Below are 57,671 nucleotides of genomic sequence, written 5' to 3'. Positions count from 1 at the left end.
TGCGACAGGTATCTTTAAGTTAAAACTTTGTGCCAGTTGTAGTGCATTGTTGAGGTCTTTTGACAAAGTTTGCACTTTCCATTGCACTGGTTCAAAGGTCTCGGTTGCCATCCGCGGTGCCAGTATCTGGAACGGCTTTGAATCGGCAAAGCCGCCTGCAAGAGCGGGAGCCAACAGGGAGGTGTCTACACCGGCCTGATCCGCCAGTGCCACCGCTTCAGCAATCAAAGTACTGTTGGCTGCCACAATTAACTGATTACAAATCTTGGTGGCTTGACCTGTACCCGAGTCACCCATACGCGTTACCCGCTGGGACAGCACCTGATAAATAGGATCAAGTTGCTGGATGATCGCCGCATCACCACCTGCAAAAATGACTAAGGTCCCTTGTTCAGCCCCCATGGTTCCACCGGATACAGGAGAGTCAATCCAGATCACATCCTGTTGTTGTGCTGCTTGAGCAAGGCTTAACGTCGCGGCAACGGATAGGCTGGAAAAATCCACAATGATTTGCTGTGCTTTTAAGGCTGGCTGAATTTGGGAAAATACATTTTGAACTGCCTGATCATCGGCCAGACAGGTTAAAACCACAGGATAATTTCCAATCTCTGCCAAGTCCAGACTTTGAGCACCTTGTTGAATCAGCATTTCACATGCATGAGGACTACGGTTCCAGACCGCCACCGTATAACCGGCTTGTAACAGTCGGCTGGCCATACGTGTGCCCATTAAACCCATACCTAAAAATGCGATGGGTGTTTGTTGATTAACATGCATGTGAATATTCCCTGATTGTGCTTATTTATATTGGCGCGGTAAAAATTCCACTTCCGGGTTTTTATCCTTCTTACGCGCAAGACGACTATTCTTACCTAATATGAGTTTAAGTTGCCAGAGCTTTTCCAGACGTAATGCTTTTTCCGGTTGGTGTTCCATTGCATCCAGTACGCGTTTTGCAGCCATAATCGCATCAGGTGAACGCTGTAATATTTCTTCGGCAATCAGCTTGGCTTTTGCCAATGGATCGTTGTCTAAATGCGTCACTAGACCAATTTGCTTGGCGTATTCGGCATCAAAGATGCGTGCGGTCAGCGTCAGTTCTTTGGCAAGATCCACGCCAATCAGACCTTTCAGCGAACGGGTCAGTCCCATATCTGGTACAAGGCCCCAGCGACTTTCCATAATCGACATTTTAGTGCTTGGTGTTGCGATACGAATATCTGCGGCAAGTGCCAGTTGCATGCCAGCGCCAAAGCAATAGCCTTCAATGGCTGCAATCACAGGAATCGGCAGGTTCTGCCAGATTAAAAATGCTTTTTGAAACAGGCTCTGGCCCGGCTTGATCAGTTCCCATGCTGCAAATGCGGTATTCTTCGGATTATTTAGATCAGACAGGTCGATGCCAGCACTAAATACATTGGCTTCACCCGTTAAGATGACACAACGGATTGAACGGTCTTTTTCAATTTTTTTGGCGGTGGCCACCAGTTCTTTTAGCAAGGCAAAGCTCATTGCATTGCGTTTGTCTGGTCGGTTTAAAGAAACGGTCGCAATTCCATTGTTCTTTTCAACGCGTAAAAGTGTCATCTGTCTTACTCTTATTGTGTTCGATGAGGCAGCATAACATGAGTGTCAGAGTTGAAACATGACACCCCAGTCACCTTAACTGTCGTGTGCATGCAAGATCAAATGTGCTGCCTGTCTGACCTGTTCAATCGCAGTATTGAGTTCACTGAAACGATGATTGGTTTCACGGATAAATTGATCATCTGCTTTACGGCGCTCTTTGCGTAAGGTCGAGACAAACTGTTCAAACTCACCTGAGACCTGTTGCAGATTCGGTGTACCGACATAGCGGGTTGCGCCATACAGACGGTGTAGCACATGCTCGAGCTGTGGAAAATCTTCCATTTCAATCAACTGCTGCATTTCTGCAAGTTCGGTATCGAAACTGTCGACCAGCATATTCAACAGGTCTTGCGCCAAATCTTCTTTGTTCGCAGCCAACTGCACGCTTTGTTGCCAGTTCAGAATATGAGGGTCAATGGACTCGACTGGACGCTTTTGCTCAATATTGACTGGCTGGGCACTAAAGTTATTCTTGGTCCAGTGCGTCAGGATCTGGATGATCTGTTCCATCTGAATCGGTTTGGTGACATAGTCATTCATCCCCACTTTAAGCAACTTCTGCTTTTCATCTGCCAGCGCATGTGCGGTGAGGGCAATGATAGGCAGTTGCATGCCGTTATCAAGCGTCGATTCTAAAGAGCGGATGGCGCGCGTGGTATCAATCCCTGACATGACTGGCATTTGAATGTCCATAAATACCAGATCGAATGGTGGTGATTTTTGCTCGATACGCTCCTGAATAATATCAATGGCTTTTTGTCCGCTGAGTGCTTTGGTGGTGGTGACATTGAGTTCACCCAGTAAAGCTTCAAGTACAATCAGGTTGGGTAGATGATCGTCAACTGCCAGAACGTGTAGGCCTTGACCATTAAAGTCTTCAGGTTCCTGTTCAAAAATCGGCTGGTTACCGAGCAACTGAACCAGTTCGCGACGACTAAGCGGTTGATACAGCGGACGAGCGCGATATTCATTCAGCATATTCGGATCAAGGCTCATCTGGTAACCATACACCGCAAGGTTACCGTGATAACGCTGACGAATTTCTTTTAACAGTGCTTCGGTATCGCCGCTATGGTCCACAATCAGCCAGGTGCTTTCTTGCTGATTGAGATGATTTAAACGGCTAAACAAGTCCAGAATAGATTGGGTTTCGATATGGGAAACCCGATAATTTTCCAGATAGGAGCGTAACACGCTGGCCGTCGCAGGGTGGGCCAGATAAGACACCACCTGTAAATGGTCAAAATGAGGATGCTCGACAAACTCATCCTGTTCTTCCACTTTAAAGGATGCGGTAAACCAGAAGGTTGAGCCTTTCTCTGTAGGTGCGCGCTCCTGATTATCCTCAAAGCCAATCTGGCCATGCATCAGGTGTACCAATTGCTTGGAAATGGCCAGACCGAGTCCGGTTCCGCCAAATTGACGGGTAACCGAAGCATCCCCTTGGGAAAAGGATTCAAATAATTTTTTACGGTCAGTCCCGCTTAAGCCAATACCGCTGTCCTGTACGCTGAAATGCAATAAACATTGTCCAATTTCATCATCTTCCATCCGCACCCGCACGATGATCTCACCGTCAGGGGTGAACTTGATCGCATTGGAAATCAGGTTGGTCAGAATCTGTTTGAAACGTAGCGCATCACCGACCACATGCTGTGGAATGTTTTCAGCATAATAGAAGGCCATATTGATATGCTTTTGTGCCGCCAGCGGCGAGAGCATATCCATCACATCAAAGATGGCTTCTTCAAGGTCAAACGGGGCGGTTTCGAGTTCTAATTTGCCCGCATCAATTTTAGAAAAGTCCAGTACATCATTAATCAGTGCCAATAGGTGCGCAGAGGATTTTCGAATCGTTTGCAGATAGAGATTTTGTTCATTGCTCAGGTTTTGCTGACGTAGTAACAAATGAATAAAGCCATCAATACTGTTTAGTGGCGTTCTGAGTTCATGACTGATATTGGCCAGGAAAACCGACTTGGACTGATTGGATGAAATCGCCTGGTCACGTGCCTGACGATAGGTAATGTTCTGAACTTCCAAGGTATCCAGAGTCCGACGTAAATCTTCTTCGGTCTGTTCGGTATGTTCTTTTAATTCGAGAAAGCTAAAGTGCAGGCGTTTGACGACATTGGCAATGTCACGCTGTAGTAAACGCAGTTCACCGGTACTGTTCACCACAATGTGCTGATCGAGGGTGTCGGCATTGAGTCGTTGCATCTGCATACGAATCTCGTAGATCGGGGCCAGCCAGCGACGGGAGAACACATTCAGGCAGAACAATAAAATCAGGATGGTCAATAAACCGGTGACCACCAAAGAAAGTAAAACTTTATAACGGGCCAGTTCTAGTGGTTGATTGTCCAGCTCAATCATCAGCCAGACGGAATCAGGATTACCATTGTCCAGTTTTGCGCCGTAAATATTGTTGTGGTTATGCGAAATCGGACCGAAAAAATTACTGTTATTGGGGAAATTAGGCCAGAAGCGGTTGTTTTGATAACCGACACTTAAATAGGTCTGTCCTTTATTATCAATCAGCACGGCACGTTGTAAATTCTTTTCATCAAACATTTTTTGCATGATGTTTTGTGCGCGGTCATATTGATCGGGCTGCTCTTGCACCAGCTTTAATAAATCATTCGCGGTTTGATGATAACGCGCCAGAATCGCCGAGGCATCTGAGCGCTGTTGCTGTTTCGCTGAGTTGGTGGTTTCGGCTAAAACCCAGAGAATTCCTACACTTGTCAAAATTGCAATTGGCACAAGAATCAGTGCAATCAACTGCCCATAAGCATGATTGAGGCGTAAACGTTTCGATATGGTCTTATTGAAATTTGACATAGTTCGGTCAGATTTATCATTCTGCGCAATATCTTAGCATGCTTTCTAATAAGCGCAGAGACCTGCTTGCCAATAAAAAGCAGAGTGAAATGGTGCAGTATTTCTGTTTTTTTCATACAATAGTCGCCACCTTAATATCGGTGTCGATCATGACGAATACGCAAACTGATTTTTTAGCAGATGAATTTTTACTGGATGAGTATGTCGGTAAAACCCCTTTAGTACGTTTGCAGCGTTTAGCGTGTCATACCCAGGCCACGGTATTAGCCAAATTAGAAGGTAACAATCCGGCAGGTTCGGTTAAGGATCGTCCTGCCTATAACATGATTGTACAGGCCGAAAAACGTGGACAGATCCAGCCAGGCGATACCTTGATTGAAGCGACCAGTGGTAATACCGGTATTGCTTTGGCGATGGTTGCGGCCATGCGCGGCTATAAAATGAAACTGATCATGCCGAACAACATGAGTCAGGAGCGTAAAGATGCCATGCTGGCCTATGGTGCGGAGTTGATTGAAGTGACTCAGCAGCAAGGCATGGAAGGCGCGCGTGACCTGGCGATGCAAATGCAGTCAGAAGGCAAGGGTTTTGTACTGAACCAGTTTGGTAACCCAGACAATGTCGAGGCCCATTACCTGACCACAGGACCTGAAATCTGGAAGCAAACAGGCGGCAAGATTACCCATTTCGTTAGCTCGATGGGCACCACAGGTACGATCATGGGGGTTTCTAAATATTTGAAGGAACAAAACCCTGATATTCAGATTGTCGGTCTGCAACCTTCAGACGGTTCCAGCATCGCGGGGATTCGCCGCTGGCCTGAAGAATATTTGCCAACCATTTTTGATCGCAGTCGTGTCGATCGTATTATTGATATTCCCCAGATTGAAGCAGAAAAAACCATGCGTAAGCTGGCACGTACCGAGGGGATCAGTGCGGGGACCTCTTCCGGTGGCGCAGTTTGGGCATCGGTGAAAATTGCTGAAGAAACCCCTGATGCCGTGATTGTCTGCATTATCTGCGACCGCGGTGACCGTTATTTATCAACGGGGTTATTTTCAGTTCAAGATGAAGACTAATCTCCCGTCGGGCGCTGTTATAATGACAGCTCACCCTTGGTTCAAGGGAGCTGTTTCGCTCCGTAAGGGAATTCTGAAATGAATTTACGCTTTCCAATTTTAGTGTTTGATATTGAAACCCTGACTGATCTCAAGGCCGGGGCACATCTCCATGATCTGGATTTGCCAGCAGCCGATGTAGAACAAGCGTTGACCAAGATTCGCCGTCAGGAATCAGGTGTAGAGTTTCAGCGTCTGCCTTTACATGAGATTGTCTGTATTTCTGGATTATGGATTGATGAAAAAGGCTTCCGCCTGTTTTCATTCAGTCAGGAACAGAATAGCGAAGCAGAAATGCTGGCCAAGTTTCTGTCTATTTTTGACAAGAAACAGCCGACACTGGTGAGCTGGAACGGCTCACAATTTGACTTGCCTGTGATTCTGTTCCGTGCCATGTACCATGGCCTTTCTGCGCCGAGCCTGTTTGATCAGGGCGAAATTGACCAGCAGAAGCGGTACAACAATTATCAGAATCGCTATCATCATCGTCATGTTGACCTGATGGATGTGATGGCCATGTTTAATGGTCGTAATTTCCAGAAGCTGGATGATATTGCCTGTTTGCTGGGTTTCCCTGGTAAACGTGGTGAGACGGGCTATCATGTGCCAGACTATGTCCGTACTGAACAATGGTTAAAATTGACCAGTTATTGTGAAGGCGATGTGCTGAATACATGGTTGGTCTATATCCGCTGGTTATTGCTAAAAGGTCAGCTCAATCAAAAGGATCATCAACAGTTGATTCAGGCGACGATTGATTATTTACAAACTCAAACGCAACAAACAGAATTTTTACAGGTATGGCAACAAACATCGCAATATACTGTATTTACCGCACCCACTTTTGCGCCAAAAAATTAGGTTCATCTTTTGAAACACAAAGCGAAACATCGCCCAGCCCAATATCCAACATATACCTTTCAAATCGAAGCGTTTTCTCATGAAGGGCGCGGCATCGCGCATTATGGAACGCATCCTGACCATCCTAAAGAAAAGCATGGCAAGAAAGTCTTTATTCGCTATGGTCTCGTCGGTGAAACGGTACAGGCAAAGATTACCAACCAGACTTCTCGTCTGGAAGAAGCCGATATGATCAAGCTGGAAGGTGAGGCGGCTGAAGGTCGTGTTGATCCGATCTGTCCTCATTTTGGGGTATGTGGTGGCTGTAGCCTGCAACATATTCATCCTGACCAGCAGATTTTATTAAAACAGAATGTGTTGAAGTCGCATTTACAACATTTTGCTGGTTTAGAGCCTGAGCAATGGCTGGCACCGATCCGTTCGGTAAAAACCGATTATCGCCGTCGTGCCCGTATCGGGGTGCGCTATATTGCCAAACAGAACCGTTTGGTGATGGGCTTCCGTGAGCATCATAGTAATCATCTCACTGCCATCCAGCAGTGTAATGTATTGGATCAAACTTTATCCGAAAGCTTGCCCGAACTTAGAAAATTACTCGAAAGTCTTACAGGCAAAGCCCATATCGGTCATATAGAATTGGCCATGGGCGATACCGAGGTGGCATTGCTGATTCGTCATCTGGATGAATTAAATGTGTCGGATGTCAACCAATTACGTCAGTTTACGTTACTCAAGGGATGGCAGTTGTATTTGCAGCCCAAAGGGGCAGAGAGTTTACATCGAGTAGATGATGCTCAGGCACCGATGCGTTTGCATTACAGTCTGGATGATTTTGCAGTCAAATTTGCATTTTCACCTTTAGACTTTACCCAGGTGAACAGCGCTGTAAATGCACAGATGATTCACTTGGCATGTGAATTGCTTCAGTTACAGCAAGGGGAGAGAGTGCTTGACCTGTTCTGTGGATTAGGCAATTTCTCGCTCCCGATTGCACGTCGTGTGGGAGAAACGGGTCAAGTGGTGGGTGTTGAAGCAAGTGATGAGATGGTGCAACGGGCAACTGAAAATGCGAAAGCGAATCAATTGTCACAAGCAATGTTCTTTTCACAAGATTTAACAAAAGACTTTTCGCATCATTCTTGGGCGAAACAGGGATTTGATGCATTATTAATTGATCCTCCACGATCAGGTGCGTTTGAAGTCATGCAATATGTACCTAATTTTGGAGCGAAAAGAATCGTTTATGTATCATGTAACCCATCAACACTGGCAAGGGATGCAGGTGTACTGGCACAATATGGCTATCGGTTAAAGAAAGCTGCGGTGATGGACATGTTTACGCATACTGAACATGTTGAATCGATTGCCCTGTTTGAGAAAATTGAGAAGCTGGAAAAAATCGAAGAGATAAACGATTAAAAAATGAGTTACATATCCAGAGGAGAAAGGTATGGTCACAGTACGTGAACAGTTACCTGGACGACTCCAAGAGTTGTCTGAGGAAGCGACTGTAGAACATGCCGCTGAAGCGCAAAGTAGTCTGGTCTCCTGGCTAGATCGGGTGCGTGGTATTTTGGATGGGGCTGAGCTGAAACAACTTCAAAAAGTTGCCGAGCTGACCTTAGCAAAAGAGTTACAAGCGACGGATCATCGTATCAATACCTTTAGTACAGGTATTGGTATGGCGGATATTTTGGCCCATTTGCATGTCGACGAAGACACGCTTTCAGCGGCAGTGTTATATCGTAGTGTACGTGAAGGTCTGATTACTTTAGAGGACATTCAACAGCAGTTTGGCGAGCAGGTTCTGGCTTTGGTAAAAGGCACACTTGCAATGGGTAAACTGTCGGAGTTGATTGAAAAGAATAAGCGTTTAGAAGACCATTTTAATAATAATCAACGTGAACATCTAAACGGCATTTATAAAATGCTGATTTCAGTGACGGAAGATGTTCGGGTTGTACTGATCAAGCTGGCAGAACGTACCTATGCCTTACGTGAGTTGGCAACCGCCAGCAAAGAGCGTCAAGAGCGTGTGGCACGTGAGATTCTGACCATTTACTCGCCGCTTGCGCATCGTTTGGGGATTGCCCAGCTCAAATGGGAGCTGGAGGATCTGGCCTTTCGTTATCTGGCCCCGGAACGCTATAAAGAAATTGCGTCTTTGCTGAACGAAAAGCGTCTGGAGCGTGAGCAATATATTCAGTTTGTGATTGATAAACTGAAAACCGAACTGGCTGCATATGATATTCAGGCGGAAATCACCGGGCGTGTGAAGCACATTTATTCGATTTATCGAAAAATGAAAAGCAAAAACCTGAGCTTCGATCAGCTTTATGATATTCGGGCAGTGCGTGTACTGGTCAAGAGTGTTCCAGATTGCTATCACGCTCTGGGCATCGTGCATCAGATCTGGCGGCATATTCCGAACCAGTTCGATGACTATGTCACCAATCCGAAAGCCAATGGTTATCGCTCATTGCATACCGCGGTAATTGCTGAGAACAAGTCATTGGAAGTACAGATTCGTACTTTTGAAATGCATAACGAAGCTGAGCTTGGGGTGTGTTCGCACTTTAACTATAAAGAAGGTGCCAAGAATACCGATCATTCCTTCAATGACCGTTTGCATTCATTACGTGCGGTGCTTGAGCATTATCAGGAACGTACTGAAACCACGCCACATGCTGAAGATGAAGAATCGAATGGTATTGATCAGATTCAGGATTTTGAGAATTTTGAAAAGATCTATGTGTTTAGCCGTGATGGGGATATCAAGGAATTACCACGTGGTTCAACCGTTCTAGACTTTGCCTATCATGTGCATACCGAGGTTGGAAACAAGTGCTATGCGGCACGAGTGAACCAGCGTTATGTGCCTTTGACCTATATGTTAAAGACCGGTGAGCAGGTTGAGATTTTAACCAAGAAAGATCGTGAACCGAACCGTGACTGGTTAGTGAATTCGCTGGGTTATATCAAGACTGCACGTGCACGTGACAAGTTACGTCACTGGTTTAGGCAGCAAGATCGTAGCAAGAATGTCGAAGTCGGGCGTGAGTTACTCACTAAAGAGCTGGCGCGTTTAGCCATTCATCCCAAGAGTATTGACCTGAAGGATTATTCATCTCATTTCAACCTGAAATCGGGTGATGATATTCTGGTGGCTTTGGTCAGTGGTGATATCAGCCTGCATGCCTTGATGAATCAGGTCAACCGACAGATGCATCTGGATCAGGATGAACCTGAACTGGTGCTGAAACCGGCATTAAATCCGCGTGCCAGCCATACGCTATCTGCGCATGGCATCTTGATTGATGGACTGGACAATGTCGAGCTGCATATTGCGCAATGTTGTCAGCCAGTACATGGTGAATCGATTGGTGGTTATATCACCTTGAATCGTGGTGTCAGTATCCATAAGGTGGCATGTCCAGATTACCTGCGCATGACTACACAAGAGCCTGAACGCGCGGTTGAAGCGGACTGGGAAATGCAGCCAACCCGTGGACAGAGTGTTCAGATCGTGGTGGAAGCGTATGATCGTCGTGGTTTGCTCAAGGATCTGACCCAGGTGATTTTCTCAGACCAGATCAATATCCGTCAGGTCAATACCATTTCTGAGGCAGATGGTATTGCCAATATGAAGTTATTGATTGAAGTCAAAGGTTTGGCACAGTTGTCCAGATTGCTGGCTCGTCTGGAGCAGCAACCCGGGATTATCAGTGCTCGACGTCTGGTTCAAGGCAGTTAAGCTGGCCAACGTAAAAAGCTGCATTTCGATGCAGCTTTTTTATGCCTAACGTTTGGATAAAAATAGATTGGTCCAGCGATTCAGGAACTGCGGACTAAGGCTGGATAACTGATAGAGCAGTTTGGTTTTTATGCCGACAGGCGTATGGGTAGGGAGCAAGGCATGATCTTTGTGTTGTGCCAAATCTAGAACCTGTTTTGCGACATCGGCAGGAGTCAAATCTACCCCAATATTCTGGATACTGCCTGCATCCATGTTTTTTACCATGTTGGTTTGTACAAATAAGGGCATCACATCCAGAACACGGATTTTATATTTCTGCCATTCTACATCCAGAGCCTCGGTTAAACCGCGCACCGCAAATTTACTGGCGGAGTAAGACGCCAGATCCGCTTGACCATAAATCGCTGAGGCAGAGGAAAGGTTGATGACACGGGCAAAACCGGCCTGTTGCAGGTGTGCTAACGCGGCATGACAGCCATTGAGCATGCCTTTGAGATTGATATCAATAATGCGGTGATGTGATTGAATATCCGTATTTTCAAATGGTCCTGAGTAAAGAATGCCAGCATTGTTAATGAGCAGGTTAAGTTCACCAGCCCAGTGAGTAAATTCCTGCAATGCAGTTTGCCATTGTTGGTAATTGCTGACATCCAGATAACCGGCTTTGGCATGTATGCCCAGTTCTGCAGCTAAAGCCTGTGCTTGCTGTTGATTGATATCATAGATTCCCACTTTGAAACCTTGCTGGTAGAAGAGGCGGGCGATTTCAGCACCAATGCCTTGGGCAGCCCCACTAATAAAAACACTCTGTTGCATTGCCTTCCCTTGCTTTATATTGATAGTTTTTGCGTGCGTGTATATTACGCATAAGCCTATTCGGGCTGCAACACGTTGTTTCGATCAAGTGTGGAGATCATCATGGAAAAGTTATTGGCAATCATGCAAGAGTTAAGACAAAAGTGTCCATGGGATCAACAGCAAACACCAGAAAGCTTAACCCGTTATGCCATTGAAGAAGCTTATGAAGTCGAGGCAGCAATCCGTTCGGGGGACATCGATGAAATCCGCAATGAACTGGGTGATTTACTGTTGCAAGTGGTTTTCCAGTCGCAAATGTTTGATGAAAAAGGATTATTTGATTTTCATGATGTGGTGAATGCAATCAGTGAAAAATTAATCCGCCGTCATCCCCATGTTTTTGAGGCGGAAAAATATCAAAATTTGAGTGCTGAGCAAGTCAGTGCATTATGGAAACAGATCAAACAACAGGAAAAACAGGGTAAAGTACAGTCTCGGTTAGATGAGATCAAGCATGCACCTGCACTGGTACAGGCGCATGAAATTCAAAAAAAGGCAGCGCAACTGGGTTTTGATTTTGAATGTGTTGAAGACGCTTATGGCAAACTGGATGAAGAGCTAGAAGAGTTACAGCAGGCGATCAAAAGTCACAATAGCGATGATATTCAGGAAGAGTTTGGAGATTGCTTATTCTCTCTGATCAATGTGGGACGAAAGCTTGGCGTGTCGAGTGAGAGCGCATTATTGGCGACGATCCATAAATTTAGAAGCCGTTTTGCTTTTATTGAGCAGCAGGCACAACGACAACACAAAGATTTGCAAGACATGAGTTTGGCTGAAATGGATGAGCTCTGGGAGCAAGCAAAACGACAATTAAAAGCTCAGGAGAGCAACCATGATATTGCAGCAAGTATGCCGCAAACATAAGTTTTTTCTATTCATTATTTTGTGCTTGGGGTGTGTATCACCTCTTAAGGCACAGCAGTTTGACCAGGCCTATCAGCAATGGAAAACTCAGCAACAGCTACGTGACCAGCAGTTGGCGAATCAGGCAAATAATAATTATTATTTATCCCGCCCCACTCAGCAGGCTCCACAGCGGCTTTCATCTTCTGTAAATACTCCGGGTGATAAGATTAGCTTGAATCAGGCCAGCTTGCAGCAACTACAAATGTTAAATGGGGTGGGTGAGAAAAAAGCGCAGGCGATTATGGAATATCGGCAAAAAAATGGCGGTTTTAAAAGCGTCGATGAGTTGATGAATATCAAGGGAATCGGGCCAAAATTGTTAGAGAAAAACAAAGCAAGGCTTATGTTATAAACCTGACATTGTCATAAAGTGATGAATGAGGCAGACAGATCTGTTGAAACTTGCAACAGAATAAATTGCCCTTTGTGTGTGTTAGAGCTATGATTAGCGACAAATTGTTATTTACGTCCTGACGTAGGAGACAGTGTCTTTTGCAAACTTTGCGTGCGTCAAAATGTGGTTTGTCCACAACTCAACTTCCTTCCTCAATTCTAGATGTGATTGATAGTCTGACTAAAGCAGGCTACGAGGCATATATTGTGGGCGGTGGTGTTCGAGATATGATGTTAGGTCTTAATCCAAAGGATTTTGACGCGGTTACTAATGCTACACCAGCTCAGGTGAAAGAAGTATTTGGTCGACGTTGCCGGATTATCGGACGACGTTTTGAGCTGGCACATGTTTATTCTGGTCGTGAACTGATTGAAGTGGCGACCTTCCGTGCCCCACCGAAAAAAGCGGTCACCAGTGCCTCCGGGATGATTCTTCGTGATAATAACTGGGGAACGATTGAGCAAGATTTTGCTCGCCGAGATTTTTCGATCAACACCCTGTATTACCAGCCACGAAAAGGGATCGTACTTGATTTCTGCCATGCGGTAGAGGATATCAAGACCCGTACCTTACGTTTTCTGGGTGAACCGGCACAGCGTTTTGAAGAAGATCCTGTACGGATGTTACGTGCATTGCGTTTTGCTGCAAAACTGAACTTCCAGATTGATCAATCCATTCTCGATGTGTTTAATGTTGAAATGACGCAATTACTGCGTGATGTCTCACCCCATCGTTTATATGATGAATCACAAAAACTGTTCACCATGGGGCATTTGACCCGTGTCTTGCCGATGTTGATCGAGTTTGGTGTGTGGAAGCAGCTGTTTGCCGAAATTCAGCCCAATATCACGGCATTTATTGACCGTGCTGCACGAAATACTGATCAGCGTATTCAAGTGGGTAAAACCATCAATCCTGCATTTTTCTATGCAGTCCTGTTATGGAAACCATTTTTAGAACGTTGTGATTTCTATCTGAACAAAGGGGTGGTACCCGCGGAAGCACGTGCACAAGCTGGACTTGATGTATTAAAACGTCAGGCGACCCGGACCATTATTCCGCGTTTTGCGGAAACCTTTATCCGTGAAGTCTGGGAAATGCAGACCCGTTTGCTCAATCCAAAGCCGCAACAGATTGAGGCTTTGGCAGGTCATGCCCGTTTCCGTGCCGGTTTTGACTTCTTGCTGTTACGTGAGAAGTCTGGCGATAGTAGTACGGAAGGGATGGGCGTCTGGTGGGAAAACTATCAGGAAATGACCACGGATCAAAAAGAAGCGGCAATCCGTCAATACAATCGTCAACGCAGCAAGACACGTCGTAAGGCGGTCGAAGCAGATGAGCCGAAGACGACTGAAATCGAGCCTTTGGTCAATGTCCCTGAGCCAAGAAGCCGCCGTGGTAAAAAAGAACGGGTTAGAGCGGATGAGTCTGCGAGCCGTTTTATAGAAAAAGCGGCTGGCAACTCAGGACAGGTTCATGCGGATCACCCGATCCTCAAGCGTAAACGCGTACAACGTGATTTAAGCCAAGTGGTTTTTGGGCCAACGCAATGACGATTCGTAGCTATATTGGTCTTGGTAGTAATTTAGGCGATTCGCAGCAGATTCTGAGTGAAGCTGTTGCGAAGCTGACAACACTAGGCGCTGTACAGGTTTCCCGACTTTATCAAAGTCCACCGATGGGGCCGCAAGACCAACCGAATTACCTCAATGCAGTTGTGCAACTGGATACCGACCTTGCACCGCTTGCGCTGTTAGATCAATTACAACAATTTGAGCAAGAAGCAGGACGTGTCCGTTTACGACGCTGGGGGGAGCGCACGCTTGATCTGGATTTACTGATCTATGGTCAGGAGCAGATCCGTAATGAACGCTTAACCGTGCCACATGTGGGTATTTTAGAGCGTGATTTCGTCATTATTCCCTTATTAGACCTAGATGCTCATTTACAATTAAATGGTCATTCTTTAAAAGATTTAGAACTGGTACAGCAAGCAAACTTGACTGTAATAGCAGACCAGTCTTGGGCAATCGCTTAAGACTGTTTCGTTCTGGAAACGCCTGTAGAGGACATCATCATGATTAGTCTAAGTGACTTAAGAAAATTTAAAGCCGAAGGACGCAAGTTCTCATGTCTTACTTGTTACGATGCAAGTATGGCTAAAGGGATGGAGTTGGCTGAAATTGATACGATTTTAATCGGTGACTCTCTTGGAATGGCGATTCAAGGCAGAGACTCTACACTTCCTGTGACGGTTGAAGATATGGCTTACCATACGGCCGCTGTACGTCGTGGTAATGCGCATGCCCTGATTATGACTGACTTGCCATTTATGAGCTATGCCACGCTTGAAGATGGTTTGAAAAATGCAAAAACTGTCATGCAAGCTGGCGCACAAATGGTCAAGATCGAAGGCGGTGCCTGGCTCAGCGAACTGGTTACCGTGTTGACCCGTAATGGTATTCCTGTGTGTGTGCATTTAGGTTTAACGCCGCAATCTGTAAATGTGTTAGGCGGCTATAAATTGCAAGCAAAAACACGTGAAGCCGCGGATCAGCTGATTGCCGACTGTCAGGCAGTGATTGATGCCGGTGCAGCAGTATTAGTACTTGAATGTGTGCCTGCACAACTGGGTAAAGAAATTGCAGAACTGTTCCCGAATACACCTGTGATCGGAATTGGTGCAGGGCATGAAACCGATGGGCAGGTATTGGTGGTTCAGGACATGCTTGGTCTGACCTTTGGTCGTGTTGCGCGTTTCGTGCGTAACTTCATGAAAGAGCAATCTGGCGAAACTGCCATTGTCGATGCGTTTAAAGCCTATCATGCTGCCGTGCAGGACCAGTCGTTCCCAGCCAAAGAACATACTTTTCAGGTTGAGCTTTAATCCATGAAAACTGAAACAACGATACAAGGGTTAACTGCGTCACTTTCTCCTGCGCGTAGTTCAAAGAAACTGATTGGTTTTGTACCGACCATGGGCAATCTGCATGAAGGTCATTTGACCTTGGTGCGTGAGGCAAAAAAACTGTGTGATGTGGTGGTGGTCAGTATTTTCGTCAATCCAATCCAGTTTGGTGCCGGTGAGGATTTTGATAGTTATCCGCGTACATTAGAGCAAGACAGCCGCTTATTGGCGGATGTGGGCTGCGATATTATTTTTGCACCCACTGTTGAGCAAATGTACGGGATACAGCCGCGTTTGACCAATATCAGTGTGGGTCAGATTACCGATGACCTGTGTGGAAAATCACGTCCAGGTCATTTTGATGGCGTTGCAGTTGTGGTGACCAAGCTGTTCAATATTGTACAGCCAGATTTCGCGTTCTTTGGGCAAAAAGACTATCAGCAACTGGCCGTCATTCGTCAGCTGGTACAAGACCTGAACATGCCGCTTGAAGTGATTGGTGTGCCGATTGTACGGGCCGAAGATGGTTTGGCTTTAAGTTCTCGTAATGGTTATTTAACCGAAGAGCAACGGGCAATTGCACCCACTATTTATCAATCGCTCAAACAGGCTGAACAGCAATTGCATGAAGGGCAGGCACTCAACCAAGTGTTAGCAAATATCTCGACGCAATTGACACAGGCTGGCTTTGTTGTGGATTATGTGGAAGCTCGTCAGACCAACTTGCAACCGATTGCGCAATTTGATCAGGACCTTGTTGTTTTTGTTGCTGCAAAACTGGGTGCAACCCGTTTGATTGATAACCTACAAGTTGATTTTAAAACATAAAAAATGAAGGGCAAAATGCCATGAAGCGTATTCTTATCGTGACAGGACAATCAGGCTCAGGCAAATCATCTGCATTACAAGTGCTTGAAGACTTGGGCTATTATTGTATAGATAACTTACCTTTGGCATTATTGCCTGAAATTGTGGCGAAACTGGATCACGAGAATAATCTTGAACAGTTGGCACTGGGGGTAGACATCCGCAGTACCCGTGCCGATATGCAAGAGTTCGACCATGTGTTTGAGCAATTACAACGCCATGGTTCGGTGGATATTATTTATCTGACCACACAGGATCAGGATTTGATTGCACGTTTTAGTGCATCACGTCGACCGCATCCGTTGGCCAGCCGCTTTAATAGCCTGTTGCAATGTATTCAGGAAGAGAAGCAACTGCTGATTCCGATCCAGTTTCGTTCTACCGTACATATTGATACCACGGATAAAAGCGTCCATGATTTAAAACATATCCTATTGTCTAAACTAGGGCAGTCGGATAACTTAATTGTAATTTTACAGTCTTTTGGCTATAAGCACGGTATTCCACTCGATGCGGATTATGTATTTGACGTACGCCATTTACCAAATCCACATTGGGACTTAGAATTACGCCGTTTTTCAGGTTTAGATGAACCTGTGCGCCGCTTTTTAGAAGGCAGTCAACAAACCAATGAAATGTTTGAAGATATTTATGGCTTTCTTGATAAGTGGTTACCCGCTTTTGCTGAAGGACATCGCCATTACATGACCATTTCCGTGGGATGTACGGGCGGGCAGCATCGTTCGGTTTATATCGTGGATAGACTCAAACAGGCCCTTGAGGCAAAATGGGCTGTCCAAATCTTACATAGAGAAATGAAGCACTGGTCATGATAGACACAACAATTGATGTAATTAATAAACTCGGCTTACACGCTCGCGCATCTGGTAAACTGATTGAAGTGACGACAAAATTTCGTTCTTCTATCCAGATTGGTAAGGGCGATAAGTTAGTTGATGCAAAAAATATTATGTCATTGTTGATGTTGGGTGCAGGTAAAGGCACCACATTAAGACTGGTGATTGAGGGTGCTGATGAAGACAAGGCACTGGAAGAAATTCAAACGCTGTTCGCAGCAAAATTTTACGAGGCAGAGTAATAGTGGCACGTGGTCCCCAACGTTATACAGATGAAGATTTTGAGTCATTAGAAGGGCGTGCGAGTCGAACTGAGCAAAAAAAGGCAGTTCAGCGCATGGCCGCTTTGGGTGAGCAGTTGGCTCAACTGAATCCAAAGCAGATTCAAAAACTTCCTGTCGATGAGCGTTTAATTGATGCCTTGCTTGAAGTGCAGAAAATTAGCTCATTTGAAGCGCGTCGTCGTCAGTTCCAACGCGTTGGTAAGTTATTGCGTAATGAAGATGAGAGCACAATTTTATCTTATCTCACACCGCAACAAGGCGCTAAAAAACAAATGCAATTGATGCGTTGGGTTGATCGTATGATTGATCAGGGCGATCCCATCATTAATGAGTTTAGTAAAGTATTTAACGCTTCTGAACGCCATACTTTGCGTCAGCATGTATTACGTATTCATCGTGATATCAAGCAGCAGGTCAGTGAAGAAGAGCTTGAAGCCTCGAAACGTAAGTTCGTCAATTATGTTCAACAGGTCGCGCTGTTATCTGAACAGTAAGGTCTAAAATAAAAAAAGAAGTTTCCCCGGAAACTTCTTTTTTTATCTGCTGTATCAATTTCCGAATTCGCCATTGGCTCGTTGTTTTGCCCATTCCCTTAAAATAAATTTCTGCAATTTTCCGGTCGAAGTTTTTGGAATCTCGGCGATCACCACATCTTTTGGAACTTTAAAGCGGGCCAGTTGTTGCTGACAATGCGCAATAATTTCTTCAGGGGTTGCGGTTGCTCCCTGTTTGAGTTCAATAAAGGCACAAGGCACTTCCTGCCAGCGTTGATCCGGTTTTGCCACGACTGCAGCAGTCAATACAGCAGGGTGGCGGTAGAGTACATCTTCCACTTCGAGCGATGAAATATTCTCTCCGCCTGAAATGATAATATCTTTTGAGCGATCTGTGATCTTGGCATAACCGTCGGGATGACTTACTGCCAGATCTCCAGTATGAAACCAGCCACCTTTAAAGGCTTCCTGCGTGGCTTCGGGATTTTTTAAATAGCCTTTCATGACAATATTGCCACGGAACATGATTTCCCCCATGGTTTGTCCATCATTGGGAACCGGTTGCATGGTTTCTGGATCAAGTACCCGCATACTGTCCTGTAAGGGATAAGGTACACCTTGACGTGAATGCAGGTGTGCCTGTTCCTGAATGGATAAATCATTCCAGCCTGCCTGTGAGGCACATAAGGCCGAAGGACCATAGGTTTCAGTCAGACCATAAACGTGATTTACATTGATGCCGAGATGATGCATCCCTTCAATAATTGCCACGGGTGGAGCAGCGCCAGCCACCATGACTTCGACATGATGATCAAATGAGGTTCGCTGTTCTGAGGGAGCATTAATCAGCATGGACAGTACAATGGGTGCGCCACAGAAGTAATCGACTTTATATTGCGCAATATATTTAAAAATCAGGACAGGATCGACGCGACGCAGACAGATATTGGTCCCGCCACTGGCCGCAATAGACCAGGCAAAGCACCAGCCATTGCAATGGAACAGAGGAAGTGTCCACAAATAGACTGCACGCGGTTTCATGCCGCAGGCCAGAATGTTGCTGGCCGCATTCAGGTAAGCACCACGGTGATGATAGACCACGCCTTTAGGATTGCCAGTCGTACCAGAAGTGTAGTTGAGACTAATCGCATCCCATTCATCTTGCGGCAGTAACCATTCAAATTCAGGATTTCCTTGAGCAAGCCATGATTCATATTCATATTGTCCAATGGCAATCTGTTCACCTTCAAACTCGGAATCAAATACGTCAATCACCACGATCTCTTGCGGTACTAGTTTGAGTGCTTCTACTGCGACTTCACGAAATTCAGGATCAACCAGCAGTACCTTGGATTCAGCATGTTCCAACATAAAGGCAATGGTTTTGGCATCAAGGCGGGTATTTAAGGTATTGAGTACGGCACCCGCCATTGGCACGGCAAAATGTGCTTCGATCATGGCAGGAATATTGGGAAGCAACACGGACACAGTATCGTTTTTTTGAATTCCCAGTTTTGCCAGTTGATGGGCAAACTGGCGGCAGCGTTGATAGGTGTGTTGCCATGTGATTTGACGTTCGCCATGAATAATTGCAGCTTGCTGAGGGTAAATATAAGCTGCACGTTCTAAATAACGTAACGGGGACAGGGCTACAAAATTGGCAGCTGTTCGTGGTAATTCGTCGTATGCACTGACCATGTGTATTGCTCCATTTTATGTTGTTTTCATTATTGACTAAACTATTCTGTCGTCGAGTCTAAATCATTTAGGCTTTAGTCGGAGGGGAATCGTAAGAGATATCGGGTTTTTCTGGTCCAAAGGTTTCATCCACAGCTAAACCCGTGTAAAATCTTGGATACTTTTTTATCCGCCGTTTTTTATCTTTTGAGGCCTCGCCTCAATACATAATCTCGCGGTGATATGCTCCTTCGTATAGGGCATCACTCCTTAAGGATTTTTTATATGCCAATCATTACTTTACCAAATGGTGATCAGAAACAGTTTGATCAGCCAATTTCCGTGATGGAACTTGCTCAGAGCATTGGTCCGGGTCTTGCAAAAAATGCAGTTGCTGGCCGTATCAATGATCGCTTGGTGGATGCTTGTGATTTAATCACAGAAGATGCGACAGTTCAGATTATTACCCCGAAAGATGAAGAAGGTTTAGAAATCATTCGTCACTCTTGTGCGCATCTGGTCGGACATGCGGTTAAGCAGTTGTTCCCAGAAGCGAAAATGGTGATCGGTCCTGTGATCGAAGAAGGTTTCTACTACGACATCTGGATGCCACGTCCATTTACCCTGGATGATATGGCAGCAATCGAAGAGCGCATGAAAAAGCTCATCGATCAGGACTATGACGTTGTTAAAAAGATGACACCGCGTGAAGATGTGATTGCAGAATTCACAGCACGTGGCGAAGAATATAAGTTACGCTTGATTGCAGACATGCCGAATGAAACTCAAATGGGCTTGTACTACCATCAAGATTATTTAGATATGTGCCGTGGTCCACACGTACCGAATACTAAATTCTTAAAATCATTCAAGCTCACTAAAATCTCTGGTGCATACTGGCGTGGTGATGCGAAAAATGAACAATTACAACGTATTTACGGTACAGCCTGGGCTGACAAAAAACAGTTAGCGGCTTATATCAAACGTATTGAAGAAGCTGAAAAGCGTGATCATCGTAAAATTGGTAAAGCGCTAGATCTGTTCCATATGCAAGAAGAAGCACCAGGTATGGTGTTCTGGCATCCGAACGGCTGGACCATTTATCAAGTGCTTGAACAATACATGCGTAAAGTTCAGCAAGACAATGGTTATCAGGAAATCAAGACACCGCAAATCGTAGACTTTACGCTTTGGGAAAAGTCTGGTCATGCGGCAAACTATGCTGAAAACATGTTTACGACTCACTCGGAAAGTCGTAACTATGCAGTGAAGCCAATGAACTGCCCATGTCACGTACAGGTCTTTAACCAGGGGTTGAAATCTTACCGTGATTTACCAATCCGTTTAGCTGAGTTTGGTTCTTGTCACCGTAACGAGCCATCAGGTTCTTTGCACGGTATTATGCGTGTTCGTGGCTTTACCCAGGATGATGCACATATCTTCTGTACCAAAGAACAGATTGGTAAAGAAGTTGCAGATTTTATTAAGCTGACTTTAGACGTTTATAAAGACTTCGGTTTTGAAGACGTACAAATGAAGCTCTCTACACGTCCAGAAAAACGTGTGGGTGATGATGCACTTTGGGATCTGGCAGAAAAATCTTTGGCAGATGCGCTTGATGATGCTGGCTTGGCATGGGACTTGCAACCTGGTGAAGGTGCCTTCTATGGTCCGAAAATTGAATTTTCATTGAAAGACTGCTTAGGCCGTATCTGGCAGTGCGGTACTATTCAATGTGACTTCAACTTGCCGATCCGTTTAGATGCTTCTTATGTGACAGAAGATAATGAGCGTGACCAACCTGTGATGCTGCATCGTGCAATTCTTGGCAGTTTTGAGCGTTTTATTGGTATACTAATTGAACATTATGCGGGTTTCATGCCACCGTGGCTTACACCAATTCAAGCGTGTGTCATGAACATTACTGATTCACAAGCAGAAGCAAGTGAACAGGTGGTCGCAAAACTCAAAGAAAATGGCCTTCGTGCTATTTCCGACTTGAGAAATGAAAAAATCGGATTTAAGATTCGTGAGCGTACCCTAGAGCGTATTCCTTACCTTCTAGTTCTTGGTGACCGAGAAGTTGAAGAAGGTACAGTTAATGTGCGTACTCGCTCAGGAAAAAATTTAGGTACTATGTCAGTAGATGCATTTATTGACTTAGTGAAATCTGCCGTTGCCGAACGTGGCCGGTACATTGTGGAGTAATAAAGATTAAACAGCCTGACCGTAACCAACAACAAGGTGCTAAAAGTAACCGTCCTGCAATCAACGATGAGATCCGTGCGAAAGAAGTACGCCTCGTCGCTGCAGATGGGGAGCAAAAAGGTGTTGTTTCATTAAATGAAGCATTGCGTGCTGCAGAAGAAGCCAATCTTGACCTTGTTGAGATTGTTGCTAATGCAGAACCGCCTGTTTGTAAAATCATGGACTACAACAAGCACTTATTTGACTTGAAACAAAAGCAAAAAGATGCGAAGAAAAAACAGCATCAAGTGCAAGTGAAAGAAATCAAGTTACGTCCTGCGACGGATGTAGGTGATTATCAGGTAAAATTGCGTGCAATTTTACGTTTCCTTGAAGAAGGAAACAAAGTGAAAATTACCTTGCGTTTCCGTGGTCGTGAGATGGCACATCAACAGCTTGGTTTGGCTCAATTACAAAAAATTGAAGCTGACGTTGCTGAGTTTGGTGTTGTTGAACAAGCGCCGAAGATGGAAGGCCGTCAGATGGGCATGTTACTTGGTCCGAAAAAGAAAAAGTAATTTTTTCTTGATAAAAAAGCACCGCAACAGGCGGTGCTTTTTTATGTCTGAATCGGCAATGGTTTGTTAAAAATCTGCTTAGTCTCATTCCCCGGCGTAAAAACAGGATATGATAAGATTGCTTGATAATTACACGATATAAAAACTGGAAAAATTCATGTCTATAATTAAAGGTACTCAAGAACTCTCGGAAGTTAATCAAAAAGTGGTACAGGAGGGAGAGGTTCTGCCACAAGTGAAGCTGAAAGATGGTAGCCGTGTCCAGACAGGTACCGTGGCGACCATGCTACACAATATTAATCTTTATAATGCAGGTGTACGTGGGGCGATTGAAGAAGAGCTGTCCTTGGCGGTCCCAACGTTATTTAAGGTGGGTATGTTCGATCTGTTTTCGGTAGAGGAGTGGATTAATGGCACAAATGCGGGGCGAAAATTTGTTGGTGAAAGGGCTCGGGAATTCCAGCAAAAACAAAACGAATTGTCTGATCGTTAGCTTTAAAACATGGCACGATTGTTTCTTTTCGTGCTTATGTGCTGATCAAGATAAGCCAAGTGTGCTATAACGCAACAACAGTCAAGATAACGATCAAACAGGACAACATAAATGATTGACTTATACTACTGGGGTACGCCCAATGGACATAAAATAACAATTGCCTTAGAAGAAATGCAGCTGGAATATCAAATTTTTCCCATCAATATTCTTGAAAACGACCAGTTTCAACCTGATTTTCTGAGAATCTCTCCAAATAATAAAATCCCTGCAATTGTTGATCAAAATGGTCCACGTGGCGAACCGATTTCCGTATTTGAGTCGGGCGCGATCTTGCAGTATTTAGGTAGAAAAACTGGATTATTTTATCCAACGGATGAGCAGGAGCGGGTTGAAGTTGAACAATGGTTGATGTGGCAAATGGGTGGCTTTGGGCCAATGCTGGGACAGAATCATCATTTCAATAAGTTTGCGGCTGAAAAGATTCCCTATGCGATTGACCGGTATGTAAATGAAACCAAACGTCTTTACAATGTCTTAAACAAGCAGTTGATTGGACAGAAGTTCGTGGCAGGCGAATATTCCATTGCAGATATGGCGATCTTGCCTTGGGCATTACGTTATGAATGGCAGGGCATTCAACTTGAAGATTATCCGTATGTAAAAGATTATATTGAACGCTTAACCGCTCGCCCTGCGATACAGAAAGCCTTGTCGATCAAGGTGGGGTGAGAACTGAACAGCTTTTTATGCCTAAGGATTGTCTGTTTTGAGAATCCTTGGGAAACCGGATTTATGTCATATAAGAATGATGATGTCTAGTTTATGTCTGAATTAGACTAAGCCTTCTCTTTGGTAAATTTAAAAAATATATAAAAATGACGACTTCAACAATATCTGCCCAGTATCTAGAAAAACTTGGTTTTGAAGGTGATTTTTCACCCACTTTGCTTCATTTAAAAACCTTATTAAGTCTGCATGTGCAGAAAATTCCTTTTGCTAATTTTTCTTCTTTTTTAGGGGGAGAGGTTTCTTTGGAATCTGATCAACTTGTTCAGAAATTATTGAGAAATAATCAAGGGGGGTATTGTCTAGAGCATAGCACCTTAACCAGAATTGCGTTAACCGAACTGGGATATGAGGCTTATAACGTACTGGGACGGGTCTATTATCAAGGTGCACCTACTCGTACGCCAGTACGGACTCATTTGGTCACACTAGTTCATATTGATCAGCACTTGTTCTTATATGATCCCGGGTTTGGCGGTATGACACCAACGACGGTTTTAACACTTGACCAAACCGGTGAGACACAGCAGACACCATTAGAGCCTTTTAGATTTGTTAAAGTTGCCCAGAGTGGTTTGGATACGACTGTACTGACAGAAATGAAATATATGCTGCAAGTCTGTATTCATGATCAATGGGTCAATGTCTATGCAATTAACCCCGAACAGCAGATTGCACATGCTGATGCACAGGTCGCAAACTACTACATTTCGACCTCACCAGAATCCTTATTTACTCAGCACTTAATGTTATCGACTGCCAATAGCGAAATGCGGATCACGTTAAAAGATCGGGTCTTAAGAACGCATGGCAAAGGCGGCTCTAATAAAAAACAGTTAAGCAATTTTGATGAATTTGAACGCACCATTACGACCATTTTTCAAATGAATATCAGTGATGAGCAATTACAGGCTAGTTGGGAAAAACTGGCACTAACTCAATAATTTCAGCTTATAGTGTTGTAGGCTGCTATGCTTTGATTGATATTGAGTGATCCCTTTAAATTAATGTCTTATTTTTTATTATTTCTCTCGGCTTTTGGTGCAGCGACTTTATTGCCCTTACAGTCTGAAGCGGTACTAATGACCTTGTTGGTACAAGGTTTATCCAATCCGTTTTATCTAATTTTGGTTGCGACCATTGGTAATGTATTGGGTTCCTGTGTGAACTGGTGGCTTGGTCTGAAAATCGAACACTTTAAAGATAAAAAGTGGTTTCCTGTTTCTGAGCAGCGCTTACAACAAGCCCAGCAGATTTATCACAAATATGGTTTCTATTCGCTGTTGCTGAGTTGGACACCTGTGATTGGAGATCCGATTACCCTGATTGCAGGCTTGATGAAAGAGAACTTTTGGCGATTCTTCGTGATTGTCACAATCGCCAAAGGTGGGCGTTATTTAACCTTATATGCTCTATATCTTGGCATCTTTTAAAAATAAGGAAGAAGGCAAATGCTTCCTCTCAGTTCTATTAATCTGAACCTTTGGTAATATCGACCTTGAATAAGTCACTGGTTTTAAACCAGCAATAACTCACCACGGCAAGGGTCATACAACCGCCAAAAATGGTGGCGGTGATGGTACCGAGATATTTGGCTGCCAGACCGGATTCAAATGCGCCCAGTTCATTGCTTGAAGAAACAAACATCCCATTTACAGCAGCGACACGACCTCGCATATTTTCAGGGGGGAAGATTTGCAGCACGGTTTGACGAACCACAACCGAAATACTGTCACAGGCACCGGTCATGGCGAGGGCAAAGAGTGACAGCCACATATTGTTCGAGAAGGCGAACAGAATAGTGAAAATACCAAAACCTGCCACAGCTAACAGCATATTACGCCAGGCGTGGTGCATTGGCGGAAACTTGGTCAGCACGATCATGGTGATCAGCGCACCGATAGAAGGAGCCGCACGTAAGTAGCCTAAGCCTTCGGGGCCAACTTTTAAAATTTCTTCCGCAAAAATCGGCAGTAGGGCAATCACGCCGCCAAACAGTACCGAGACTAAATCGAGTGAAATGGCCCATAAAACAATCTTGGTTTTCCAGATAAAACGGAAACCATCGGTCAGGCTTTGCAGCACATTCTCGGTTTCCATTTTCGGAAAAGTTCGATTCGCTAGACAGTTAATTAAAATGAAGCAAACAGCCAATAATGCAGATACCGCAAACAGACTGGTTTCACGACCTAAAAAAGCCAGCATAAACCCACCGAGCATGGGGCCAATAATCACCCCGCTTTGCCAGCCAATCGTGGTCCAGGTTGCGCCATTGGCATACAGTTCACGTGGAATCAGAAAAGGCTTGAGTGACGTTGCGGAGGGATTGTAAAAGCCGCGAATGGTACCCAAGGCGAAAATGACGGCATAAATGCCCCAGGACAGTGGGGTGATGCCAATTTTTTCTAAACCATGTAAATGGAACAATGCCCAAAGTACTAACGGCAGGGGAATAGAAAAGAACAAACAGACTTTCATGATGCTCTGTTTATTCAGCTTATCTGCAAAATAACCGCCCCATAACGATAAGGTAATGAAGGGGATTGCCTCTGCCAGACCAATAAAGCCGAGCGTAAGCGGATCACGGGTAATCTGATACAGTGAATAGGCAACGATGATTTCCTGAATCAGGATAGCCAGTGTCAAGCAGAACTGATTAACAGTCACGATAGAGAAATCCCGATACCGCAAGGCGGCGAAAGCATCATTCTGTATATTCATATGGATGGGTATTTAAGAATTTGACTCTATTATAGGCGCTGATTTTGTGTATGTTTCTCATAATTTGAGAATTAATTATGGAAAATAACGTTTGCGGAAAACATCTCTATTTCTATCAAAAAATGAGCATTTTACTTTTGTTTTAGCGGCAGATGCTATATCATACTGCCTTCCTTACCTGCAGGTCGATTTGCAATCGTGCAAACGTGCCGAACAGGTGCCCAAAAGAGGTTACTATGGCTAAGTTAAAAACTCGCCGTGGTGCAGCTAAACGCTTTAAAGCGACTGCAAACGGTTTCAAGCGCAAACAAGCATTCAAGCGCCACATTTTGACCAAAAAATCTGCTAAGCGTATCCGTCAATTGCGCGGTTGTGTAATGGTTCACGTAAGTGACGTTGCATCAGTTCGTGCTATGTGCCCATACATCTAAGGAGATTATAAATGGCTCGTGTAAAACGTGGTGTAGTGGCTCATCGTCGTCACAAAAAAATTCTTGCTCGCGCTAAAGGTTACTATGGTGCTCGTTCACGCGTTTATCGCGTAGCGTTCCAGGCGGTAATCAAAGCTGGTCAATACGCATACCGTGACCGCCGTCAAAAGAAACGTCAATTCCGTGCTTTATGGATTGCGCGTATCAATGCTGGTGCTCGTCAAAACGGTTTGTCTTACAGCCGTATGATCGATGGTTTGAAAAAAGCTCAAGTGATCATCGACCGTCGCGTATTAGCTGACATCGCTATGCATGATGCAATCGCATTTGCTGCTTTAGCTGAAAAAGCTAAAGGCGCATTAGCTGCATAAGCTTAGAGATTCAAAAGAAGGCCGCTTTTAGCGGTCTTTTTTATGCTTTATTCTTTACTTTCTGGACCATATCATTAGAAAAATAATCACACCAAAGGTAATCACTATGAATTTGGCGAATTCATAATGGTTAACCAACCAGAACACCCCGTAGAGTAGCCCAATGACAACCGCTAAAAAGAAGATAAGATAAAGTGTCGAGGCTGTAATAGATGTTGGTTTTTCTTCTATAGAGCTATCACTTTTCAGTTCATTATTTGTTTCACTATTAATTTGGGGGGGATGTTGCAGTGCGTGTGGTGGAATATAGGAAAAATCTTCATTGACATGTGCTTTCTCATAGCTATTTGCACTATGTGAAACTAAGCTGATGAATGCATTGTTTAAATCCTCTTGGAAAAGATCTATTTTTATAGAATTTTGATCAATAAAATCAGCATGAAATGATCTTGAAGCTAGCGCCATTGCCACTTCAGTTCCAATTTGGTCTTGTAAGTCACCGAGTTTATTTATCCAAGAAAATGCCAGATTGAATTCAGGACTAGGCTCATCAAGAAGAGGATAATCGCTTATTTCATTTTTTAAAAATAAGTTATTGGTTAATAGTAGGCTTTTATCTTGTTTAAAATTAAATGGGCTATCTAAAAATCTACTTTGAAAATCCTCGTGTAAGTTTTTCCAATTCAGAATTTTGTTAAATGTATCAATAATCTGGAGTTGTTTTTGATCTAATCTGATGAGCGTAAACAATAAATATTTATTATAGCTTTGAGAGGATGCAAAACCATGAAATTCACGAGGATCTGTAGACGTCGAGAACTTCTTTACTTTTTCTGCATGTACTTTAACTAAAGCAAAATTTTGATCTCTTCCCAAGAAGACGGCTACAGGATAATTGCTTGTATCAAAAACAAATTGTTTAAAATGCTGGGTAAACTCAGGAAAGAGTAGGTCTGAGGGAATGAGCTGGCAACGCTGAATTTGTTGATCTCTGAGATCGGCAATTAAGTGTGAAATGGAATCATAGAGTAATTCATTGGTTTCTAAATCACGTACCAGAAATAGATCATGAGTTATATCGCACCATTTATGTTCGATCTTATATTCAGCAATTTTATGGTCAAAATAGCGCTGAGCATTATGTTGTAAACCTAATATAAACTTCCAGTAATTCTCGGTCATGGTTTTATAAATACTATTATTGATGAGAAGTTAAGTTGATAATCATAGCTGAAATTATCTAGGGATTAAAACGTGCGCAGACAATATCACTTTAGACAAGTGGGTCAAGATACTTATATCTGGGATGTACATCATCTGGTTGAGCTCACCAAAACTTTTGTGATCAAGAAAGTTACACTTGCTGATATTCGAGAACTCAACGAAGCTTATTGGTTTCCAGATCAATTTCCGACGACACAGCAAATCATAGAACATTTTCAATTGATGCAAGACGCCGATCTGAGTTATCCCATTATTTTATGTGCGGAAGGTCGGGTTATGGATGGCATGCATCGTGTTGCCAAAGCAAGTTTATTGGGACATGGCGATATTCTTGCGGTGCAGTTTGAACACACGCCTGAACCCGATTTTATCAATGTGGATGAAGAGGAGCTAGATTATGGTGATTAAATCAATCTTTTGATTTAATTCAAGATTACATAACCCAAACATGTTGCAATAGACTTTTCTCCCTGAATCTTTTTACAGTAAAGAAAACAAGATCGGGATAAAAAGTATGCGAGTGAGTGTAGAAGGCTTAGAACAAGGCGCGATTGAAACAGAATTAAGTATCTTGCCTAGAAAAGGCGAAACTATCCGGATCTTCTATGGTCCTGATGCGGAAGTAGAGGGCGAAATTGAAAATATCCATCACATTGTCAATCAGCATGATGGCGGGCATAAAGTTGTTATCAAAATCAGGCCAACTTTTTAAATTGATAAAAACCTAGTTCAAGTGATCTAGGTTTTTTTATTTAGTCTATCGCTATAAGCCGAAATAATACGCACACACGCAGATGATAATGGTGATTAGAATTAATTTGATCACACCTGAAGCACCAACTTTGTGATGTTGCTGGGTATTGTTAAGTCGTTGTGGAATTTCCATGGTGCGGTCAATGATTTCGGGCTCTTCCGCTGTCAATTGAGCACTTTGATAATGATTGGCGGTTTTCACAATCAATTTGGCAAATAGGTCATCCGCTTTTTGCAAAAAGTTGCGCACATTAATTTGCTCTTCGGGGCTAAGCAATTCGCCAGCCGCAGTGTAAGGATGCTTCTTTTGCTGTTCCAAATGCTCTACCAATGCCTGGGTACGATGTAATAAGCGGTGTGCACAGTCAGCTGGATAGTCGGTCGGGATCAAGGCAAGTTGCTGACTTGATAGCTCATCTGGATCGACTGCATAACCGTAGAAAGGAAAGTCCTGCTGTTCAGGTTCTATAAAGTTGTCCGCATATTTGCTGTCAAATAATTCTCTTTCCAGAAAAATAGCAACTTCATTCCAGTTGACTTTTTTGAGATCTGCATCGATTTTTTTGGCGAACTTATCATTTAACTCGTAACGCCAAAGATCTTCTTGACGTAGCGTTGATTGCTGAGAGACGGGCGTTTGAAATTCACTGTCGCTATTGTCCCACTCTGCCAGTTCATGTCCACAGATCCAGGCCGTTTTTTTGTTGGCTTGATGGCTTACGATAAAATGTGCGAAGGGAAGCAGTTCAACATTGGCATTCGGATTTTGTTCATCATTGAGCAGGCTAGATAAATGTAGACTCAGCTTTTTTACGCCTTGTTTTTTTAAGCCTTCAAGCCAGATCTGGAAATGTTGAGCCAGTAGATGCTGTGACAGTAAATCTCTGAAGATCAGACGATTCTGAGCAAAAACCGGATGTTCAATCCAGCGACTGAAATTGAGATTTCCTGCAAGGTATTCATTGCCATAGGTGACAAGGGCAAGTTGCTGTTTCCAGATTTGATCAAGCGCCATCGTTATTCTTTCTCATTGACGATATCGGTATCTTATCCATTTTATTTTAATTATTGATCATTTTTTTCAAAAATTAATCAACCTGCTTCATTCTCCTGTGCTTTTATCCTCAACTTGCTGCACAAAAAACCAGAAGATTTAAAGCTGGGTTTTGCTTCATAAAAGGGGTAAAAAGCTGATAAACTATAGCGTTTTCTTATATTTCTATATTTTGTTGCTTTGAGAGTTACTATGTCACTGGAAGCCCTGACCACTGAAGCGCTTGCTGCCATTGCAGCGGCTCAAGACCTTGCTGCACTCGACCAAGTACGTGTGCAATTTACAGGGAAAAAAAGCCAGCTTGCAGAGCAGTCGAAAGCACTTGGAAAGATGGATCCTGAAGAACGAAAAGTACAAGGTGCTGCCATCCATGCTGTTCGTGAAGCAATCAATAGCGCTTTGACCGAGCGTCAACAGTCATTACAACAAGCGGAACTTGCAAAGAAACTGGCAAGTGAAACCATTGATATTACCTTGCCAGGCCGCGGTCAGCGCATGGGCAGTATTCATCCTGTTACTCAGGTTCAGGAGCGTATTTGCCAGTTCTTTACCAAAGCCGGTTTCCAGGTTGCGCATGGTCCTGAGGTTGAAGATGACTATCACAACTTCGAAGCCTTAAATATTCCTGGGCATCACCCGGCACGTGCCATGCACGATACCTTCTATTTCGACGCAACACATTTATTGCGTACCCATACATCGGGTGTTCAAATCCGTACCATGGAAACCAGTCAGCCACCGATTCGTATTGTGTGTCCAGGCCGTGTTTACCGTTGTGACTCGGATCAAACCCATTCGCCGATGTTCCATCAGATCGAAGGTTTATATGTTGCAGAGAACACCAGCTTTGCCGAGTTAAAAGGGTTATTGATTAACTTACTCAATGAATTCTTTGAAAAAGATTTGAAAGTACGTTTCCGTCCGTCTTATTTCCCATTCACAGAGCCAAGTGCCGAAGTGGATATTATGGATGAGCGTGGTCGTTGGTTAGAGGTTTTAGGTTGTGGCATGGTACATCCAAATGTACTCCGTGCTGCAGGCATTGATCCTGATAAATACAAAGGTTTTGCCTTTGGTTTAGGGGTGGAGCGTTTTGCAATGTTGCGTTATGGCATCAATGATTTGCGTATGTTCTATCAAAATGATGTGCGTTTCTTACGCCAGTTTGCCTAGACAGATTTGGACCTCTCCCTAACCTCTCCTAAACGGAGAGGGGAACAAAAGTAGATTTATAGGTTTTTAATAAAATGAAAATTAGTGAAAATTGGTTACGCAGCTGGGTCAATCCAGCAATTGATAGCGATACATTGTCTGATCAGTTAACCATGCTTGGTCTGGAAGTGGATGATTTGGCGCCTGTAGCGAAACCCTTTACCGGTGTGATTGTAGGTGAAGTTCTCACGGTTGAACAGCATCCAGATGCGGATCGTTTACGTGTGACCACGGTGAATATTGGTTCAGGTGAGCCATTACAAATCGTTTGTGGTGCACCGAATGTCCGCGTGGGCATGAAAGCGCCTGTTGCCACTGTTGGGGCGGTTTTGCCCGGTGATTTTAAAATTAAAAAAGGCAAACTGCGTGGTGTTGAATCACATGGCATGTTATGCGGTGCTTCTGAAATTGATTTAGAAGACAAGATTGACGGTTTATTGGAATTACCTGCTGATGCGCCAGTGGGGATCAATATCCGTGAATATTTAAAACTTGATGACAATGTGATTGATATCAGTATTACCCCAAACCGTGGTGACTGTTTTAGTATCCGTGGTATTGCACGTGAAATTGCAGTGATCAATCAGTTAAAGATGAATGAGCCTGAAATTCAGACAGTTGCTGCAACCATCACTGATGAAAAAGCAGTGACGATCACGACTGAAGGTACGCCACGTTATTTGGGTCGTATTGTTAAAAATGTCAATGTCAAAGCTGCAACACCAGACTGGATGGAACAAGCATTAGCACGTTCAGGTATCCGTACGCATAGCATTCTGGTGGATATTACTAACTACGTATTACTTGAGTTAGGTCAACCGATGCATGCTTTTGATTTGGCGAAAATCGAAGGTTCAATCCAGGTTCGTCAAGCGCAGCCTAAAGAAAAGTTGATGTTGCTTAATGATCAGGAAGTTGAGCTGCAAGATGACATCATGGTGATTGCTGATGATGAGAAAGCTTTGGCCATTGCCGGTATCATGGGCGGTCTGGACTCATCTGTAACCGATGATACGCAAGATATCTTCCTTGAAAGCGCTTTCTTTGCGCCGTTAGCGATTGCTGGCCGTGCACGTCGCTTTGGCTTGCATACCGATTCATCTCAACGTTATGAACGTGGGGTAGATTTTGAACTGCCAATGATTGCCATGCACCGTGCTTCTGAATTGATTCAGGCATTTGCTGGTGGTGAGTTTGGCCCTATCACGATTGCTGAGCAAGCGGCTTTATTACCAAAACGTGAAGCAATTGTATTGCAACAGGCGCAAGTCGATCAGTTACTTGGATATCAAGTGGCAGGTGATTTTATTGTTGATGCATTAACGCGTCTGGGCTGTGTGGTGACGGCAATTGCTGAAGGTGAGTGGAGTGCGGTCCCACCTTCACATCGTTATGATATGGCAATTTATCAAGACTTGATTGAAGAAGTAGTACGTATCCACGGTTATGACAATATCCAAATCAGTTTGCCAAAAATTGATGTCAAATTGGAGAAATATCAAGACCGTTTTGAAATTGTGCAATTACGTCAAACGATTGCAACATTGGGCTATCAAGAAGCGATCAGCTTTAGCTTTGCCGATGCAAAACTGGAAAAGCAGCTGAATCCAGCGGTACATCCATTGATGCTGGCAAACCCGATTTCAAGTGATCTGGCTGCAATGCGCAGTACCTTGCTATCGAGCCTGATTCCTTGTGTACAGTACAACCTAAACCGTCAACAGCCACGTGTACGTTTCTTTGAGTTGGGTTTGCGTTTTGACTATCAGAATGCCCAAAGTATTCATGATCTTAAACAGATCCCGACGTTGGCCTTGATTGCGGTTGGTCCACGTACGCCTGAATCCTGGCACGCCAAACCTCAGGCCATGGATTTCTTTGACTTTAAAGGTGAGGTTGAAGAGATTCTGGCAGCAGGCCGTATTGCTGTTGAGTTTGCTCGTAGTGAGCGTGCATGGTTACATCCGGGGCAGTCTGCGGAAATTTTAGTCGCTGGTCAATCGATTGGATATCTCGGTCGTTTGCATCCATCACTGGAAACTGAACTCGATTTGGGCACAACTTGGGTGGCAGAACTGGATCAGCAGGCTGTTTTGCAATCTTATGTATCTAATTTTACAGAATTATCACGTTTTCCATCGGTTAGACGTGATATTGCGCTTTTAATCTCTGATAATATTGAGGTAAGAGATATTCAGCGGTTAATTGAGCAAACTGGTGGAGAGTTACTCGACTCGACATGGTTGTTCGATGTGTATACGGGGCAAGGAGTTGAACAAGGCAAACGCTCTCTCGCTTTTGCAGTGTTATGGCAACATCCAACTCGTACGCTTGAAGATGCTGAAATTAAATCTGGTATGGATAACATTATTCAAGTGTTGGAAGACACTTACCAAGCGACATTGAGGGCCTCATGACAGCATTAACAAAAGCAGATATGGCGGACCATTTAAGTGAGCTTACTAGCTTAAATCGCCGCGAAGCAAAACAAATGGTCGAGTTATTTTTTGACGAAATCAGCCAGGCATTGATTGCGGGTGAGCAGGTCAAACTTTCTGGGTTCGGTAATTTTGAGTTGCGTGACAAACGTGAACGTCCAGGACGTAATCCTAAGACTGGTGAAGAGATTCCGATCTCTGCCCGTCGCGTGGTAACGTTCCGAGCGGGTCAAAAATTCAGACAGCGTGTTGGAAATGAGCAGATCGATTGATCTGCTTTTTTTATCTTTGTATTTTGTTTGAGCTTTAAAATATTTAGGCATAAAAAAAGAGAACCGATAGGTTCTCTTTTTCGATAATCTAAAAAAACTAGATTATTTAGCAGCAGAAGCAGGAGCAGCTGGAGCAGAAGCAGGAGCAGCTTCAGAAGCAGCAGCAACTGGAGCAGCAGCAGCGGCAGCAGTAGTTGCAGCAGAAGCAGCAGTAGTTGCTTCAGAAGCAGCAGCTACAGCTTCAGAAGCAGCAGCGTTAGCGTCAGCAGCTGGAGCTTCTTCTTTCTTAGAGCAACCAACGAAAGCTAAAGTAGTAGCAATAGCAGCAACAACAGCGAATTTTTTGAATAACATGGCATCACTCTCATAAAATTGTGAGATTAAAAAAAACCTTAAGTTAGTCTGTTTGTGCTTTTATTATTCCTAAACGCTTTAGGTAACAACGCAGGGAGCAGCCTAACTGGTCTGAGGCTATCCTATCAAAGCAATTCATGAATTACTACTGTTCTGTCCAACAAAACGACAAAAATGGGCAAAATTTGGCTGTTTTTTGATAGAAAATAACTATGAACTATAAATTTTAAATCGGTAAGTTACGGAAATTAAATAAGTTATTTTATAAATATATAAATAAATCAATAGAATAGTGTTTTTGGTAACTTTTTTAAAAAAATGTAAACGTTATGTAAGTTTGTCAACCAAATAAAAAAAGCTACCATTGAGGTAGCTTTTTATTCGACTTTAGGTCGAGGCTTTTCTTTTCATCTGATCGAAGAAATCATCATTGGTTTTGGTTTCTTTCATACGATCCAGTAAGAATTCCATGGCCGCAAGCTCATCCATTGGGTGAAGGAGTTTACGCAGGATCCAGACTTTACGCAGATTTTCTTCGCTCATGAGGCGTTCTTCACGGCGAGTACCTGATTTCTTGATGTTCATTGCTGGGAATACACGTTTCTCTGCAATACGACGATCAAGCGTGATTTCCTGGTTACCTGTACCTTTGAATTCTTCGTAGATCACGTCATCCATCTTACTGCCGGTTTCAATCAACGCAGTTGAGATAATGGTAAGTGAACCACCTTCTTCAATATTACGTGCCGCACCAAAGAAACGTTTTGGACGTTCTAAAGCATGCGCATCCACACCACCGGTTAATACCTTACCTGATGATGGAATCACGGTGTTGTAGGCACGGGCAAGACGGGTAATCGAATCGAGCAGAATCACCACATCTTTCTTGTGCTCAACCAGACGCTTGGCCTTTTCAATCACCATTTCGGCAACTTGCACATGGCGGGCAGGGGCTTCATCGAAGGTTGATGCCACAACTTCACCACGAACGGTACGTTCCATCTCGGTCACTTCTTCCGGACGTTCGTCAATCAGAAGCACGATCAAGAACACTTCCGGATTGTTACGGACAATGGATTGCGCGATATTTTGCAATAACATTGTTTTACCCGCTTTCGGCGGTGCCACAATGATTGAACGTTGACCTTTACCAATAGGAGCAACCAGATCGACTACACGTGCAGTTAAGTCTTCAGTTGTACCATTCCCGAGTTCCATAATCAGTTGTTCGGTCGGGAAAAGTGGGGTTAAGTTTTCAAATAAAATTTTATTACGTGAGTTTTCAGGGGTGTCGTAGTTAATCTGGTTAACTTTTAATAGGGCAAAATAACGTTCACCTTCTTTCGGTGGACGAATTGTACCGGTAATGGTGTCACCCGTACGTAAGTTAAAGCGACGGATCTGTGATGGACTGACATAGATGTCATCTGGTCCAGCTAAATATGAACCAGCCGCAGAGCGTAGGAAGCCAAAACCATCAGAAAGAATTTCGAGAACACCATCACCAAAGATTTCTTCGCCATTCATGGCATGGCGCTTTAAAATGGCAAAAATAATATCTTGTTTACGGTTACGTGCCATGCCTTCAAGGCCCATAAACTCCGCAATCTTAATGAGTTCGCCAATGGGTTTTTTCTTGAGTTCAGTTAAGTTCATAAGTGGTCAGACAGAATGGAATAAGTGGAGGACTACGTTAGGGAAAGAATAAAAATCGACCGCATACATACATGCTGATGTAATTGTATTTACACAACCACAATTCAGTAGTCTGGTTCATTGTTTCAGAGAGAAATGTGAAAACAATTGTTTATTGCCGAGCGGCGATCTTATGTTTTGTGTCTTGTAAGAAGCGCAATGAAGTAGATTCCATTCAAAGCTTCTTGATCCAGAAATATAGATGAAATCAGGGGATTTGTCAATTTTTAACTGGAAATACACGATTCAACTGAGCGTGTATTTCCAGTACTGACAATTCAACAGTCTTATTAGATGTTTTGGTCAATAAATGCTGCAAGTTTTGAACGTGGTGCTGCGCCAACCTGTTGAGCAACAACTTCACCATCTTTAAACATCAATAATGCTGGAATATTACGGATATTATATTTCACCGCAGTGTCTTCGCATGAAGTTACATCAACTTTAACGATTTTCACTTTACCCGCGTATTCGTTTGAAAGTTCTTCAAGGACAGGGGCAATTGCTTTACATGGTGCACACCAGCCAGCCCAGAAATCTACAAGTACAGGCGTTTCAGCATCTAAAACATCTGCTTGGAAGTTTTCATCAGTAGTATTAACAATAGTCGCAGACATAAGGTTGCTCCAAATTTAAGAAATAAAGTGCGAATTTAAACATCATCACGATGAATATTACATTGCCGCTTTATTCAATGTAAGGGTTTGTTCCGATTATTCAAGTTTGAAAATGAAAAGTCTAATGGATGCTCACGATGTTGATCATCGACTTCTACAATGATTTAGGCATGAAAAGCATAAATAGCTCACTTTTATTGATGAAAATGACTTTAAAATTGTAAGCATGTGAATTACTCTAATGCGTGAATTGAGCATGGGTTTATATGAATAATGTCTGATTTTCTGATTGATGAAGAATTACTTGCTGCGATTGATATGGGATCGAACAGTTTCCATCTAGCGATTGCTCGTGTTGATCATGGCGAGGTTAAAAAAGTCGCTTCAATGTCAGAAAAAGTTCAGTTAGCCGCCGGACTGGATGAAAACAAGAATTTAACAGAAGCAGCACAACAGCGCGGACTGGCATGTCTAGCCCGTTTTGTCGGACGTTTGAGTTCGGTACAACCGAATCGTTTAAGAATTGTGGCGACCAATGCCTTGAGACAGGCAAAGAATGGTCATGAGTTTATTCAGAAAGCAGCTGAAATTTTACCCAAACCCATTGAAATCATTGCCGGTCGTGAAGAAGCACGCCTGATTTATCTGGGTGTTTCGCATACCATGGCCAATGGCGGTCGCCGTCTGGTGGTGGATATTGGTGGTGGATCAACAGAATTTATTATCGGCGAAGAGTTTGAGCCACTGCATACCGAATCTTTACAGATGGGATGTGTGGCCTATAGCAAAACCTATTTCGCTGACGGCGAGATTACCAACAAGGCATTTGACAAGGCGGTTGTTGCGGCGCGTAAAGAGATGTCAGGCATTGCCAATACCTACAAATCTGTCGGTTGGGATACGGTTGTTGGTTCAAGTGGAACGATCAAGGCCTGTCGTCAGATTGCAGTCAATCTTGGGCTGAGCGACGAACAGGAAAACCTGACCCGTGATGGCCTGTATAAGTTAAAAGACCGGTTACTGAAATTTAAACATATCTCTGAAATTGATTTTGAAGGTCTGCGTGAAGATCGTCGAGCAGTTTTGCCAGCTGGTCTTGCAATTTTATTCGCCATTTTTGAAGTTTTAGATATCGATAAATTGGCATATTCTGACGGTGCGTTACGTGAAGGGGTCATGTATGACTTACTTGGACGTTTCAAACATGAAGACATTCGTGACCGTAGTGTGCAAGCCTTGATGGGGCGTTACAATGCCGATCCGAAGCAGGCTGAGCGTGTCGTTAATACGGCTCAGCAATTGTTTGATGGCGTAGCACAAGCGCTGAATTTAACTACAGAAGACAGTGACTTACTGCGTCGTGCCGCTTATTTGCATGAAATTGGTCTGGCGATTAGTCATGGCGGTTATCATCGGCATGGTGCTTATTTATTGCAGCATTCCGACATCCCGGGTTTCTCGCAAATTGATCAAAACCATTTGTCTCATCTGGTTTCACATCATCGTCGCAAGTTGCGTGCGGATGCAAAAAATGACGTTTTAAAGGTCGGTGGCAGTCATTTACTTGATCTCTGTTTATTACTGCGTCTGGCGGTTTTGCTAAACCATAGTCGCAGTGATCAGATGCTTCCTGCCATTGAACTCAGTGTTGTAAATGATCAACAATGGCAACTAAGCGTATCTGGCGATGCTAAACAATGGCCTTTATTGGTTGCTGACCTGCATGATGAACAAGTGCAGTTTAAGCATTGGGACATTGAGTTAAATATTCAGTCAGACAAATTTGTTGATTAACCATATTATTATGGACCATTCTTGACTTATGAAAAATAAAGCGACTCAGTCCAAGGCTTGGGCTACGGTTCAAATTGCACGACATCCTGAACGTCCGCAATTTCTAGATTATGTCAGTGAAATCTTTACTGAATTTGATGCACTTCATGGTGACCGTTTATTTGGTGATGACGGTGCCATGATTGGTGGTCTGGCACGTTTTGACGGACAGCCCGTGATGGTGGTGGGTCAACATCGTGGTCGCAGTACCCGTGAAAAGTTACAACACAACTTCGGTATGTGTAACCCGGAAGGGTATCGTAAATCACAGCGTTTACTGGATATGGCTGAGCGTTTCAATTTACCTGTCTTTACTTTTGTGGATACCATGGGTGCTTATCCGGGTGTTGGGGCAGAAGAACGTGGTCAGGCTGAAGCGATTGCAACCAGCTTGGCGCAACTTTCAAGCTTAAAAGTTCCTGTCATTGCCACTGTACTAGGTGAAGGCGGTTCAGGTGGTGCCTTGGGTATTGGTGTGGCTGATCGTGTGATTATGCTGTCGCACAGTATCTATTCCGTCATTTCCCCTGAAGGTTGTGCCTCTATTTTGTGGAAAACTGCTGACAAAGCGGCGCAAGCAAGTGAGGCACTGGCTTTAACCGCAGACAAGCTCAAAGCTTTGGGTATTGTGGAATATGTGGTGGATGAAGGTGAGGGTGCACATTTGCAACCTGAAAAAGTCATGCATGATTTGAAAGATGTGTTAAAACAGGCACTAGATGAATTGCAACCGATGGATGCCCAGGAACGATGCGACGCACGTTATCAACGTTTAATGAAGTTTGGCAGCAGCAATTTAGGCATCGCGTCTTAGCACAAACACAGCATTTTTCTGAACAAACCCGATTCCTGATCGGGTGTAGCGGCGGCATGGATTCCATGCTGTTGCTGTCTCTGATGGCTGAAATATTTCCAGATCGAATTCGCGCCATTTATGTCGATCACCAGCTGCAAAGGTTAAGTGCTGGCTGGGGAATGTTCGTCCAACAACAAGCTGAAGCACTTAATATTCCCTCTATTCTGCAAAAAGTCACGGTTGAAACAGGCAATCTCGAGCAGCAAGCGCGACAGGCCCGTTATCAAGCTTATCAGCAGCACTTACAGTCTAATGAAATTCTTGTTTTAGCACACCATCAGCAAGATCAGGCTGAAACGCTGTTATTGCGTCTATTTTCTGGGGCGGGAGTCACTGGACTCGCTGCCATGCAACAGCTTGATATCCGTCAGGATATGACCATCTGGCGACCCTTTTTAGATTTGAGTCGGGAACAGATTGAGCAATGGTCACAACAACTGGCCTTGGACTATGTCACCGATCCCACCAATCACGATACCTATTATGATCGGGCATGGTGTCGGGAACAATTATGGCCGATGCTCGAACAGCGTTTCCCTAAAATGCAGTCGGCTGTGGCACGCAGCAGTTATCTGATGCAAGATGCAGCGGAAATCCTCAATGATGTGTTGCAACAAGACTGGCAAGATTGCGCAACAGATCATGAACTGGATTTATCCCAACTGGCTCAGCTCTCAACTGCGCGGCAACGGCAGCTTTTATCTGTCTGGATTAAAGGCACAGATCAATATCGTCCAAGTTACGCTATGGTACAGCGCCTGCAAAATGAGGTGATTCTGGCCAAAGCAGATGCGCAGGCAAGCTTGCATATTCACCCGCATTATTATGTGCGCTATCAGAAAAAATTATATCGTTTAAGCCATGATGAGCTGTATGCACAACAGCAGATGTCGGTTGCCAATGTCGTACTACAACACTATGCAATTGGGCAAACTGTCGAGGTCGCGGCAGGGCAATTTAAAATCGAATCGCAGGCAATAGGGCTTTCTGCACAACTGTTAGGGCGGGAGTTGAGCTTACTTAAACGTCAGGGTGGAGAAAAAATCCATCTTTATGGCCGCGTTGGACATTGGCCTCTGAAAAAAGCCATTCAGGAAGCACAGATTTTGCCTTGGTTACGTCATACAATTCAAATATTAGTCGTGGATAATGTTATGCTTGGGGTTTTTAGCCCAAAAGGTTTTTGGTTGGCGCAATCTGAGTATGTAGAGCAAGGTGGTTGGCAACCAAGTTTAATTTCTGACTGTACTTTTCAGCAGTCTTTTTGATATGACGAGTAGGACATGGCGACAGCATTGAATAAAAATATTTGTTTTATTGGCGGCGGTAATATGGCCCAAGCCTTGATTGGTGGCTTACTTTCTCGTGGATTACCGACCACACGCATTACCGTTTCTGATCCTGTAGAGCAAATTCGTCACGTATTAGAAGAAAAAGGAATTCAGACTACGACTGAGAATGTTGGCGCAATCAAGCATGCCGATGTCGTGGTGTTGGCGGTAAAGCCGCAAGTACTGGCAACGGTATTACAACCATTAAAGGGCCTATTGTCAGATAAACTGGTAATCTCGATTATTGCAGGGGCTGAAATTCAGACCATTTCAGATTTGATTGGTGGCAGTCAGCGTATTGTCCGTGTTATGCCGAATACGCCAGCGCTGGTGCAGACGGGTGCCCATGGGATTTATGCACCTGCAGCAGTTGATGCCCAAGACCGTGAATTGACCAGTCAGATTCTTGCAGCGACAGGTTTGACCCTCTGGGTAGAAAATGAAGCACAGATTGATGCAGTAACTGCAGTATCGGGTTCTGGTCCTGCATATTTCTTCTATTTGATGGAAAGTATGATTCGCGCTGGTAAAAATCTGGGACTGGATGAAAAGGTTGCAACTGCATTAACCTTGCAAACCGCATTAGGTGCGGCACAAATGGCAATTACCAGTTCAAATTCTCCCGCAGAATTACGTAAAAATGTGACCTCTCCCAACGGCACAACCCAAGCAGCTTTAGAGGTGTTTGACCGTGCCCAGATTTCACAAAATATTCAAGCAGCGCTTGCAGCAGCTCAGAAGCGTAGCCAAGAGCTTGCGCAAGAGCTGAGTGACAAGACTAAATCGGTTTAAGTAGGATAAGACAATTATGGGTGCAAGTTCTGCGCTAATTTTTGGTGTTTTGATCAATGTTGCAATTTTATTGGTCTTTTTCCGTTTTTTAATGCAATTGGCGGCAGTGAGTCCATACAATCCGGTGGTACTTTCGACAGTGAAAGCAACCAAGATTGTAGATATTTTTAGTCGTATTTTTCCAACAGTAGGTAAAGGTCGTGTCAATTTAGCGGCAGTAGCGTTGTTGCTGGTACTGTATTTACTGAAGATGTTCGGCCTGATGTATTTATCAGGGCAGATGCCACACAGTGCTGTGTATCTGGTGGTGACCACCTTTGTGACCATGATTCAGGACCTGATCCGTTTCTGTCGTTATTTGATTTTTGCCACCATTATTTTAAGTTGGGTGGTGATGTTTACCCAGTCACGCTCGCCATATATCGAAGTGATTCAGGAGCTGGCTGAGCCTTTACTTGCACCTTTCCGTCGTATCATGCCGAATATGGGGATGATTGACCTTTCTCCAATTCTGGCATTTCTGGCACTGTATGTGGCTGAGATCCTGATGAATGAAGCGGCTAAAGTCCTGTTAACGGGCCTTTAAGTAGGTTTGATTCAATAAAAAAAATGGGCGTCATGCCCATTTTTTTTATTTCTTGATCAAGCGTTGTCGTATGGCCCGGTTTAAGGGATTGGAAAAGTAGCGTGCAATCAAGGCACCTAATCCAATGGCGAGGATAAGATAGACTAATAATAACACCAGTTTAATATTACCCTCGGTCAGTGCTGGTGTATAAAACAGTTTGAAAAAACCTAAAATAATCAGATGGAATAAATAAATTTCATAACTGTTCTTACCAATCTCTTGCAGCCACTTCAAGCGCTGAACCTGTATAACCTGCTCATTTGCGACATTCGCAAGAATGATGATTGCAGTTGCCAGTGCAAATAGACTGATTCCCCAAACACAGTTTTGTTTAATCGGGGCAGAAAAATAGATGATAAACATGGTCACAATCGCCATATATTTCAGGCCTGACCAAGTGCGGGCTTGTAGTTTCAGTTGTGGTGCCAGCAGCGCAGCCACACAACCAAAAGCAATCCCGTCGAAACTAGAGAAGTAATGATAGAGGTACGCGCCACCTTCTTCACCATAGTGCAAAGATCTAAAATAGGGTGCAAATAGAATTAAGGCGAAACACACCAATAGAAAGTAGGGTTTTCTCTTAAATAGTAGCGCGGTCAGCGGAAACAGCAAATAAAAGACTTCTTCCACAGATAATGACCATAACACGCCAAGCGCATAGTTGACCCAGCCATTTTCGATAATCAGCAGATTCATCCAGAAGGTCAGTGCTGCCAGATTGACGGTGGATTGAGCCACCACGATGCCATTTGGGGCTTGCGTCATAAAAGGCTTGAGCTCAAATGCACCGAGAAGATTGACCACACAAATCAGCAGAATCAGGGTCGGCATGATGCGTGCAAATCGTGATATATAAAAGTCCCGGGTATTGATCTGCTGCAATGCTCCCCAACGCTTGATGGTATGGGAGGTAATGAGATAGCCCGAGATCACGAAAAACATGGTGACGCCGTAGTTACCATTGCGGGCTAAAAGCGTGGTGATGTTTTCGCCAAAAACCTGGAAGTTAATGGAAGTATCAAATAGTTTGTAAGGAATATTGAAGTGATGCAGTAACACCAGAAAGATTGAAATACAGCGTAATGAATCAATAGAGTGAAAACGCTTGAATTGGACTTGATTAAAGGACATGTTGCATTCCTTTCTCCTATACGAATTAATTGTTATCGGCTATTCTTTATTATTGTGTTCTTGTAGCGCAGGGGAGTTTATCCCCTGTCTGCAAGAAACATTTTGTTTTTGTGCACTCAGGCTAGCTTAATGCGCAGCATCCCAGTTTAGACCCTGTCCGACTTCCACCACAAATGGCACTGAAATTTCCAATACCGATTGCATCACTTCAGCAATTTGTTTGGAAAGCTCATCTGCGATTGCCACATCTGCTTCAAACACAAGTTCATCGTGGACCTGTAGTAACAGCTTGGCCTGATCTTTGGGTAGCATTTTATCGACGGCGATCATGGCCAGCTTAATAATATCTGCCGCACTGCCTTGTAACGGGGCATTGATTGCTGCTCGTTCAGCCGCCTGTTTGATCATCTTGTTGCTCGCCATAATGTCTGGCGTATACAAACGTCGACCTAAAATGGTTTCCACAAAGCCTTGCTCACGTGCGATCTGGCGGGTACGTTCCATATAATCCAGTACCCCTGGATAGCGTTGGAAGTAACGCGCGATATAGCTACGTGATTCTTCACGGCTAAAGCCAAGCTGACGGGTTAAACCGAATTCAGACATCCCATAGAGTAGACCGAAGTTGACCGCTTTGGCCTGACGACGTTGGTCATTGGTGACATCTTCAATATCAATCCCTAGTACTTCGGAAGCGGTACGGCGGTGTACGTCCTGACCTTGCTGGAAAGCATGCACCAACGCATCATCTTGCGAGAAATGCGCCATCAAACGTAATTCGATTTGTGAATAATCGGCAGCGAGTAACACGCGACCTTCAGGCGCAATAAAGGCTTTACGGATCTGACGACCAATCGGAGTACGGATTGGAATGTTTTGCAGGTTTGGATCGGTTGAAGACAAACGACCTGTCGCCGTTAAGGCCTGGTGATAGCTGGTATGCACCCGGTGGGTTGCATCATTTGACTGCACAATCAGGCGATCGGTATAGGTATTTTTGAGCTTCGCCAAACCGCGATGCTCTAAAATCACTTCAGCCAATGGATGTTCAATTTTCTCAAGAATACTTTCACTGGTACTGTATTGACCGGTTGCCGTCTTCTTGCCACCTTTAAGTCCAAGCTTTTCAAACAGCACTTCACCAACCTGTTTTGGGGATGCGACATTAAACGCTTCACCTGCCAGCTCGGCTGCCTGTGCTTCAAGAGTCTGAATGGTTTCGGAAAACTCTACACTGAGCTGATCAAGGAAAGCGTGATCCAGTTTAATCCCATCTTCTTCCATGCCCGTGAGCACGCGTGCAACAGGCATCTCAATGTTATGTAGAATATTGACCAGTTCCGGATGGGCTTTCAGTTTTGCTGCAAGCACTTCGTATAAGCGATAGGTAACATGCGCATCTTCAGCGGCATAATGCGCTGCCACTTCAAGCTCAATCTGGTTAAAGGTTTTCTGTTTGGCGCCTTTACCGGCAATCTGTTCAAAAGTCGTGGTCAAATGACTGAGATAAAGACGTGCAACATCATCCATGCCATGTCTGGTTGCTGCTGCATTCAATACATAAGACGCCAGCATGGTATCGAAATACCAGCCTTGAATGGTGATACCGTGATTGGCAAAGATGTGGGCATCATATTTTAAATGATGACCAATTTTCTTGACCTGTTCATTTTCAAGAATCGGTTTGATCTGGGCCAGAAGCTGTTCACGATTCAGTTGTTCTGGTGCACCTTCATAATCATGGGCAACCGGAACATAGTACGCATCATTGGCATCAAAGGCGACCGAGAACCCGACTAGCTCAGCAAAGCGGTAGTCCAGATTGGTAGTTTCAGTATCAATCGCAAAATGATCTGCTTGCTGCATACGTTGCAATAATGCACCCCAATCCTGCTGGCTCAGCACGGTATGGTAGGTCGCTGTACCCAGTTGATCATCCTGACTCGTCAGACTGGCATGATCTTCAATCACCACTTGCTCAGTTTTTTGTTCTGCTTTGGCAATACTTTGTGCAGCCTGTTGATAAGCAGGGCTATTCGGATTATTGGGATGATCCAGCGACTGTAACTGGTTACGGAATTCAAGCTCGGTATACAGGTGACGTAACTGTTCTACATTTGGATTGGTAAGTTTCAGGTCATGCCAGTCTAAAGCCAGATCAAGATCACAAACAATACTTGCCAATTGATGGTCAATTTTGATGTTGTCTAGATTATCTTTAATGTTCTGGCTAATTTTGCCTTTCAATTGATCGGCATTGGCAATGATATTGCTTAAGGTGCCGTATTCATTTAACAACTTTGCTGCCGTTTTTGCACCCACGCCCGGCACACCCATGATGCCGTCAGACGCATCGCCCATCAGGGTCAGGTAATCAATGATCTGGTTGGGATGAACCCCAAATTTTTCAAAAACGCCCGCTTCATCTAAAACACGTTCTTTGAAGCTGTCTTCCAATTTGACGTGTTCGTTGACCAGCTGCGCCATGTCCTTGTCACCGGTGGAAATCAGGACATGGTGACCTTCCGAAAGCGCACGTTTGGTTAATGTTCCAATAATGTCATCTGCTTCCGCACCAGGAAGACTATACAACGGAATACCCTGTGCTCTGATCAATGCATGTAGATAAGGAATTTGCTGAGACAACTCCTCAGGCATGCTTGGACGATCACCTTTATAGATCGGCGATAACTTATGACGGAAAGTCGGCTCTGGCGTATCGAAAATCACTGCCATATGAGTCGGCTGGGTACGACGCATCAATTTCTGGATTGCTGAAATTGCACCACGTATTGCATTGGTATGTAAGCCAGTAGACGTCGTTAATGGCGGTAAAGCGTGAAAAGCACGAAATAAGAAATAAGACCCGTCAACCAAGACAAAAGGTGGCATTGCGCAAATCCTAATTATAAATTAGTCGGTATTTTACGTGAAAAAGCGGTGGCTGTCTTATCTGAACTGGAATCTGTAGCAGGGGAACTGTGGTTTAAGATTTGCAGTATTTTGTATGTGAAAATACCTGCTTATGCAGTGATCAAGTAAGATACCAGCAATGAAGCTGTCATAATTGATATAAGTCTATGTATAAAAAAGATAAACAGGGAATAGTCGTAGTCCTGATTGCTTTGACGGTGTTGCTTGCTTGTGCGGTTGCATTCAAATGGCATGCGACTGTTATCGCCGCGACGATCGGGCTGACCGTTGTTATTGTGCACATTCTGTCTGAGATTCATCAGCGCTTGCTACAACTTGAACAAGCAAGCGGGAATGGTTTTGTGCTGGTTACAGGGATGGCTGTCCAGAAAATTGTGATTTATAGCACGGCATTGGTGGCCCTGTTTGCCTATGCGAATACATGGATGTGGTTGGCGGGTGGTGCTTTATTGGTGTTGCTGTTGTGCCTGATTCAAACCATCAGTGCATTCCAGACCCGTTTATTACATCTGGAACAGCATGCGATTCAACAACATCAGATTCAGGTCGAGCGCGCCGCTCAAGCCCAGTCAACTCCGCTGGATCAGCAGCTTGAACACACAACTACAGCTTCTTCTAATCCTATTGCCTCCGTACAGCATCCGGCATGGATGCAGCAAACAACTGAATCCGCAGCACCAGGTGGGCAGACTTCGACTCCAGTGACTCAAGCCACCAAGCCGAATACACCAAGTTGCTGGCAGCCCGCACTGGACTGGATGATACACGGCAATCCAATTCTGCGTGTCGCTGTCGCGGTACTGATGGTGGGTGTGGTTTTATTATTACGTTTTGCCAGTGAACATTGGCAACTCAGTCTTGGTGTGAAGCTGGGTTTTATTGCCAGTGCAGGGGCAGTGACGACGGTTGCAGGTTATTTACTGCAAAAGAAAAATCAATTATTTGCAGTTGCGTTACAAGGCGTAGGGTTAGCCGTCATTTTCTTGACGCTGATTTTCTCTCATCATTTTGCCGTAATCGCCAGCTTAACGACGGCCAGTATTCTATTTGTGATTTTATTATTAGTCACAGTTTATCTGAGTTTAAAGCAACACGCCCTGTATTTAGCCATGTTGGCCTTGACCATGGCTTATCTTGCACCGTTGGTGATTCCACAAAATCATCCGGATGTGATTTTTCTGTTTGGCTATTACTTTGTCATTAACTTGGCGGTGGCAGCGCTGAACTTTATTCAACCTTGGAAAATCCTGCATCAGATTGCGTTCTTTGCAACCATGTTTATTGGTGGTTCTAGAATCGGGGTGTATGCCAAGACGTCGCAGTTCGATACTTTGGATGTGATCCTGTGGTTGCATATCGCTTTATTTATCTGGCTGAGTATCCGTTATAGCCAGTTAATGCTACGCGCTCAAAACCAGCAACCAACCGATCAGTCATCTGAGCGCTTACAGCCGATTCTAGATGTCGGCCTGATCTTTAGTGTGCCTGTGCTGGGCTTTTCCTTGCATGCTTATTTAATGCATAACTCGACCTCAGCACTGACATGGGGAGCCGTTGCACTTGCCGCGACTTACATTGCCTTAAATCTCTGGATTAAACGTCAGTATCCGCAACTTTCAATTTTAGCCAAAAGCTTTTTTATCCTTGCGGTAGTATTCGTTGCATTAATTTTCCCGCTGGCCAAAGGGGCGCACTGGACCTCAACCGGCTGGGTGATTCAGGGCACGGCATTAATCGTTTGGGGTGTCACCGAGCGTTATCGTTTAAGTCGTTATGTGGGTGTTGCACTGGTCTTGCTCAGTTCGGTAGCATTGCTGTTTCAGGTCTGGTCAAATGATCATTTCCCGATTTTAAGTACTGCGATTTTTGCTTTAGCGCAATTTATTTCGGCTTTTTACTTGTTGCATTATCAGGAAGTCGAAAAATATTTCAGTGCGCGCATGCTCAGCGGCGTGTTTTTAGCACTTGGTTTATATTCTGGAGCAATTGCTGCGGTTGAATTGATGCAATGGCAACAACATGGGCTGAGTCCATATCTCGCGGTCGCAGCTATCTTGCTGGCTTTGTTTAGTCTGGCCGTAAAGCTTAAATCTCGATTGCAATGGGGCAGTGTACAGCTCATCTTGTTAACTGGCTTATTAGCATTGCTCTACGTGGAAAGTTTTGCTCAAAATGTGTATTCAGTTTGGCATTGGTCGAGTAGCTTAAACCAGCTCAGCTTTGCTGTAGCGTCGATTGCCATGACCTTGATCCTGATGTTCTTGAGTGATAACAGGTCTAAAGCATCGCTCATGCTGTGGTCGGCTTTGCTCTGGCTTAGTCTCGCTAGTATTGGATTGGCTATTTTTCCAATCATGCCGCTTGTTGCGCTTGCGATTGTCCCTGCGATTTACAGTATCTGGCAATTTATATCGAAGAACACCCAATTGTTGCATCAGGTTCCGATCTGGTGCTTAACCCTGTTCTGGTTGGTATTGGTCAGTCTGGATCCTTATTCTGCGCAGCAATATTATGTACTACCGCTATTTAACCTGACCGATATTCTGTCTGTATTGATGTTCTTTGGCTTGATCTGGATGATTTATCATCATGACTTTAGCGCAGAGCGTTCGATAGAATGGGGTTTTAAAGTCACCACGATTTTGATTGGGCTATTGGTGCTGAGTAGTGTGGTGGTGCGTGCCATGCATCATTATTTGGGGACGCCATTTTGGGGCACAGCAATCTGGTCGAATGGTGATGTGCAACTGAGTTTAACGCTGCTGTGGGTGATTCTGGCGTTTATCCTGATGACCTTTTCTAGTCGCCGTCACATTCGTCAAATCTGGTTTGTCGGTGCGGCTTTATTGGGAATTGTGGTCATGAAGTTGTTGTTATTGGACTTATCGCAAAGTGGCACTTTAACCCGTGTGATTTAGTTTATTGGTTCGGGTGCGGTAATGCTGGTGATTGCTTATTTGGCACCGTTGCCACCTGCGCTAAGTGAAACAGAGAAAGAAAGCTAATTATCTTTCTTTCTCGTCTTTTTTCAGTTCTTTCTGATTGGCATATTGATCGATTTCATCATTTTCCAAGGGTAGAGGCCGATCAATCAGACCCATCTTCGGTACTGGAATTTCGATCTCATTTTCCAGAAAGCCATTACGAATCCGTTCCTGCATTTCATCGCGGACTTTGAGTGAGTTTTCCTGACGGCACCACACTGCAAATAACAGTTCAATGGAAGACTCCCTGAACGCCGTTACCGTCACTGTTGCTTTCGGATCATCCATTACCAGTGGATATTTCGCTGCCACATCTAACAAGACTTGCCGAACTTTGATGATATCTTCATGGAAGTTAATCGCCAGCGTAATCGGAATCCGCCGTATCGGATATTTGGATAAGTTCATCACCGGTGTTCGAATCAGCTGTTCGTTCGGCAAGCGAATATAAACATTGTCCAGCGTCAAAAGTTTGACTGAGAGTAAGTCAATTGAAATCACTTCACCTTCAATAGTTTGCCCCCGAATCAAGGTAATTTGAATGGTATCACCGACTTCAAAGGAGCCTTCGCCAATCAGGAACAAACCGCTGATCAAGTTGGTTGCTGAAGTCTGAGAAGCGAAACCTAAGGCCACGGTCAAGATCCCCGCTGCTCCGAGAAAGACACTCAGTTTAAAACCTGCTTCCCTTAAACTGGTCATGATGAACAGCAAGAAAATAAAGTAAAAAATGCCTCGACGCCATAATAAGCGTTGATGGGCATTAAAACGGCTGCCAATGGTGCGGATAAAGGCATTGGACACCAGTCGCGCAATCAGGAAGCCGATAAAACATAAAATAATGGCGACTACGATTTCGCTGAGCCGCTCAAAATTAATGTTGGTAAAAACACTGGTCAGGCTGCCAGCAACATCTTTTGGAATATTTGAATTCGGCATGGCAACCCCTTAGAAAAATGAATCAAACATATTGAATAAGGTGCTACCTGGGGCTCGAGGGGGATGTACATAGGTGACTTCACCTGCCTGAGTCGGAGTTTTGTTCTCAATGCGAATACGGGCCGGATGATCGGTTCCTTCGTAATAGACCTTGATTTGCGAGGTCCATAAGCGTCCTGTACTTTCACTATAAAATAATGGCAGGGCAGGCACCGGCACATTCATACGGTCAAAGCGCAATTGATGATGACTGGTATTGTGAAACTCAATCGGGGTCACCGCTCGGAAAGCACGTGGTTTCAGTAGATTCAAATCGATACGCCCGTCGACTGAAGTGGCGTAGCAAATCTCACCATTCTGTGGGTCTTTACCAAACCAGGTGTCTTTCGGTTGAATCACGGGAATATCAAAAAGCGGTTCAGAAAGCCCATCTACCAGACCAGCGATCCACAACGGCGTACTGATATATAAGGTTCCGCGCTGTCCCGCTGGAATATAAATCGGATCTACAGGACGAATCACCACTGAACGGTCAGCTAGTCGTGGCATCAGATGAAAGGTACTGTTGGTTTTATGGAACATGTAGCGTTCAATTTTTGCAGGGGGTGGCATGGCAAATTCGATATCGTTCAATATCCGCCATTGTTGTTCGTAGTCATACTGAAATTGAGGGCGATGATATTCCAGCCGCCATTCTTTGATGCCGCGGGTCAGACGAAAGAGCAATGAACCGAATTGCCAAGCTTTGGCCTGTTGAAGTTCGAATTGTTGTTCGCCCCACCATTTCAATGTATTGGAAGGCGGCGCTTCAAATTGATTATTTTGAGACAAGATGCAAAATTCCTTTGTGAGTATGCTAAACAGACTTCACGCTGTAATCTGCTTAGAGTACACTCAATACTTTCTCTTATCATTATTTGTGTGATGCAAATACTTAAACAAATACAAATTCCTTATAGTTTTGCGAAGCGACATGGCGTTTTATTGCGCTATGAAGGTGATCAAATTTTTATTGTACGACGCAAGGACACTGCGCGTATTGCGTTGCAGGAAGCGCGTCGAATTTTGGGGAAATCTGCTCACGATCAATTGTGTAGTGATCAGGAATTTCATGCCTTACTCAGTTCCAGTTATGCGGGGGATACCGGCGAATCGCAACAGGTTGCAGCAGGGCTGGAAGATCATCCCGATTTATTGAGTCTGGCCGATCAGGTCCCTGAAGCCGAAGATCTGATGGATCAGGAAGATGATGCGCCGATTGTGCGTTTAATCAATGCATTATTATCAGAAGCGATTCGGGTCAGTGCTTCGGATATTCATATCGAAGCCTTCGAGAAAAAACTATCAGTACGGTTACGTGTTGATGGCCAATTGCGTGAGATTGTTCAGCCACGTCGTGAGCTGGCACCACTGTTGGTCTCACGGATCAAGGTCATGGCAAAACTGGATATTGCTGAAAAGCGGGTCCCGCAAGATGGCCGTATTTCATTGCGTCTGGCTGGACGTGAAGTAGATGTCCGTGTTTCGACCTTACCTTCTTCACATGGTGAACGTGTGGTGATGCGTTTGCTGGACAAGCAGGCGGGGCGTCTCAACATGACCCATTTGGGCTTGATGAAAAATGACTATGAGCGTTTAACTCAACTGGTGCATCGCCCACATGGCATTATTCTGGTGACTGGCCCAACCGGTTCAGGTAAAACCACGACCTTGTATGCGGCCTTGTCTGATCTGAATGACAATACCCGTAATATCCTGACTGCCGAAGATCCGATTGAATACCAACTGGAAGGGATTGGACAAACTCAGGTCAATACCAAAGTGGACATGACTTTTGCGCGTGCCTTGAAGGCGATGTTACGTCAGGACCCTGACGTGGTGATGGTTGGTGAGATTCGTGATCTGGAAACTGCTGAAATTGCAGTTCAAGCTTCGTTAACGGGTCACTTGGTACTGTCTACCTTGCATACCAATACCGCAATTGGGGCAGTAACCCGTTTAAAAGATATGGGAATCGAGCCATTCCTCTTGGCCAGTTCCTTAATTGGAGTGATTGCCCAACGTTTGGTGCGTACCTTATGTCCGCATTGTGTGACATGGCGAGCGGCAGATGCTTTTGAACGTCAGGTTTTCCAGCATCTTAAAGCCGATGAAGCTATGCAACTGCCTGAACCGAAGGGTTGCGAAAAGTGTTCACATGTGGGTTTTAGCGGTCGAACGGCTATTTATGAAATCGTGCCAGTCGATGAGTCGACGCGCCGTTTAATTCATGGCAATGCGGCTGAGTATGAACTGGAAAATCATGCACGCCGTCATGCAGCGTCCATTCGTGATGATGGTTTATTGAAAGTCCTAGCAGGTAAAACCACATTGGAAGAAGTACTTCGTGTCACCAATGAAGCTGCTGAAGAATAAATTTAGGCTTTGAAATAAAAACAGCATGCAGATCGCATGCTGTTTTGTTATGGTCGTTCAAATTATGCAGCAGTCACGATATTAAAATTCACATCAATATTGTTGCGGGTTGCATTTGAATACGGGCAAACAATGTGTGCGGCAGCAACCAGTTGTTCTGCTTCCGCTTGTTCCATACCGATCAGATATACATTTAAAGTAACTTCGATCCCAAAACCTGTTGGAATGGGGCCAATACCGACCTCACCTTCTACATAGGCATCTTTGCTGATATTGAACTTATCGCGGTTGGCAACAAACTTCATTGCTCCCAAGAAACAGGCAGAATAGCCGGCAGCAAACAGTTGCTCCGGATTGGTGACTTCGCCACCCGCACCGCCCATTTCTTTAGGTACACCAAGTTTTACATCTAAGACACCGTCAGAAGAGGTTGCACGGCCATCTCGACCACCGGTTGCTTTTGCTTTCGCACGATAAACCACTTTTTCTAATGACATGATAATGATCCCTGAATATTATTGAATGCAATTTGATCGTACTGATTCTGAAGCAAAATACAAGTCAGTAAACGTTGCCGATCTTGCCCTCTTTGGTTGTTATACGTGTAGGGTAAATGTCGGTTTGTTGTCGGTGCCATGGTTGTTAGATGTGGGGAGTCCGGTTGTTGCCCGTTTAGTTTGAATAGGCCTGTACGTAGGACGGGGCTGAACAGTGGGAAAATTTTTATCGATTATAAAAAACAAAAGGCATAAGTAATCAAACTTATGCCAAGGTTAGAAACGTGTTCTGTTAGGGAATTACCACAGATCGGCAATTTTTTTCATCAGACGGGCACGATAACGCGCTGTCGGGTTGCTAAGATTATTTTGCGCTTCAAGTTCAAAATGTTGCTGCCAGGCCTTGATCATTTCCAGCGTGGTACCTTTTTGCTTAATCACAGCAACATCTTCACGTTGAATATTATCCAGACGTTGACGGGCACCTTCTGGACCTGTTCCCCAGCCAATAATCCATTGACCAAACGCATTTAAGGATAAATTCTGCGGGGTAGACAAGATCGTTGCTGAAGTTGCCGATTCCTCGATATTTGCATCAACTGTCATTGAATGAAGTGATGCAGTGGTCCCCAAAAAAAACAAAGCAGCGATAAATCTAAACATGAATAAAGCTTAATAAGAATCAGTTGATGATGTTACATCATGCCTATCCCAAAATCATTCGACTTTGTTCGATCATGATCAAATAAATTGTATTAAATCATGAATCTAGAAAAGCTACATTGATAAAAATTGAACAATACGGTCAGTACATGTGCTGTTGCCGTTATTTTGTGCAAAACCGACATTGAAAATGTTGTGATTATGGCATTTTTAATAATTAATTAATTTGCGATGTTGCATCAGTGGCATAGAAGCACGTATAGCATTTTGTTCTTCAAGATCAAATGCACTGGTGATGAGGTCATGACCTTCAGTCTCGATCATCTGAAGCAGCTGGCCACGACTATTGGTAATCCCGGCATGCCCCCAAGTTTGACGTTTTTCACCATGCCAGCCTTGCTGGGCAGCACCTAAAACATAACATTGGCTATCCATGGCCCGCGCTTGCAGTAGCAACTGCCAATGCATTTGACCCGTCGTATAGGTAAAGGCAGCAGGGGCGGTTAACATATTGGCGCCTTGCTGGCGCAGGGTTAAAGCCAGTTCCGGAAAACGTAAGTCATAGCAGACCATCAGGCCGATATTACCAAAAGGTGTCTTGGCAACGATGACCTGATCACCCGGTTCGAAGAATTTAGATTCCTGATAACCGCCAACGGCATCACTGACTTGCACATCAAATAAATGAATTTTATCGTAGCGTGCTTCGGTGCCTTCAGGACTGATACATAAACTGACGGTTCGAACCCGGCCATCCTGAATGATTGAACCATCTGGACGGAAAGGGCATGGGAGCGTGCCTGCAATAATCCAGATCTGATAGCGATGTGCCAGTTGCTCTAATCGCTGCTGGATACTCTCGAATTGCGCTGCGGTCTCACGCTGTTTACCCGCAGCAAAGCAGACGAAGTTTTCAGGAAAAACGATCAGTTCAGCTGCCTGAGCTTTACTCTGTTGAATTAATGATTCAATGATAACGAAATTGGCTTCGATATCATTTTGGGAGTTCATTTGTACAACAGAGAGTAAAGTCATATAGGCGCCGCGTTATCAGGTTTAATGATCAAGCGTTTTGTTTATGTGCATCGAGATTGAGGCAATCTTGTTCTTTTTGCAATTGTTTAACCAGAGGTTCAAACATATTCTGGTTATTTTCATTTAAACGCATCAGTGTTTTATGTGCATCGAGCACAGTATTGAGCATGGCACTATGAGTGACATGTTCATCGGTAAGCTCTAACGTACATACACTCGGATCGCCACAGTAATTTAAAATCACAAATACCTGACCTAGCCCCATGCTGTTGGCCAAGGTGGTAATATCCGGATTTGTTGACAGCATGACTGCTTGGATCTGATGAACTTGCTTTAGCTTTAAACCCAGTTTTGCCAGAATGCCTAAAACGGTACTGTCAATAAACGTGGTTTCAGTTAAGTCAACGATTGCACCAACAACATTTTGCTGTTGTTCAATTCGGTTGAGCAGTTTGTCTAGACTTATACAAGAGTGAGCACGCACTTCGCCAATAAGCTTGAAAATATGCGTTCCGTTCAAACTTGCATATTCAACATGACCTGTTGACATATAAATGCCATTTTCAGAGAAAGGATATAAAATTATCCCATAGTGATATTCCAGACACAAGTGGGTGGATGCCTGGATTTGGTTAAGTTAATGATATTTAAATTAATTCATTCGGCGAAGGCTGAGTATTGCAATGTCATCCGCGACATGGTCGGGTGCTTTAAAGGCATCATTTTGCAGGTGTTCGACCAGTTGATTAAACTGATCATTCAGGCCACCATCGAAAGGTTCAAGCGCACCATCCGAACACACAATGAAGCGTGCCTGAGGGCTTAATACACAGCGATGCTCTTCAACTTCCAGTTCCTCGGTGAGCCCTAAGGGAAAGCTACTGGTGGTTAAAATCTGTGGAGGCTGGTTCGGTTCAAAAATGATTGGGGGTGGGTAATGTCCTGCACTCGACCAACGCACTTCATGGGTCGCCAGATTTAAAATACCAGCCACCATGGTGATGTGCTTTTCAATATTTTCTTGCACCAACATGGCATTGAGTTTCTGAATTAATTGTCCTGGTGTTTTTGAGCGACCATGAAAGGCGGCCATCCACGAGGTTAATAGGCTACTGGTGACACCATGTCCTGATACATCTGCCAGATAGAACAGCACTTCTTCATCATTCAAACGCCAATAGTCATACCAGTCGCCCGACAAATAAGCCGAAGGCTGAAAGAAAGATTCAAACTGGTAGTTTGGCAGCTCAATCGGGTTCGGCAACAAACGTTTTTGTAATTCGGCCGCCGAAGGTAAGTCACGGCTATCCTGATTACGTTTATATTGCGCATCGATCTTGAATAAAGAATGGATTGGATTCTTGGGTAAGTTATCCCAAATCCAGCCCGCCAAGGCTCCCAGTTCCCATGCTTGTGCCAAAGCCGCACCTTCATGTTCAAAGGCAAGTACCACCGTCGGCAACTTCCATTGATACTTTAAAAAATCTTGTACGTCGGCAATCGCAATAATGGTTTGATCATACAAGTCCAGATCATCAACTCGAATGATCTGCAAACTTGGTAACTCGGTTAAAGCTTGATCTAGACAGGGTATGGCGCGTGTGGGTTGAATGAAATACATAGATGAATAGTCAATCCTTTGTATGATCATTTTTAATTCATCATAGATGAAAGATGACCTATAACTATAGTATTGCCAGAGTTTAAATTCCCTGACAATACATAAGTTTGTAAAACATTATTTTAATATGATCATTTTTCGTCAGAAGATGAGTCGTCAACATCATCTGCATCACCAACAAAAGAAACATCATCAGAGTCACCACGTTTCTCTGAAATCTGGAAAGCCTTACGCTGTAAATAGAAATCACGGATCATGGAATATTTATCACCTTTCAGGCTTTCTTCAATATCCAGAATTTGTGAACGTGCATCAACGGCTTGTAATACATTGGTAGACCAGTAAATCCCGTCTTGATCATCCAGTAAATATTTTTGTGGACGCCCAAAACTGTCGGCTGCCAAGCCAAAACCATCACGGAAGGTACTTGGTCCAAAGAAAGGCAACATTACATAAGGCCCAGAAGGGACACCGTAATAACCCAGCGTCACGCCAAAGCTTTCTTCTTCTGTGTCTAAGCCCAAACGACGCGCAGGATCAGCAAAACCTAAAGTGGTTAACGTATTTACCGTAAAACGACCTAAAGTTTTTGCTGCTCGGGTAGGGCGGCCTTGAATGAGCTGATTCACCGCATTCCATGGCTCACCCAGGTTTTTACGGAACTGACGATAAGGACTACGCACAGGTTCAGGAACTTTAGCCACGTATTGAATTGCAACTGGCTTTAACAAGTTACGGTCTAACATGTCATTAAATGCGTAAATCTGACGATTCAATGGCTGTAAAGGATCTTTCACTGCATCCGGTTGTGCAGCATTGGCATTTACTTTTAAATCATTCTTGGTGAGATGCTTTAAGTCTTTTATGGCTTGAATGGTGGAAACCTTTTGCTCAGGAGTAACCTGTGCTTGTGATGTCGCAGTTTGAGCGGTAGACTCAGTTGGAGTCTCTTGCGCAAATACTGATGAACACGCTCCAGCAGTTAACAACCCAAGCAAGATAAAATTCGAGTAATGCATATAAGTCCTTAATCGCTGTGAGAGCGAAATAATACAGTCATTAAAATGATTGCGTCACTTAACGCAAAACATAGATATCGAGAGTACAGTTTAATTGTTCTTATCGTATTAAAACAAATTCGGTCGAAAAATATAAGAAAAAATGTAATTTTGCTCTAAAAATATACACTCGATCAAATAAATCAAATAAATTTAAAAAAGGGTGTTGCATTGGGTTAGGAATGCTGTAGAATGCACATCCATCGGCGGTGATGCAGATAAAAACTTGTTGAGAAACAAGGATTTGGCTAAAATGGTTAGATTCTTGGGTTGGTTGATAAGTTTGCTAAATATCTAAATTACCTGTT

General features: G+C 44.1%; 54 protein-coding genes (1 of these 54 running past the window's edge). 33 read left to right on the top strand and 21 right to left on the bottom strand.

Annotation, left to right across the window (positions count from 1 at the left end):
* From MSG93_RS17940 to MSG93_RS17930, 3 genes are all read right to left on the bottom strand, one after another.
* Nucleotides 1–777 carry the 5' portion of an NAD(P)-dependent oxidoreductase gene (locus tag MSG93_RS17940; RefSeq protein ID WP_324622827.1) on the bottom strand. 90 nt of this gene lie to the left of the window's left edge, so 777 of the gene's 867 nt are visible here — the first part of the coding sequence; its start codon is at nt 775–777; its stop codon lies off the left edge, out of view.
* A gap of 21 nt (nt 778–798) precedes the next feature.
* On the bottom strand, nt 799–1,587 hold the full coding sequence (locus MSG93_RS17935) for a crotonase/enoyl-CoA hydratase family protein (RefSeq protein WP_324622826.1): 789 nt from the start codon (nt 1,585–1,587) through the stop codon (nt 799–801).
* 75 nt (nt 1,588–1,662) lie between these two features.
* A complete protein-coding gene (locus tag MSG93_RS17930; RefSeq protein WP_005228733.1) occupies nt 1,663–4,473 on the bottom strand; it encodes a GacS-like sensor histidine kinase in 2,811 nt (936 codons plus the stop codon).
* A 149-nt stretch (nt 4,474–4,622) separates the two neighbouring features.
* Here MSG93_RS17930 and cysM point away from each other — a divergent pair, with 149 nt between their 5' ends.
* The 4 genes from cysM (at nt 4,623) to MSG93_RS17910 (ending at nt 10,206) form a co-directional block, all read left to right on the top strand.
* Entirely contained in the window at nt 4,623–5,552 is a 930-nt protein-coding gene (gene cysM / locus MSG93_RS17925) for a cysteine synthase CysM (RefSeq protein ID WP_324622825.1), read from the top strand.
* Between the two features lie 78 nt (nt 5,553–5,630).
* Complete coding sequence (locus MSG93_RS17920) at nt 5,631–6,452, top strand: 3'-5' exonuclease (RefSeq protein WP_324622824.1); 822 nt, start codon at nt 5,631–5,633, stop codon at nt 6,450–6,452.
* Nucleotides 6,453–6,461: 9 nt separating this feature from the next.
* Entirely contained in the window at nt 6,462–7,871 is a 1,410-nt protein-coding gene (rlmD, locus tag MSG93_RS17915; RefSeq protein WP_005228736.1) for a 23S rRNA (uracil(1939)-C(5))-methyltransferase RlmD, read from the top strand.
* 31 nt (nt 7,872–7,902) lie between these two features.
* Nucleotides 7,903–10,206, top strand: coding sequence for a RelA/SpoT family protein (locus MSG93_RS17910; RefSeq protein ID WP_005228737.1), 2,304 nt, complete (start codon nt 7,903–7,905; stop codon nt 10,204–10,206).
* A 45-nt stretch (nt 10,207–10,251) separates the two neighbouring features.
* Here the strand turns inward: MSG93_RS17910 and MSG93_RS17905 are convergent, their stop codons facing one another.
* Entirely contained in the window at nt 10,252–11,025 is a 774-nt protein-coding gene (locus tag MSG93_RS17905; protein WP_324622823.1) for an SDR family oxidoreductase, read from the bottom strand.
* A gap of 102 nt (nt 11,026–11,127) precedes the next feature.
* On the opposite strand from MSG93_RS17905, the gene mazG reads away from it, so the two are divergent.
* From mazG to yjgA, 9 genes are all read left to right on the top strand, one after another.
* The gene (gene mazG, locus MSG93_RS17900; protein ID WP_324622822.1) at nt 11,128–11,934 is read left to right on the top strand and encodes a nucleoside triphosphate pyrophosphohydrolase; all 807 of its coding nucleotides are present in this window, start codon (nt 11,128–11,130) and stop codon (nt 11,932–11,934) included.
* Nucleotides 11,903–12,328: a ComEA family DNA-binding protein gene (locus MSG93_RS17895; RefSeq protein ID WP_009509854.1), complete on the top strand. Its 426-nt coding sequence runs from the start codon at nt 11,903–11,905 to the stop codon at nt 12,326–12,328. The genes mazG and MSG93_RS17895 overlap by 32 nt, the downstream gene beginning before the upstream one ends.
* A gap of 140 nt (nt 12,329–12,468) precedes the next feature.
* Entirely contained in the window at nt 12,469–13,923 is a 1,455-nt protein-coding gene (gene pcnB, locus MSG93_RS17890; RefSeq protein WP_309346581.1) for a polynucleotide adenylyltransferase PcnB, read from the top strand.
* Complete coding sequence (folK, locus tag MSG93_RS17885) at nt 13,920–14,408, top strand: 2-amino-4-hydroxy-6-hydroxymethyldihydropteridine diphosphokinase (protein WP_324622821.1); 489 nt, start codon at nt 13,920–13,922, stop codon at nt 14,406–14,408. The genes pcnB and folK overlap by 4 nt, the downstream gene beginning before the upstream one ends.
* Before the next feature lie 39 nt (nt 14,409–14,447).
* Nucleotides 14,448–15,257: a 3-methyl-2-oxobutanoate hydroxymethyltransferase gene (gene panB, locus MSG93_RS17880; protein WP_005228749.1), complete on the top strand. Its 810-nt coding sequence runs from the start codon at nt 14,448–14,450 to the stop codon at nt 15,255–15,257.
* Between the two features lie 3 nt (nt 15,258–15,260).
* A complete protein-coding gene (gene panC / locus MSG93_RS17875; protein ID WP_324622820.1) occupies nt 15,261–16,106 on the top strand; it encodes a pantoate--beta-alanine ligase in 846 nt (281 codons plus the stop codon).
* A gap of 20 nt (nt 16,107–16,126) precedes the next feature.
* Nucleotides 16,127–16,978, top strand: a complete 852-nt coding sequence (rapZ, locus tag MSG93_RS17870) for an RNase adapter RapZ (RefSeq protein ID WP_005228753.1) — start codon at nt 16,127–16,129, stop codon at nt 16,976–16,978.
* A complete protein-coding gene (locus tag MSG93_RS17865; protein ID WP_004804467.1) occupies nt 16,975–17,244 on the top strand; it encodes an HPr family phosphocarrier protein in 270 nt (89 codons plus the stop codon). The genes rapZ and MSG93_RS17865 overlap by 4 nt, the downstream gene beginning before the upstream one ends.
* A gap of 2 nt (nt 17,245–17,246) precedes the next feature.
* The gene (gene yjgA / locus MSG93_RS17860; protein ID WP_005228754.1) at nt 17,247–17,780 is read left to right on the top strand and encodes a ribosome biogenesis factor YjgA; all 534 of its coding nucleotides are present in this window, start codon (nt 17,247–17,249) and stop codon (nt 17,778–17,780) included.
* 54 nt (nt 17,781–17,834) lie between these two features.
* On the opposite strand, the gene MSG93_RS17855 is transcribed toward yjgA, so the two are convergent.
* On the bottom strand, nt 17,835–19,478 hold the full coding sequence (locus MSG93_RS17855; RefSeq protein ID WP_324622818.1) for an acyl-CoA synthetase: 1,644 nt from the start codon (nt 19,476–19,478) through the stop codon (nt 17,835–17,837).
* 264 nt (nt 19,479–19,742) lie between these two features.
* Between MSG93_RS17855 and thrS the strand changes: the two genes are divergently transcribed.
* The 6 genes from thrS (at nt 19,743) to MSG93_RS17825 (ending at nt 24,937) form a co-directional block, all read left to right on the top strand.
* Complete coding sequence (thrS, locus tag MSG93_RS17850) at nt 19,743–21,665, top strand: threonine--tRNA ligase (RefSeq protein ID WP_324622817.1); 1,923 nt, start codon at nt 19,743–19,745, stop codon at nt 21,663–21,665.
* Between the two features lie 5 nt (nt 21,666–21,670).
* Nucleotides 21,671–22,222 (top strand): translation initiation factor IF-3, encoded by a 552-nt coding sequence (infC, locus tag MSG93_RS17845; protein WP_079281829.1) that lies wholly within the window; start codon nt 21,671–21,673, stop codon nt 22,220–22,222.
* A gap of 157 nt (nt 22,223–22,379) precedes the next feature.
* A complete protein-coding gene (locus MSG93_RS17840) occupies nt 22,380–22,715 on the top strand; it encodes a DUF7709 family protein (RefSeq protein ID WP_324622816.1) in 336 nt (111 codons plus the stop codon).
* 111 nt (nt 22,716–22,826) lie between these two features.
* Nucleotides 22,827–23,447 (top strand): glutathione S-transferase N-terminal domain-containing protein, encoded by a 621-nt coding sequence (locus MSG93_RS17835; protein WP_005228758.1) that lies wholly within the window; start codon nt 22,827–22,829, stop codon nt 23,445–23,447.
* Nucleotides 23,448–23,593: 146 nt separating this feature from the next.
* Nucleotides 23,594–24,448, top strand: coding sequence for an arylamine N-acetyltransferase family protein (locus tag MSG93_RS17830; RefSeq protein ID WP_324622815.1), 855 nt, complete (start codon nt 23,594–23,596; stop codon nt 24,446–24,448).
* A gap of 63 nt (nt 24,449–24,511) precedes the next feature.
* A complete protein-coding gene (locus MSG93_RS17825; protein WP_032875885.1) occupies nt 24,512–24,937 on the top strand; it encodes a YqaA family protein in 426 nt (141 codons plus the stop codon).
* A 37-nt stretch (nt 24,938–24,974) separates the two neighbouring features.
* Here MSG93_RS17825 and MSG93_RS17820 read toward each other — a convergent pair whose 3' ends face one another.
* A complete protein-coding gene (locus tag MSG93_RS17820; RefSeq protein WP_324622814.1) occupies nt 24,975–26,225 on the bottom strand; it encodes an MFS transporter in 1,251 nt (416 codons plus the stop codon).
* A gap of 236 nt (nt 26,226–26,461) precedes the next feature.
* Here MSG93_RS17820 and rpmI point away from each other — a divergent pair, with 236 nt between their 5' ends.
* Both rpmI and rplT read left to right on the top strand, forming a co-directional pair.
* Nucleotides 26,462–26,656, top strand: a complete 195-nt coding sequence (rpmI, locus tag MSG93_RS17815) for a 50S ribosomal protein L35 (protein ID WP_004637967.1) — start codon at nt 26,462–26,464, stop codon at nt 26,654–26,656.
* A gap of 11 nt (nt 26,657–26,667) precedes the next feature.
* Nucleotides 26,668–27,027, top strand: a complete 360-nt coding sequence (gene rplT / locus MSG93_RS17810) for a 50S ribosomal protein L20 (protein ID WP_004655655.1) — start codon at nt 26,668–26,670, stop codon at nt 27,025–27,027.
* A gap of 54 nt (nt 27,028–27,081) precedes the next feature.
* On the opposite strand, the gene MSG93_RS17805 is transcribed toward rplT, so the two are convergent.
* On the bottom strand, nt 27,082–28,209 hold the full coding sequence (locus tag MSG93_RS17805) for a hypothetical protein (RefSeq protein WP_324622812.1): 1,128 nt from the start codon (nt 28,207–28,209) through the stop codon (nt 27,082–27,084).
* A gap of 72 nt (nt 28,210–28,281) precedes the next feature.
* Between MSG93_RS17805 and MSG93_RS17800 the strand changes: the two genes are divergently transcribed.
* Both MSG93_RS17800 and MSG93_RS17795 read left to right on the top strand, forming a co-directional pair.
* The gene (locus tag MSG93_RS17800; protein WP_324622811.1) at nt 28,282–28,659 is read left to right on the top strand and encodes a hypothetical protein; all 378 of its coding nucleotides are present in this window, start codon (nt 28,282–28,284) and stop codon (nt 28,657–28,659) included.
* A gap of 106 nt (nt 28,660–28,765) precedes the next feature.
* Nucleotides 28,766–28,963, top strand: a complete 198-nt coding sequence (locus tag MSG93_RS17795; RefSeq protein WP_005228775.1) for a hypothetical protein — start codon at nt 28,766–28,768, stop codon at nt 28,961–28,963.
* Nucleotides 28,964–29,014: 51 nt separating this feature from the next.
* Here MSG93_RS17795 and MSG93_RS17790 read toward each other — a convergent pair whose 3' ends face one another.
* Nucleotides 29,015–30,019 carry a hypothetical protein gene (locus tag MSG93_RS17790; protein WP_324622810.1) on the bottom strand — a complete coding sequence of 335 codons (1,005 nt, stop codon included), beginning with the start codon at nt 30,017–30,019 and terminating at the stop codon, nt 29,015–29,017.
* Between the two features lie 231 nt (nt 30,020–30,250).
* Here MSG93_RS17790 and pheS point away from each other — a divergent pair, with 231 nt between their 5' ends.
* From pheS to MSG93_RS17775, 3 genes are all read left to right on the top strand, one after another.
* The gene (gene pheS / locus MSG93_RS17785) at nt 30,251–31,231 is read left to right on the top strand and encodes a phenylalanine--tRNA ligase subunit alpha (protein ID WP_005283435.1); all 981 of its coding nucleotides are present in this window, start codon (nt 30,251–30,253) and stop codon (nt 31,229–31,231) included.
* 74 nt (nt 31,232–31,305) lie between these two features.
* Nucleotides 31,306–33,687: a phenylalanine--tRNA ligase subunit beta gene (pheT, locus tag MSG93_RS17780; protein ID WP_324622809.1), complete on the top strand. Its 2,382-nt coding sequence runs from the start codon at nt 31,306–31,308 to the stop codon at nt 33,685–33,687.
* On the top strand, nt 33,684–33,980 hold the full coding sequence (locus tag MSG93_RS17775) for an integration host factor subunit alpha (protein WP_000126166.1): 297 nt from the start codon (nt 33,684–33,686) through the stop codon (nt 33,978–33,980). Before pheT ends, MSG93_RS17775 begins: the two co-directional genes overlap by 4 nt.
* 102 nt (nt 33,981–34,082) lie before the next feature.
* On the opposite strand, the gene MSG93_RS17770 is transcribed toward MSG93_RS17775, so the two are convergent.
* The 3 genes from MSG93_RS17770 to trxA all read right to left on the bottom strand — a co-directional run bounded on the left by MSG93_RS17770 (nt 34,083) and on the right by trxA (nt 36,646).
* Nucleotides 34,083–34,334: a hypothetical protein gene (locus MSG93_RS17770; protein ID WP_324622793.1), complete on the bottom strand. Its 252-nt coding sequence runs from the start codon at nt 34,332–34,334 to the stop codon at nt 34,083–34,085.
* 387 nt (nt 34,335–34,721) lie between these two features.
* Complete coding sequence (rho, locus tag MSG93_RS17765; RefSeq protein WP_004664227.1) at nt 34,722–35,990, bottom strand: transcription termination factor Rho; 1,269 nt, start codon at nt 35,988–35,990, stop codon at nt 34,722–34,724.
* 329 nt (nt 35,991–36,319) lie between these two features.
* Entirely contained in the window at nt 36,320–36,646 is a 327-nt protein-coding gene (gene trxA / locus MSG93_RS17760; protein WP_004774726.1) for a thioredoxin, read from the bottom strand.
* Between the two features lie 273 nt (nt 36,647–36,919).
* On the opposite strand from trxA, the gene ppx reads away from it, so the two are divergent.
* Genes ppx through MSG93_RS17735 form a run of 5 tightly spaced genes read left to right on the top strand, consistent with a single transcriptional unit; the run spans nt 36,920 to nt 42,044 of the window.
* Nucleotides 36,920–38,440 carry an exopolyphosphatase gene (ppx, locus tag MSG93_RS17755; RefSeq protein WP_005228790.1) on the top strand — a complete coding sequence of 507 codons (1,521 nt, stop codon included), beginning with the start codon at nt 36,920–36,922 and terminating at the stop codon, nt 38,438–38,440.
* 28 nt (nt 38,441–38,468) lie between these two features.
* Nucleotides 38,469–39,293 (top strand): acetyl-CoA carboxylase carboxyltransferase subunit alpha, encoded by an 825-nt coding sequence (locus MSG93_RS17750; RefSeq protein ID WP_005228791.1) that lies wholly within the window; start codon nt 38,469–38,471, stop codon nt 39,291–39,293.
* Between the two features lie 56 nt (nt 39,294–39,349).
* Complete coding sequence (gene tilS, locus MSG93_RS17745; protein ID WP_420714328.1) at nt 39,350–40,603, top strand: tRNA lysidine(34) synthetase TilS; 1,254 nt, start codon at nt 39,350–39,352, stop codon at nt 40,601–40,603.
* A 15-nt stretch (nt 40,604–40,618) separates the two neighbouring features.
* Nucleotides 40,619–41,458 (top strand): pyrroline-5-carboxylate reductase, encoded by an 840-nt coding sequence (gene proC, locus MSG93_RS17740; protein ID WP_324622791.1) that lies wholly within the window; start codon nt 40,619–40,621, stop codon nt 41,456–41,458.
* Between the two features lie 16 nt (nt 41,459–41,474).
* Nucleotides 41,475–42,044, top strand: a complete 570-nt coding sequence (locus MSG93_RS17735) for a YggT family protein (RefSeq protein ID WP_005228797.1) — start codon at nt 41,475–41,477, stop codon at nt 42,042–42,044.
* Nucleotides 42,045–42,089: 45 nt separating this feature from the next.
* Here MSG93_RS17735 and MSG93_RS17730 read toward each other — a convergent pair whose 3' ends face one another.
* Both MSG93_RS17730 and polA read right to left on the bottom strand, forming a co-directional pair.
* Nucleotides 42,090–43,217, bottom strand: a complete 1,128-nt coding sequence (locus MSG93_RS17730) for an acyltransferase (RefSeq protein WP_324622790.1) — start codon at nt 43,215–43,217, stop codon at nt 42,090–42,092.
* A gap of 126 nt (nt 43,218–43,343) precedes the next feature.
* Nucleotides 43,344–46,109 (bottom strand): DNA polymerase I, encoded by a 2,766-nt coding sequence (polA, locus tag MSG93_RS17725; RefSeq protein ID WP_324622789.1) that lies wholly within the window; start codon nt 46,107–46,109, stop codon nt 43,344–43,346.
* A 188-nt stretch (nt 46,110–46,297) separates the two neighbouring features.
* Between polA and MSG93_RS17720 the strand changes: the two genes are divergently transcribed.
* Nucleotides 46,298–49,069, top strand: a complete 2,772-nt coding sequence (locus tag MSG93_RS17720) for a DUF2339 domain-containing protein (RefSeq protein WP_420714325.1) — start codon at nt 46,298–46,300, stop codon at nt 49,067–49,069.
* A gap of 87 nt (nt 49,070–49,156) precedes the next feature.
* Here MSG93_RS17720 and MSG93_RS17715 read toward each other — a convergent pair whose 3' ends face one another.
* Both MSG93_RS17715 and MSG93_RS17710 read right to left on the bottom strand, forming a co-directional pair.
* Nucleotides 49,157–50,074, bottom strand: a complete 918-nt coding sequence (locus MSG93_RS17715) for a mechanosensitive ion channel family protein (protein ID WP_004774742.1) — start codon at nt 50,072–50,074, stop codon at nt 49,157–49,159.
* Nucleotides 50,075–50,083: 9 nt separating this feature from the next.
* A complete protein-coding gene (locus MSG93_RS17710) occupies nt 50,084–50,905 on the bottom strand; it encodes a hypothetical protein (protein ID WP_005283463.1) in 822 nt (273 codons plus the stop codon).
* Nucleotides 50,906–50,998: 93 nt separating this feature from the next.
* On the opposite strand from MSG93_RS17710, the gene gspE reads away from it, so the two are divergent.
* Entirely contained in the window at nt 50,999–52,489 is a 1,491-nt protein-coding gene (gene gspE, locus MSG93_RS17705) for a type II secretion system ATPase GspE (RefSeq protein WP_324622788.1), read from the top strand.
* 62 nt (nt 52,490–52,551) lie between these two features.
* Here gspE and MSG93_RS17700 read toward each other — a convergent pair whose 3' ends face one another.
* From MSG93_RS17700 to MSG93_RS17675, 6 genes are all read right to left on the bottom strand, one after another.
* Nucleotides 52,552–52,986 carry an organic hydroperoxide resistance protein gene (locus MSG93_RS17700; protein WP_005228806.1) on the bottom strand — a complete coding sequence of 145 codons (435 nt, stop codon included), beginning with the start codon at nt 52,984–52,986 and terminating at the stop codon, nt 52,552–52,554.
* A gap of 300 nt (nt 52,987–53,286) precedes the next feature.
* Entirely contained in the window at nt 53,287–53,649 is a 363-nt protein-coding gene (locus tag MSG93_RS17695; RefSeq protein ID WP_324622787.1) for a DUF4951 domain-containing protein, read from the bottom strand.
* A gap of 210 nt (nt 53,650–53,859) precedes the next feature.
* Nucleotides 53,860–54,684: a carbon-nitrogen hydrolase family protein gene (locus MSG93_RS17690; RefSeq protein ID WP_324622786.1), complete on the bottom strand. Its 825-nt coding sequence runs from the start codon at nt 54,682–54,684 to the stop codon at nt 53,860–53,862.
* 28 nt (nt 54,685–54,712) lie between these two features.
* A complete protein-coding gene (gigB, locus tag MSG93_RS17685; RefSeq protein WP_004774748.1) occupies nt 54,713–55,234 on the bottom strand; it encodes an anti-anti-sigma factor GigB in 522 nt (173 codons plus the stop codon).
* 102 nt (nt 55,235–55,336) lie between these two features.
* On the bottom strand, nt 55,337–56,305 hold the full coding sequence (gene gigA / locus MSG93_RS17680) for an RsbU family protein phosphatase GigA (protein WP_324622844.1): 969 nt from the start codon (nt 56,303–56,305) through the stop codon (nt 55,337–55,339).
* 131 nt (nt 56,306–56,436) lie between these two features.
* Nucleotides 56,437–57,324 (bottom strand): VacJ family lipoprotein, encoded by an 888-nt coding sequence (locus tag MSG93_RS17675; RefSeq protein ID WP_324622785.1) that lies wholly within the window; start codon nt 57,322–57,324, stop codon nt 56,437–56,439.
* Nucleotides 57,325–57,671: the final 347 nt, after the last annotated feature.

The sequence above is a fragment of the Acinetobacter sp. IK40 genome (assembly GCF_035615075.1).
GTDB lineage: Bacteria > Pseudomonadota > Gammaproteobacteria > Pseudomonadales > Moraxellaceae > Acinetobacter > Acinetobacter courvalinii.
Note: the sequence above shows the minus strand (reverse complement) of the source record. Positions and strands in the feature narration are given on the sequence as shown.

Excerpts from the sequence above, each read along its gene's own strand:
- MSG93_RS17935 (WP_324622826.1), bottom strand. The coding sequence starts at position 1,587 with ATGACACTTTTACGCGTTGAAAAGAACAATGGAATTGCGACCGTTTCT.
- MSG93_RS17930 (WP_005228733.1), bottom strand. The coding sequence starts at position 4,473 with ATGTCAAATTTCAATAAGACCATATCGAAACGTTTACGCCTCAATCAT.
- cysM (WP_324622825.1), top strand. The coding sequence starts at position 4,623 with ATGACGAATACGCAAACTGATTTTTTAGCAGATGAATTTTTACTGGAT.
- MSG93_RS17920 (WP_324622824.1), top strand. The coding sequence starts at position 5,631 with ATGAATTTACGCTTTCCAATTTTAGTGTTTGATATTGAAACCCTGACT.
- MSG93_RS17910 (WP_005228737.1), top strand. The coding sequence starts at position 7,903 with ATGGTCACAGTACGTGAACAGTTACCTGGACGACTCCAAGAGTTGTCT.
- MSG93_RS17905 (WP_324622823.1), bottom strand. The coding sequence starts at position 11,025 with ATGCAACAGAGTGTTTTTATTAGTGGGGCTGCCCAAGGCATTGGTGCT.
- mazG (WP_324622822.1), top strand. The coding sequence starts at position 11,128 with ATGGAAAAGTTATTGGCAATCATGCAAGAGTTAAGACAAAAGTGTCCA.
- MSG93_RS17895 (WP_009509854.1), top strand. The coding sequence starts at position 11,903 with ATGATATTGCAGCAAGTATGCCGCAAACATAAGTTTTTTCTATTCATT.
- folK (WP_324622821.1), top strand. The coding sequence starts at position 13,920 with ATGACGATTCGTAGCTATATTGGTCTTGGTAGTAATTTAGGCGATTCG.
- panB (WP_005228749.1), top strand. The coding sequence starts at position 14,448 with ATGATTAGTCTAAGTGACTTAAGAAAATTTAAAGCCGAAGGACGCAAG.
- panC (WP_324622820.1), top strand. The coding sequence starts at position 15,261 with ATGAAAACTGAAACAACGATACAAGGGTTAACTGCGTCACTTTCTCCT.
- rapZ (WP_005228753.1), top strand. The coding sequence starts at position 16,127 with ATGAAGCGTATTCTTATCGTGACAGGACAATCAGGCTCAGGCAAATCA.
- MSG93_RS17865 (WP_004804467.1), top strand. The coding sequence starts at position 16,975 with ATGATAGACACAACAATTGATGTAATTAATAAACTCGGCTTACACGCT.
- MSG93_RS17855 (WP_324622818.1), bottom strand. The coding sequence starts at position 19,478 with ATGGTCAGTGCATACGACGAATTACCACGAACAGCTGCCAATTTTGTA.
- thrS (WP_324622817.1), top strand. The coding sequence starts at position 19,743 with ATGCCAATCATTACTTTACCAAATGGTGATCAGAAACAGTTTGATCAG.
- MSG93_RS17840 (WP_324622816.1), top strand. The coding sequence starts at position 22,380 with ATGTCTATAATTAAAGGTACTCAAGAACTCTCGGAAGTTAATCAAAAA.
- MSG93_RS17835 (WP_005228758.1), top strand. The coding sequence starts at position 22,827 with ATGATTGACTTATACTACTGGGGTACGCCCAATGGACATAAAATAACA.
- MSG93_RS17830 (WP_324622815.1), top strand. The coding sequence starts at position 23,594 with ATGACGACTTCAACAATATCTGCCCAGTATCTAGAAAAACTTGGTTTT.
- MSG93_RS17825 (WP_032875885.1), top strand. The coding sequence starts at position 24,512 with ATGTCTTATTTTTTATTATTTCTCTCGGCTTTTGGTGCAGCGACTTTA.
- MSG93_RS17820 (WP_324622814.1), bottom strand. The coding sequence starts at position 26,225 with ATGAATATACAGAATGATGCTTTCGCCGCCTTGCGGTATCGGGATTTC.
- rpmI (WP_004637967.1), top strand. The coding sequence starts at position 26,462 with ATGGCTAAGTTAAAAACTCGCCGTGGTGCAGCTAAACGCTTTAAAGCG.
- rplT (WP_004655655.1), top strand. The coding sequence starts at position 26,668 with ATGGCTCGTGTAAAACGTGGTGTAGTGGCTCATCGTCGTCACAAAAAA.
- MSG93_RS17805 (WP_324622812.1), bottom strand. The coding sequence starts at position 28,209 with ATGACCGAGAATTACTGGAAGTTTATATTAGGTTTACAACATAATGCT.
- MSG93_RS17795 (WP_005228775.1), top strand. The coding sequence starts at position 28,766 with ATGCGAGTGAGTGTAGAAGGCTTAGAACAAGGCGCGATTGAAACAGAA.
- MSG93_RS17790 (WP_324622810.1), bottom strand. The coding sequence starts at position 30,019 with ATGGCGCTTGATCAAATCTGGAAACAGCAACTTGCCCTTGTCACCTAT.
- pheS (WP_005283435.1), top strand. The coding sequence starts at position 30,251 with ATGTCACTGGAAGCCCTGACCACTGAAGCGCTTGCTGCCATTGCAGCG.
- pheT (WP_324622809.1), top strand. The coding sequence starts at position 31,306 with ATGAAAATTAGTGAAAATTGGTTACGCAGCTGGGTCAATCCAGCAATT.
- MSG93_RS17775 (WP_000126166.1), top strand. The coding sequence starts at position 33,684 with ATGACAGCATTAACAAAAGCAGATATGGCGGACCATTTAAGTGAGCTT.
- MSG93_RS17770 (WP_324622793.1), bottom strand. The coding sequence starts at position 34,334 with ATGTTATTCAAAAAATTCGCTGTTGTTGCTGCTATTGCTACTACTTTA.
- rho (WP_004664227.1), bottom strand. The coding sequence starts at position 35,990 with ATGAACTTAACTGAACTCAAGAAAAAACCCATTGGCGAACTCATTAAG.
- trxA (WP_004774726.1), bottom strand. The coding sequence starts at position 36,646 with ATGTCTGCGACTATTGTTAATACTACTGATGAAAACTTCCAAGCAGAT.
- ppx (WP_005228790.1), top strand. The coding sequence starts at position 36,920 with ATGTCTGATTTTCTGATTGATGAAGAATTACTTGCTGCGATTGATATG.
- MSG93_RS17750 (WP_005228791.1), top strand. The coding sequence starts at position 38,469 with ATGAAAAATAAAGCGACTCAGTCCAAGGCTTGGGCTACGGTTCAAATT.
- tilS (WP_420714328.1), top strand. The coding sequence starts at position 39,350 with ATGGATTCCATGCTGTTGCTGTCTCTGATGGCTGAAATATTTCCAGAT.
- proC (WP_324622791.1), top strand. The coding sequence starts at position 40,619 with ATGGCGACAGCATTGAATAAAAATATTTGTTTTATTGGCGGCGGTAAT.
- MSG93_RS17735 (WP_005228797.1), top strand. The coding sequence starts at position 41,475 with ATGGGTGCAAGTTCTGCGCTAATTTTTGGTGTTTTGATCAATGTTGCA.
- MSG93_RS17730 (WP_324622790.1), bottom strand. The coding sequence starts at position 43,217 with ATGTCCTTTAATCAAGTCCAATTCAAGCGTTTTCACTCTATTGATTCA.
- polA (WP_324622789.1), bottom strand. The coding sequence starts at position 46,109 with ATGCCACCTTTTGTCTTGGTTGACGGGTCTTATTTCTTATTTCGTGCT.
- MSG93_RS17720 (WP_420714325.1), top strand. The coding sequence starts at position 46,298 with ATGTATAAAAAAGATAAACAGGGAATAGTCGTAGTCCTGATTGCTTTG.
- MSG93_RS17715 (WP_004774742.1), bottom strand. The coding sequence starts at position 50,074 with ATGCCGAATTCAAATATTCCAAAAGATGTTGCTGGCAGCCTGACCAGT.
- gspE (WP_324622788.1), top strand. The coding sequence starts at position 50,999 with ATGCAAATACTTAAACAAATACAAATTCCTTATAGTTTTGCGAAGCGA.
- MSG93_RS17700 (WP_005228806.1), bottom strand. The coding sequence starts at position 52,986 with ATGTCATTAGAAAAAGTGGTTTATCGTGCGAAAGCAAAAGCAACCGGT.
- MSG93_RS17695 (WP_324622787.1), bottom strand. The coding sequence starts at position 53,649 with ATGTTTAGATTTATCGCTGCTTTGTTTTTTTTGGGGACCACTGCATCA.
- MSG93_RS17690 (WP_324622786.1), bottom strand. The coding sequence starts at position 54,684 with ATGACTTTACTCTCTGTTGTACAAATGAACTCCCAAAATGATATCGAA.
- gigB (WP_004774748.1), bottom strand. The coding sequence starts at position 55,234 with ATGTCAACAGGTCATGTTGAATATGCAAGTTTGAACGGAACGCATATT.
- gigA (WP_324622844.1), bottom strand. The coding sequence starts at position 56,305 with ATGTATTTCATTCAACCCACACGCGCCATACCCTGTCTAGATCAAGCT.
- MSG93_RS17675 (WP_324622785.1), bottom strand. The coding sequence starts at position 57,324 with ATGCATTACTCGAATTTTATCTTGCTTGGGTTGTTAACTGCTGGAGCG.